We start from the raw sequence: 57,671 nt of genomic DNA, 5'->3' as shown, positions 1-57,671 counted from the left end.
TGGTAAAAACGAAGCTTTTGTAACTTTAGGAAGTCAATTTGCTGAAATCGCGTTAAATTATGCAGATAAAGAATCTTTCTTAGCTGCTGATTTTGGAGGAATGACTGTTGCTGATAAATTAATTGAGCAAACTGGTGTTATTGGTGAAAAGTTAGACATAACTGCTTTTGAAAAAGTAGAAGCTGCTTATGTTGGTGCTTACACTCACATTGGTAAAATTGCTGCTTTAGTTGGTTTATCTGCTGCTGTAGATAATGCTGATGTTTTAGCTAAAGACGTAGCAATGCAAGTAGCTTCTATGGGAGCAACTACATTGTCTTACAAAGATTTTGACCCTGCATTTGTTGCTGCTGAAACAGAAGCAAGAATTGCTGTGATTGAAAAAGATAATATTGAATTAGGAAGATTAGGGAAAACATTAAAAAATGTTCCTCAATTTATTTCTAGATCTCAATTATCTGAAGAAGTTTTAGTAAAAGCTGAAGAAGCTGCAAAAGCAGAATTAGCTGCAGAAGGAAAACCAGAAAAAATCTGGGATAGAATTTTACCAGGAAAAATGGAAAGATTTATTTCTGACAACACAACTTTAGATACAGAGCAATGTCTTTTAGACCAAGCTTTTATTAAAGATGAAAAGAAAACTGTTGCACAATATGTTCATACATATGGTGATGTTGAAGTAAGCACTTTTAAAAGAGTTACTTTAGGATAAACCTTACTGCAATTCTTGTTAATTATAAACTCAATTAACTTGAGTTAACAAGAAAATAAATTTTTAAAAACCTCACATTCTATAATTTTAGAATTGTGAGGTTTTTTTATTTCTAAGAAAAAGGAAACTCAAAAAAAAAGCTTAATTTTGCACAACTTTCAAAACAAACTATGCAATATAATAGAATTCTTTTAAAATTAAGCGGAGAAGCACTAATGGGTGATAGACAATATGGTATAGATCCTAAACGTCTAGCAGAATATGCAAAAGAAATAAAAGGAATAGTAGCTAAAGGTATTGAAGTTGCTATTGTAATTGGTGGTGGAAACATTTTTAGAGGAGTTGCTGGTGCAGCTAATGGTATGGATCGTGTACAAGGAGATCACATGGGCATGTTAGCAACCTGCATTAACGGATTAGCTCTACAGAGCGCACTAGAAGACCAAAATGTAGACACACGCTTACAAACAGCTCTAGAAATTAAAGAAGTTGCAGAACCATATATCAAAAGAAAAGCGATTCGTCATTTAGAAAAAGGAAGAGTTGTTATTTTTGGAGCAGGTACAGGTAATCCATATTTTACAACCGATACTGCTGCTGTTTTAAGAGCAATTGAAATAGATGCTGATGCTATCTTAAAAGGAACTCGAGTAGATGGAATTTACGATGTAGATCCAGAAAAAAATAAAGATGCCATAAAATTCGAAAAAATTACTTTTAAAGACGTTATTAAAAAAGGATTAAAAGTAATGGATATGACTGCATTTACATTGAGTGAAGAAAACAACCTACCAATTATTGTTTTTGACATGAATACAAATGGAAACTTAATGAAATTAGTTTCAGGAGAAAAAATTGGTACTATTGTTGACTCTCTATAAACAGCATATTTTTAAAATTTACTTAAGATGAACGAAGAAATAGAATTTATACTAGATACTGCTAAAGAAGCAATGAATAATGCTATTGAGCATTTAGTGAAAGAATTAAGAACTATTAGAGCAGGTAAAGCAACGCCTGCAATGTTATCTAACGTTATGGTAGATTACTATGGTTCTCAAACACCATTAAGTCAAGTAGCAAATGTTAACACACCAGACCCTAGAACTATCTCTGTGCAACCTTGGGAAAAAAACATGCTACAACCTATAGAAAAAGCAATAATGATTGCTAATCTTGGTTTTAACCCAATGAACAATGGTGATATTATAATGATTAACGTACCACCATTAACAGAAGAACGAAGAATTGGTCTTGCTAAACAAGCTAAAGCAGAAGCAGAACACGCAAAAGTTGGTATTAGAAATGCTCGTAAAGATGCAAATAATGAAATCAAAAAAACAGACGTTTCTGATGATATGAAAAAAATTGCAGAAGACGATATTCAAAAACTTACTGATACTTTCGTAAAACAAACAGAAGAAAAACTGGCTGTAAAAGAAGTAGAAATAATGAAGGTTTAATAAAAACCTAAGCAATAAAAAGAGGGTGTTTCTTAACACTCTCTTTTTATTTGCACTACACACAATTTAACTACATTTTCGTAAATATAACTGAATGAATTTTTGGACAAAAGTTGCTGGTACTATCTTAAGAAACCGTTATTTGGTTTTACTAGGTATTGCAATCATTACAGGCTTATTAGCATCACAGATGAAGTATATGAAATTTTCATATACAGAAGCAAACCTATTGCCAGAAGATCATGAGGCAAACATACAATACAACCAATTTTTAAAGATCTTTGGTGAAGAGGGCAACTTAGTAATTTTAGGGATTAAAGACTCTACTGTTTTTACACCTAAGAAATTTAATGCCTGGAACAATTTAGTTCGGAAATTTGATAGTTTAGAAGAAATCGATTTTACAATTTCTATTGCTGATGTACAAAAATTAAAAGCAGATAGAAAACAAAGAAAATTTGTATTAGAACCTTTGTATGAGGAAGAACCTACTACCTCAGAAGAAGTATTGGAAATTAAAAAACAACTTTTCGAAAAACTTCCTTTCTACGATAATTTACTTTTTAATAAAGAAACAGGAACATTACAAACAGCAATTTATATTAAAAAATCAATTATAAATACTCCTAAACGTAGAGATTTTATTTTTGATACATTAATACCAACAATAAAACAATTTGAAAAGGAAAACAATGTAAACGTACGTGTTTCTGGTATGCCTTACATTAGAACCCTAAACGCACAAAATATACAAGATGAAATTATACTCTTTGTAGGGGGAGCATTAGGTATAACAGCTATTATTTTCTTCTTTTTCTTTAGATCCTTTAGAGCTACATTTATTACGCTTTTAGTAGTAATGATTGGTGTTATCTGGGCATTTGGATTTATTGGTTGGTTTCAGTATGAAATCACAGTATTGTCTGCATTAATACCTCCTTTAATTATTGTTATTGGAGTACCCAATGCTGTATTTCTGATAAATAAATATCAACAAGAAATAAAAAAACACGGACAACAAGCCAAAGCCTTACAACGAGTAATATCTAAAGTAGGAAATGCTACTTTAATGACCAATATTACCACGGCATCTGGTTTTGCAACTTTTGTTTTTGTAAAAAGTAATCTACTTCGTGAGTTTGGTATTCTAGCCTCTGTAAACATTATTAGTATCTTTATTTTAGCATTACTTATTATACCTATTTTATATAGTTTTATGCCGCTTCCTAAGAAGAAACATTTAAATCACTTAGAAACAAAGTGGATTGAAAATGTGGTAAATTGGATGGAAAAAACGGTTAAAAATAGAAGAATTACTATTTATTTTACCACAGTAATTGTTATTGTTGCAGCAATTATTGGTGTTTATAAAATTAAAGTATCTGGTAGTTTAATAGAAGATATGCCTAAAAGTTTAGAGTTCTATCAAGATATTAAATTTTTTGAAAGAGAATTTGGAGGTATCATGCCGTTAGAAATATTGGTAGATACTAAAAAAGAAAAGGGAGTTATGAAACTCTCTACTTTAAAAAAGATGGAAAAAATAAATGAAGCCATTGAAACTTTTCCAGAACTATCTAAACCAATATCGGTTACCAACTTAGTTAAATACTCTAAACAAGCGTATTACAGAGGTAATCCTAAATATTATCAATTACCAACAAGTCAAGAACAGAGTTACATTTTTGCATATACTAAAAACTCTAACAGTGAAGCAGGTATGCTTAAAAACTTTGTAGATTCTACAGGTCGATATGCCAGAATAACAACGTTTATGAAAGACATTGGTACTGAAAAAATGAATGTCATTCAAGAAAGACTTAAAGCTGTTATAGCTAAAGAATTTCCAACAGACGATTATAAAGTTTCTATAACAGGTAAAGCATTAGTTTTTATAAAAGGGACCAATTATTTGATCAAAAATTTAGTAATATCTTTATCATTAGCAATTTTATTAATCGCCATTTTTATGGCTTGGATGTTTAGATCGCCACAAATGATATTTATTTCCCTGATTCCAAACATACTACCATTACTAATTACGGCAGGTTTAATGGGCTTTATTGGCATACCAATAAAACCATCAACCATTTTAGTATTTAGTATTGCTTTTGGGATATCGGTAGATGATACCATTCACTTTTTAGCGAAATATCGTCAAGAATTAATGACCAATAATTGGCGTGTAAAAACCTCTGTTTACGCTGCTCTTAGAGAAACCGGTGTTAGTATGTTTTATACTTCTATAGTGTTATTTTTTGGTTTTTTAACTTTTACCCTTTCTAGTTTTGGAGGTACCATTGCGTTAGGAGGTTTAGTATCTATTACTTTATTATTAGCCATGGTTTCTAACTTATTATTATTACCATCCTTACTATTAACTTTTGAAAAGAAAATAGCCAATAAAAAAGTATTTAAAGAGCCTGCAATAAAAATATTTCCACCAAAGGAAGAACTAACAGACGAATAATATTTTAGTTTGATAAAATATAGCCCAAATAAAAAAAATCGGATGTTTTATAAAAACATCCGATTTTTAAGTTAATGAAAGAAATTAACATATTATATAATTCAAATAATAACATAAATTTCTAACGGTTTAAAAGTATATAAAAATAAGTATCTTTTTTAAGATGTTTTACCCCTAAATTCTATTAGAAACAACTTAAAGATATCATTGCTCATCTTATATCAAAAAAGTATCTTTACTTTTTAATTATAACATATATTTATATCAATATTATAAGAATATGATAAACAGCAACGTTGCCGAACTTTTAAAGTCGGAAGGATTATTATTACAAGAAGTACAATTAAAAGGATGGGTTAGAACTTTTAGAAGCAATCGTTTTATTGCTTTAAATGATGGTTCTACTATTAATAATATTCAATGTGTAATCGATTTTGAAAACACAGATGAAAATACATTAAAAAGAATTACAACAGGTGCAGCAATTGCTATAAAAGGAACTTTAGCCGCAAGTCAAGGAAGAGGACAGTCTGTAGAAATTCAGGTTACCGAAATAGAAATTCTAGGAGATTCTAATCCAGATGAATACCCTATTCAACCTAAAAAACACAGTTTCGAATTCTTAAGAGAAAATGCACATTTACGTGTTAGAACTAATACATTTAGCGCTGTAATGCGTGTACGTTCTAAATTATCATTTGCCGTACATCAGTATTTTCAAGAAAGAGATTTCAACTATGTTCACACTCCAATTGTTACAGGTTCTGATGCAGAAGGTGCAGGAGAAATGTTTAGAGTTACTACTTTTAAAGACAATGAAGCCCCAGTTACAGAAGACGGAAAAGTAGATTATTCTAAAGACTTTTTTGGTAAAGAAACTAACTTAACCGTTTCCGGACAATTAGAAGCAGAAACTTTTGCAATGGCATTGGGTAAAGCATATACTTTTGGTCCAACTTTTAGAGCAGAAAACTCTAATACCACGCGTCATTTAGCAGAATTTTGGATGATAGAACCAGAAGTTGCCTTTATGGATTTGGATGGTAATATGGATTTAGCAGAAGACTTTATAAAATATGTAATAAACTATGTTTTAGAAAAGTGTGAAGATGATTTAGCCTTTTTAGACCAACGTTTAACGCAAGAAGAAAAAAGCAAGCCACAAGCTGAAAGAAGTGAAATGAGTTTGTTAAATAAATTAAAATTTGTTGTTGATAACAACTTTAAAAGAGTTTCCTATACAGAAGCGATAGATATTCTTAGAAATTCGAAACCAAATAAAAAGAAAAAATTTCAATTCCCTATTAACGAATGGGGAGCCGATTTACAATCTGAACACGAACGTTTTTTAGTTGAAAAACACTTTAAATGTCCTGTAATTTTATTTGATTACCCAGCAAACATCAAAGCATTTTACATGCGTTTAAATGACGATGGTAAAACAGTAAGGGCCATGGATGTATTATTTCCTGGCATTGGAGAAATCGTAGGAGGTTCTCAAAGAGAAGAACGTTATGATGTTTTAGTTGATAAAATGAAAGTATTAGGTATCGAAGAAAAAGAATTGTGGTGGTATTTAGATTTAAGAAAATTTGGAACAGCAGTACATTCTGGATTTGGCTTAGGTTTTGAAAGATTAGTGCAATTTACAACAGGAATGAATAACATTAGAGACGTAATTCCTTTTCCAAGAACTCCACAAAACGCAGAGTTTTAAAAGAAATACTAAAATTTTATAATATGAAACGTCATTCCTAACAGAATGACGTTTTTTATTTTAACCTATTTCATATATTTGTCTATATGCTAAAACAAAGTTTACAATACAAACTCTTACAAAAATTATCTCCTCAACAAATACAGTTGATGAAGTTAATTCAATTGCCTACGCAAGCTTTTGAAGAACGCTTAAAGCAAGAAATTGAAGAAAACCCTGCGTTAGACACAGGTAAAGATGATTCTGATGCTATAGATGATGATTTATCTAATGAGTTTGATGATACCGGTAATGAGAAAATTGAAGCAGAAGACATCAATATTGATGAGTATTTGAGCGATGATGAAATACCTAATTACAAAACTCAAGCAAACAATTATTCTGCAGATGATGAAGAAAAAAATGTGCCTTATGCATCTGGGACAAGCTTTCATCAATCTTTAAAAAATCAATTAAGTACTTATAGTTTTAATGAAGAAGAACTTGCTATTGCAGAATTTTTAGTAGGTAGTATTGATGATAGCGGTTATATAAGAAGAGATATTTTAGATTTAGTAGATGATTTGGCGTTTACAGAAAATGTTTTTACTACTGAAGAGAAAGTTATATCTATCCTAAAAAAAGTAGTGCACACCTTAGATCCTATTGGTGTTGGAGCTAGAGATTTAAAAGAGTGTTTAATCATTCAACTAAAAAGAAAAGAAAAAAACAAAATAAGAAGTTTAGCCATTGACATTTTAGAATCTGCCTTTGATCATTTTGTAAAAAAGCATTACAAAAAACTACAAGAAAAATTTAATATTTCTGAAGATGAATTAAAGGAAGTAAATAAAGAAATTTCTAAACTAAATCCTAAACCTGGTAGTTCTTACGCTGGTAATAATAAAATTGCAGAACAAATTGTTCCTGATTTTTCTATTAAACTTATTGATGGAGAATTAGACTTGGTTTTAAACTCTAGAAATGCACCAGAATTGCATATTTCTAGAGAATACAACAACATGCTAAAAGGATACCAAGAAGCAAGTGTAAAAAGTAAATCTCAAAAAGACGCAGTATTTTTTATCAAACAAAAATTAGATTCCGCAAAGTGGTTTATTGATGCTATAAAACAACGTCAGCAAACACTTTTGGTGACCATGAATACTATTATGCATTATCAATACGATTATTTTTTAACAGGTGATGAACGCAAGTTAAAACCAATGATTTTAAAAGACATTGCAGATAAGATTAACATGGATGTTTCTACCGTGTCTAGAGTTGCAAACAGTAAATATGTATCTACTCCTTACGGAACAAAACTAATTAAAGAATTCTTTTCTGAATCTATGAAAAATGATCAAGGAGAAGATGTTTCTACCAAAGAAATAAAGAAGATTTTAGAAACTGTAATCTTAGAAGAGAACAAGAAAAAACCTTTAACAGATGAAAAGCTAGCAGCCATTCTAAAAGAAAAAGGATATCCAATAGCAAGAAGAACAGTAGCTAAATATAGAGAGCAGTTAGATTTACCTGTGGCGCGTTTAAGAAAAGAAATTTAGTGAAGTTTTATAAATTTATATCCGTAATGTTACACCCAATTGTTGTACCAACAATTGGCATATTCTTATATTTTATTTTTATACAAAATAACTTTAATAGTTCGCAAAAGTTTACGGTTTTAGGTTTAATATTTTTAACAACATACATAATACCTTTACTTGTTCTTATCCTTTTTAAGAGATTTAAGCTCATTAAATCTTTTAAAGCAGAAAGTATTCAAGAAAGAAAAGTTCCTATCGCTATGATGATTGTTCTGTTCTATCTATTGGGTAATACCCTATACGGAATACATAATTTAATAGATTTGGGAATCCTTTTTTATGCCACAACTTTAGGATTACTTTTTATCTATATCTTATTCGCCTTTAAGATAAAAACAAGTATCCATTTAACATCATTAGGCATCACTACAGGGTTCTTTTTTATTTTAAGCCTAATCTATCAGCAGAATTTAATAATCCTAATTATTTGCTCAATACTACTCTCAGGTATAGTTGCTAGTGCACGTTTGCATTTAAAAGCACATACACAAAAAGAAGTTTATTTAGGGTTTGTATTAGGATTTCTATCTCCAATAATCGTTTTCTATTTTTTATAAAATATAGAAAATCAGTCCAAATTTTAAAATCTTTGTATTTATCACTTCGCCATTTATAACACTATTATTAAAAATAGGTGTTAATCCATAATAAATATTGATATTAAACTCATCATACCCTGCAGATAAGGTTAAACCATACTGCAAATTATTATAATTAGAGATATTAGAATACTTAAAAGTAGTTTGAGTATCGTCATCAAACTGAAATTTATTCGATAGATTGTAAGCAAATTTTACGCCACCATAAATTCTCCAAAAGCTATATTTATTAGCTGTAGAAGTTCTCCATCTAAACTCTAAAGGAAACTCTAAGTTATGCGACTTAAATAAATTTGAACTAATAGTATTATCTTGACTAAAAACAATTTCATTATTAATTTTTTGAATCTTTAATTTATGATTGAAAAAATCAAAACCATAGCCAACTCCGGCTGCGATAGATATATTTCCTTGCTTATTTAATATTATATCCTTGATAAACCCTACAGAAAGCCCATACGAAAAATTACTTTTAGAAATTACAGTTGGTTGATCATAAAACTGAGCATAAGAAACAGCTACATAAATTTGATCGTCTGCATATCTATTTCCTAGTTCTAAAGAATCTTTCTGAGCAAAAGACACCATAACATTCATCAATAATAAAAAGGAGGTAATAGCTGTTTTCATATACAAAATTAACGTAGTCTAAAGATACAATATTTCATTAGTAGAACTGTTTTACTCAAAAAAAAAAAACATAAAAAAAGGATAATTCAAATGAATTATCCTTTTTTTATTACAATTATATTATAAAGATTACTCTGTTTTTTTAGAAGCAGAATAACTAATTTTAAGAGCGTTAACGTCTCTTAGTTTTAATCTAATATCCGTAATTGTACCTACACTAGATTCTTTATCTGCTTTAATCGAAGTCGTCATAAATGGTACTTCTGCTTCAGAAACCTTAGATCTTGCATTTATAATAAAAGCAGGAACGTCATCTGCAGAACCTATTTTATCATTCAATTGAATTCTATTAAAACTAGTTCCGTATTTAGCATCTTTTGCTTTACCTACGTATATAGTAGTTACTAAACTTTTGTGTTCAAGTTTTTTAACTTCTGTTGCCGACGGTAATCTTGGAGCATCAATTTGTAAAGAAGTTTCTCTCATGGTAGTAGTTACCATGAAAAAGAATAACAACATAAATACGATATCAGGTAAAGCTGATGTATTTACTGCTGGTACTTCTTTTTTCTTATTTCTAAATTTAGACATACTGTTAAATTTTAAAGATTATTTAGTAGGTTCTTGATCCGAAATAATTTGAGGATAACTAGTTTTGATAAACTCCACTTTTTTCTTCAAATTTTCGTTATTCTTATCATCTTTATAAGCTTCTTCTAATTCAGAAAAAGGCATTTTGTATTTTTCAATACTTAACCTATTTCTTAATGAAGCATAAGCCTTCAACAATTGATCTTGAACAGTTAAATACGTTCCATATTCTGTTAATCTATCACTTTGTACCGAAATAATTGCTTTGTTTGGGTGATCTGAAGAAGATTCACTTCTTTCACCTTTACAATAGCTACAACGTCCACTAGCAACACCATTCTCAACTTTACCTTCACCTCCACCATTATCAATAAAAGCGATAGCAGCTTCTTTTAGGTCTTTAATATCCATTCTTTCGCCTTCAACTAAAAGCTCATTATTTCTATTAATGCTTACCTCAAAAATGTTTTTTTCTTTAATAACAGGTGGCACATAATCCGCTGGTGGTTTTTCAGATAGTTTTTTAGAAACTCCTGAATCAACATTCATTGTTGTTGTTACTAAGAAAAAGATTAACAGCAAGAAGGCAATATCTGCCATAGAACCTGCATTAATTTCTGGATTCTCTCTTCTTGCCATATTATTATGATTTTATTAATCCTTTTACTAAATCGTATACAAAGAACAAACTTGCTACAAGCCCTAAACAAACGCTGTACCAGATACCTGTTCCAACCCATTGGTTTATTGATGTTCCTGCATCACCTCCTTCAAGTACTTTACCTTGTGCATCTAATACGGCATTACTATCTGCTAAAAAGTAAGCAAACACTAATACAACACCTAACACGGCAACACCTAATAAAGTTTTCTTTAAATTATCTGGATTTCTAAAAAGTCCAATTAAAGAAAGAATTACAGTTGCACCAATAGCAAAATATAATAATATAGTAGAAAACCCAACTATACTTCCAACAGAGCTACTTAGCGCCTGTACATCATCCTCACCAGTCATAAAAATTCTAATGAAGAGAATGGCTCCAATTACAGCTATTACAGCTATAAAAATGTTTAATATTTTTGATAAATTATTTTTCATAATATATCTTATTTTTTGTATTTCACTAATAAATCTATTAATTGAATAGATGCATCTTCCATGTTATTTACAATACTATCGATTTTAGAAACGATGTAATTATAAAAAATTTGTAAAATAATTGCTACAACTAAACCAAATACTGTTGTTAATAAGGCTACTTTAATACCACCTGCTACAACCGCTGGAGAAATATCATTTGCAATTTGAATCGAATCAAAAGCTCCAATCATACCAATTACAGTTCCCATAAACCCAAGCATCGGTGCTAATGCAATAAACAAAGATAACCAAGAGATGTTTTTCTCTAATAATCCCATTTGTACTCCACCATAAGAAACTACAGCTTTTTCCGCAGCATCAACTCCTTCTTCTACTCTATCTAATCCTTGGTAAAAGATAGATGCAACTGGCCCTTTAGAGTTTCTACAAACTTCTTTAGCAGCTTCTATACCACCAGAACTTAAAGCATCATCTACACTTGCTACTAATTTCTTAGTATTGGTTGTTGCCATGTTTAAATAAATAATTCTTTCAATTGCAACTGCCAAACCTAAAATTAAGGCTACTAATACAATTCCCATAAATTCTGGGCCACCTTCAATAAAACGTTGTTTTAATTCCTGGTGGAAAGTTTGTGATTCTTCAGCTGCTTCTTGTGCGAAAGTTGATTGAATAGCTCCAAAAAACATAAATCCTGTTACGGATAGGACATTTACTACTTTTTTCATCTTTGTTATAATTAATTTTTAATAGTTAACGGGTTAAAGATATTAATTTTCATCTCAAAAAAACAATATGAAAGACAATTTAACTAAATAAATTAGAAAGAATTTCTCTCTACAATACTTTTGAGAGTGCCAAGTAACAAAAAAATATTGAGCATAAAAAAAAAAAATCAATCTATTTATCTCTTGAAAGTTGATTTAACTGAATTAGTTATTTAAAAATGATATTTATCAGTTAATTCGCCCCTTAAAGACGATTCGAAGTACTTTTTAAATGCCTCATTTGATAAGTTTTTATTTAAAAGGTACATTAATTTGGCAATTGCAGACTCTGTTGTGATATCTCTTCCATTGATAACTCCCATTTCTTTTAACAATAAACTAGTATCATAATGTCCCATCATTACCCTACCACTTTTACATTGAGTAACGTTTACAATTTTAATTCCTTTATTAATTGCTTCTTTTAATAAAGCAATAAAATAATCAGAATTTGGTGCATTTCCAGAACCATAAGTTTCTAATACAATTCCTTTTAAATTGGGTATATTTAAAATACTTTCTATAACTAACTTAGAAATACCTGGAAATAATTTTAAAATAACAACTTCTTCCACCAATTCTTTTCTAACAACTAAAGGTTGCTCTGTATTTTTTGTTTGATGAATTAAATGTTCATTAAACTTAAGATGCACACCACTTTCTGCCAATGGAGGAAAATTCATAGAAGTAAATGCCTCAAACTGTTCTGAGCTTATTTTGGTTGTTCTATTAGCTCTGTATAATTTATATTCAAAATACAAACAAACTTCAGAAATAACAGGCACTCCATTTTTATTGGCGCAAGCTACTTCTATAGAAGTTATTAAATTCTCTTTTGCATCTGTTCTTAAATCGCCAATTGGCAATTGAGAACCTGTAAAAATAATAGGTTTTTGTAGGTTTTCTAACATAAAGCTAATTGCTGATGATGTATATGCCATTGTATCAGAACCTGTTAACACCACAAAACCCTCGAATTTTGTATAATTTTCTTCAATAATTTCTATAATATCTTTATAGTACCCAATATTCATGTTTGATGAATCTATCGCTTCATCAAAAGAAATACTTGTTATATTACAGTTTAACTGTTGTAATTCTGGAATTTTATCTACAATCTGACTAAAATCAAATGCCTTTAAAGCATTGGTTTTATAATCTTTAATCATACCGATAGTTCCGCCTGTATAAATAAGTAATATATTTGGTTTCGTTGTCATTTTGTCATTTTTATTCTCCAAACAATAAATTGGAATACTTTATGCTGTAAATTTATCAAACAAAAATGAAAAACAATTTTTAAACAATATAAATTATGATAGGATTTTATATTTTAATTGGTGCAATTGCTTTAGTAAGCTGGCTAGTTAGTAATACTTTAAAAAATAAATTTAAAAAATACTCTAAAATTCAGCTTAGAAACGGCATGAGCGGTGCAGAAATTGCTCAAAAAATGCTTGCTGATAATGGTATTTTTGATGTAAAAGTAATTTCTACTCCGGGTAGATTAACAGACCACTACAATCCTGCAGATAAAACGGTTAATTTAAGTGAAGCTGTTTACAACCAAACAAATGCCGCTGCCGCTGCTGTTGCAGCACATGAATGCGGACATGCAGTGCAACATGCACAAGCGTATAGCTATTTAACAATGCGATCTCAATTAGTGCCAATTGTAAGTGTTACTTCTAAATACTCGCAATGGTTGGTAATTGGTGGGTTAATTTTAGGGGCTGCTTCCGGAGCTACCGGAATTGGTTTTTATATTGCCATTGCTGGTTTAATTTTTATGGGCTTTGCTACTCTTTTTAGCTTTGTTACCTTACCTGTAGAATATGATGCTAGTAACAGAGCATTGGCTTGGTTAGAAAATAAGAACATGGTAACCCGAGAAGAGTTATCGGGTGCAACAGATGCCTTAAAATGGGCTGCAAGAACATATTTAGTAGCTGCTTTAGGTTCTTTAGCTTCATTATTATATTGGGGACTTCAAATTTTAGGAGGAAGAGATTAAGCATGGCAAATGCTTTTAACTTTTATCTGATACAAATATTACAAAACACTTTCGATTTATTTTGGAAGTGTTTTTTTTGACTCAACTTATAAAAGTAGATTTATGAGTACTGCTTTCGCAGGATAAAAAATAAGCTAGCAAAAAAGTATAGCCCGGATTGAACGGCATGTTTGAGCTCTTTTTTATTCCTTTTTTAGGATAAAAAAAGCGAGTAGTGAAAGCCGGAAATAGCTACAAATAAAAAAACCTTCTTGATTTCTCAAAAAGGTTTTTCTATGCTGTAAGTTTTTTACTATTAATTGACATTCTATGGATTCCTGCCTGCGCAGGAATGACAAATCGGATTTTTAATTCTAAAAATCGAGTAATCTAGATTTAGTCATTCAATTTTAAAACCGCCATAAATGCTTCTTGCGGAATTTCTACATTACCAACCTGACGCATTCTTTTCTTACCTTTTTTCTGCTTTTCTAAAAGTTTACGTTTTCTAGAAATATCTCCACCATAACATTTTGCGGTAACATCTTTACGTAATGCTTTTGTGGTTTCACGCGCAATAATTTTTGCTCCAATTGCTGCCTGAATAGGAATATCAAACTGTTGTCTTGGTATTAATTCTTTTAATTTTTCTACAATTTTCTTACCAATTGTATAGGCATTATCTGCGTGTAAAAGTGCAGAAAGTGCATCTACTGGAGAGCCATTTAATAAAATATCTACTCTTACCAATTTAGAAGTTCTCATTCCTATTGGAGAATAATCGAAAGAAGCATATCCTTTAGAAACTGTTTTTAATCGATCGTAAAAATCGAAAACAATTTCTGCCAAAGGCATATCAAAAATTAATTCTACTCTTTCGGTTGTTAAATAAGTTTGATTTACAATTTCGCCACGTTTTTCGATACACAAACTCATTACCTGACCAACAAAATCTGACTTGGTAATAATACTTGCCTTAATATATGGCTCTTCTACTTTTTCTAATCTTGATGGATCTGGTAAATCGGTTGGATTGTTTAATAAAACAATTTCGGTTGGGTTTTTCTTGGTATACGCGTGGTAAGATACGTTGGGAACCGTTGTAATTACCGTCATATTAAACTCACGTTCTAAACGTTCTTGAATAATTTCCATGTGCAACATTCCTAAGAAACCACATCTAAAACCAAAACCTAAAGCGGCAGAACTTTCTGGTACAAATACCAAAGAAGCATCATTTAATTGCAGTTTTTCCATAGAATAACGCAACTCTTCATAATCTTCTGTATCTACAGGATAAATTCCTGCAAAAACCATTGGTTTTACATCTTCGAAACCATCTATAATTTCTGTTGTAGGGTTTAATGCATCTGTAATTGTATCTCCTACTTTTACTTCTTTTGCTGTTTTTATTCCTGTAATTAAATACCCTACATCACCTGTTTTTACAGATTTTTTTACAACCTGAGATAATTTTAAAGTACCTACTTCATCGGCAAAATACTCATTATCTGTTGCCATGAATTTAATACGTTGCCCTTTTTTTATTTCTCCGTTTAAAACTCTAAAATAAGTTTCTATACCTCTATAAGAATTGTAAACAGAATCGAAAATTAAGGCTTGTAACGGTGCATCTGGATCTCCTTTTGGAGGAGGAATCCTATCTATAATGGCCGCTAAAATATTTTCGACTCCAAAACCTGTTTTTCCACTAGCATGAATTACTTCTTCTGGGTCGCAGCCTAATAAATCTACAATATCATCTGTTACCTCTTCTGGGTTTGCAGAAGGTAAATCTACTTTATTTAACACCGGAATAATTTCTAAATCATTCTCTAAGGCTAAATATAGGTTAGAAATTGTTTGTGCTTGTATACTTTGTGCTGCATCTACAATTAACAAAGCGCCCTCACAGGCCGCTATAGAACGAGAAACTTCGTAAGAAAAATCTACGTGACCAGGTGTGTCAATTAAATTTAAAACATATTCTTCTCCTTTATAGATATAATCCATTTGAATGGCGTGCGATTTTATGGTAATTCCGCGTTCGCGTTCTAAATCCATATTATCTAATAACTGATCTTTCTTTTCTCGATCTGTTACAGAGCCTGTATATTCTAATAACCTATCTGCCAACGTACTTTTACCATGATCTATATGTGCGATAATGCAAAAGTTTCTAATGTTCTTCATACTTCGTTTTCTAACTGCGTTCAACTTACAAAGATATGTTATTTACAGACCTTCCCAAATAAAAAAAATCACAATACCTATTATTGTACTATTCTAATAAAAAAAAATGAATTATAAATCTCTTTCTAATTCAGAAATTGCTATTTTAAACTCTTCTAAATTAATAGCTTCATCACCAGATTTATCATACCCTTTAATTAATTCGTTAGCTACAATTCCTCTTAAAAAACTACTTATATCCGCATTTTTTAATAAATCTTTAAGTTCGTCTTTGTTTAAACTTCCGTCTTTATCCTTATCGTAAAACTGAAAAGCTTCTGTAGGTGTTTGAAATTTATCGTTAATTAAACCGTGTATTTTTTCTAATATTTTTTCTTTTGTTCCCATTTTATTTTTTGTCTAATAATATTTTAAGATACTAAATAAAGTTGAAATGAATTACAAAAATACAATCTTTTACAACTTATTTTCACAAAAATAAATGACTAAAAAAAGCGAAGCCACCACGTATTTGTAACTCATAAATAAACCAACGAGAACTAGAGCTTCTCTTTACATTGATGAGCTATAAAAATATTTTTTCCTCTGAAGGATGAAAAAACACTAAATTTGCAAAAAATTAAATCGTTTTGATTAAAATTGGCAACATAGAATTACCAGACTTTCCGCTTTTATTAGCACCAATGGAAGATGTTTCTGACCCACCATTTAGAGCCTTATGTAAAGAACAAGGCGCTGATGTGGTTTATACAGAGTTTATTTCTTCTGAAGGCTTAATTCGTGACGCTGCAAAGAGCATCATGAAATTAGACATCTATGAAAAAGAACGTCCGGTAGGAATTCAGATTTTTGGAGCCAATTTAGAATCGATGTTAAAAACGGTAGAAATTGTAGAAAAATCGAATCCAGATATTATTGATATCAACTTTGGTTGCCCTGTAAAAAAAGTAGTTTCTAAAGGAGCCGGAGCAGGAATTTTAAAAGACATCGATTTGATGGTTTCTCTTACAGAAGCCATGGTAAAACACACCAATTTACCAATTACCGTAAAAACTCGTTTGGGTTGGGATCATGATTCTATTAGAATTGTAGAAGTTGCAGAGCGCTTACAAGATGTTGGCTGTAAAGCAATTTCTATACATGGTAGAACGCGTGCTCAAATGTATAAAGGAGAGGCTGATTGGAAACCTATTGCCGATGTAAAAAATAACCAAAGAATGCACATTCCTGTTTTTGGTAATGGAGATGTTACGACTCCTGAAAAAGCTATGGAAATGAGAGATTCTTATGGTTTAGATGGCGCCATGATTGGTAGAGCTGCAATTGGATATCCTTGGATTTTTAACGAAATAAAACATTTTTTTAATACTGGTGAACATTTAGCAAAACCAACAATTGCCCAACGTGTGGAAATGGCGAGAAGACATTTGCAAATGGCCATTGATTGGAAAGGACCTGTTTTAGGTGTTTTTGAAACCAGAAGACATTATACCAATTACTTTAAAGGCATACCGCATTTTAAAGAATACAGAATGAAAATGGTAACTTCGGATGATGCTAAAGATGTTTTTGCGACGTTTGATGAAGTAGAAGCGAAGTTTGGAAATACAATTATTCCTCAATTTTAAACTCAGTTAATTCGATAAATACTATCGTTAGCAAAAATACTTAGCCCTGATTGAAGTGACATCCTTTTTATTGCTCTTTTAAATAAGCGTCATTACGAGGAACGAAGTAATCTCTTTCGGATTTAGAGCTTGCCACAGTTTACAAAAAAGTAAACTTCGCAATGACAGCAATAAAAAGATATAACGAAAAGCAGGAAATAGCTTCAGAAAAATTACTTCTCTATAAACTCTTTAGAAATTCTACTACTTGCTATTTTAGAGGCTATAAAACCTAAAACGGTAATGGTTGCTATTACAATAAACAGATTAGAAAATCGAAACTCAACCGGATAAGCTAAATTTTGAGTGATCATAAACACCCCAAATTCTTTTTGTATAAAAACAATGAGCACACCCAATGTTAAACCAATCAACATCCCTAAAACAGTTAATAGAAATCCTTGTAAAACAAAAACTTTTTTTATTTCTTTAATGGATGCTCCTAAACTAAAAAGTGTTTTTAAGTTAGATTTTTTATCAATTATCATCATTATAATGGCACCAATAACATTAAATAATGCTATAATTACAATCAAAGTAAAAATAAGATAAGAAACAAAATTCTCTGTATTTATAACCTTATAGAAAACTTCATTTAATTGCTGTTTGGTTTGTACTTTAAATTGATTACCTAGTTGTTCTTGTAGCTGTTTTGAAAATAAATCTGCCGTAGAATTATCTTTTAATTTAATTTCAACTCCAGTAATTTCGTTGTCTTTATACCTTAATAAATTCTTAGCATCATCTATAGAAACAAAAACAAATTTACTTTCAAACTCTTCTGTACCCGAGTATAAACCTACAATTTGTACATCCTTTTTATAGAAAGCATTATTAGGATTTATAAAACCAACACCAGGCTTAGGAACCATGATAGATAAAGGTGCTCCAAAATTTAAAATACCTAAGGATAATTTTCTAGAAATACCATTCCCCACCACTGCTATATTAGAAAAATCACTATCCAACCAATTCCCCATACTTACAACAGAATCTATTTGGGTAATAGAAGTATAATTTTCTGCGACACCTTTTATATAAGCAATCTCATTTTTATCATTGTACTCTAAAAAAACACGTTCTTCAATAACTTTAGATACCGCTTTTATAGCGGAATTTTTTGTTAATGTTTGATGAATATCATCTGTATAAAAAAACGTTTTACCTTTCTTAGAAGTTATTTTAATATCTGGATCTGATACATCTAACAAGCTATAGCTAAAAGTACGTAAACCAGAAAATCCAGAAAGAATTATAAACAAGGCTAAAGATCCCACAATTACGCCAAAAGAAGCAATAATTGTAATAATGTTTATGGCATTATTACCTGTTTTTGTAAATAAATACCTCTTAGCTATGTATAACGGAAAGTTCAAATGATAGGATAAATTTAACTCCTTTTACGTCTTGGTAAAACGCTAGGATCTTTAATAGGGTTATCATCTTCTCCTTTTAAAGATTTGTCAATTTCTTCAATATAATCTAAAGTATCATCACCAAAAAACAATAATTCTGGCATTCTACGTAATTGATGTTTAGTTCTTTTTGCCATTTCATGACGAATTAAAACGGTGTTAGATTGTACACCTTTAATAATTTCGTCTCTATTACTTGAAGGAAAAACACTTAAATATACCTTGGCAACTCCTAAATCTGAAGTTACATGAACTTTAGAAACAGAAATTATTATCCCTTTCATACCATCTTGTGCTGCCTTCTGCAAAACATCTACCAAATCTTTTTGTAATACTCCTGCAATTTTTCGCTGTCTATTCGTTTCTTCCATGCTGCAAATTTACACAATTTTTATGGAGTGTAAATTTTATTTTTTATCGCATACATTACCAAACCTACCCTATTTTTTACATTCAATTTTGTAAATAAAACATCCCTATAACCATCTATTGTTTTGGGACTTAAACACATTTTATCTGCAATTTCTTTGTAAGTTAATTCAGAACAAGCATATTTCATAAAAGTTACTTCTCTTTCTTTTAAGTGAATTTCTGCACCTCCATTACCAGAAAGAGATTTCATTAATAAATTAGTTACATTTTTGGTATGATAAAATCCGTTTTCAGCTATTTCAACCAAGGCCTTTTCCAAGACAACCTTTTCTGTATCTTTTAACAGGTAACCAATAGCACCTACTTTAAGCATTTTTAAAATGGTTGTATCTTCATCCTCTACAGAAAGCGCCATTACGTGTACACTACCATGGTTGTTTGTAATCCATTCTGTAGTTTCAATACCATTCATTATAGGCATGTTAATATCCATTAAAACAACGTCTGGTATAAACTCTGGCGACGCCGAAAACTTATCAATTAATTCTTGTCCGTTTTTACATGTATATAATACTTTAAATTTAGGAAAAGTATTTACCATGGCTGCTATAGCCTGAGAAAGCAATGTATGATCATCTACAATAACAACTGAATATTTTATCATAATTTATATACTATTTTTAAAGAGGTTCCTTTATTTACTTCGGATGTAAAAACAGCAGAAGCTCCAATTAATTTAGCTCTATTTTTAATATTTTCTAAACCTATGCCTTTCTTTTCATTTTCTAATGAAGAAAAACCGACTCCATCATCTGCTGCAACAACCTCTAATTCGGTATCAGTAAACTTTAATTGCACCCGTAAATTAGAAGCTTTAGAGTGTTTAATGGTATTCGAAAAAAATTCTTGTAAAATTCTAAAAATAATAATGCTAGACTTTTTATTAATTATTTGTTCATCACCAGAAATTATTAACGTAGAATTGATAAAATTTAATCGATTAAAACGGTCAATTTCTAATTGAACAGCATCACCTAACTTTATGTTTTTTATGGCTTCAGGGTTAATTAATTTAGACAACGCTCTTACCTCTGTTAATCCTTTTGTAATTGTTTCTGACACTTCACTAATATTTTCTGGAGTGGCATTTTGTAATTGAATCTTTGCTAAAGTTAACAACTGTCCAATATTATCATGTAACTCCCAACTAATATTTCTAAGTGTTTCTTCTCGTATTTCTATTTGTGTTTCTGCAATTTCTCGTTCAAAGCGTTTTTTTGTTTCATCTCTATCAATTAATAATGCTTTTTTCTTTTTTTGGAAAACTCCAAAAAGAGCAACCAAAGCAATAGTAATTAAACCAATAATTAATGTTGAAACTAAAAAAATTAATTCTCCTCCTTTGAACTCCATATTAAACCAGCAATAAAACAAAAATGTGTTAAAATTATAATTATTCTTTGCACTTTAAATAACGTTATTCCATCTTTTTTAGATTCGATACCGATAACATAAAGCCATGTATAAAATGGAAGTGATGTTAAATAATACAATAGAAAAGCAATGGTTATCCAAAAAGGTAGACTTTTTTCAAAACTAATAATCCTATCAGATTTTAATAATTCTTTTAAATAAAACACCATGAACAAACATACAATTAAAGCTCCTAAAAGAACAGTGTAGTCTTGTATTCGTTTAAATATAAAACTAAATAAATAGATAATATTAAACAAAATCATTAAATATTTAATCCATTTATGGGATACTGTTTCCTTAGTTAACTTAAAATAAATTAAAGCCACCAAATTATATTCAAAAAAAGTATAAATATTATAAATACCTTTTGTTGCATGACCATAAAAATTTGCTAGTTGAACTATGTATTCAAATACAATAACAGTAATGACATAACCTAAAAAATATTTAAAATAAGGTAATTTATATTTTTTGAAAAAGGAAACTGCAACAATTGCTGTTGTAGTATAAAGAAACAGAACGAAAACAGTTAATCCCATTGAGTTGATTTAATAAGGCGGCGTTACTTCTAATCTATTCGCTCCAGAACTCTCCATATCTTCCCTAACACTCATAAAAGGCAAAAATGAAGCTCTAACAACATCTTTAGTTTCTTTACTACTAAATTGATGTAAAAACTCTGTAAAAGGAACCGGCTGACCGTCTTTAGAATATAAAGGCTCAAAAGCAACATCTTTTTCATCTTTTATATCAGCAGTTGGCATAAAGATTAGTGTATGTCTTCCTCTTAAAAGTTCATCAGAATAATCTTTAGGATAAGCAGCTGAGAAAATGCGAATACCCGTTAATTTTATATTTTTTTCATTTGACAATTTTTCTAAATAAGCAATGTATTGCTTTAATTGATTAAGCTCATAAAAATGCGAAATACTTTCTGTAGCGTCTTTACCATCACCAGTAAATTCCTTTCTGTATTGGTCTAAAACAGGTTTTTGACCAACATCGTATTGATGAAACATACCAGCCATCTCTTTATAAGTTATTGCATTAGAAGGCCTAGAATCATCTACTTTTGGTGCTTTAGACTCTACTTCTGTTTGACAACTAAAAATAAAAATCGATAAAAAAAGTACTGAAAAAAATTTGCAAAGTGTTTTCATAATAATATAGTTAGATTAATTTTTTATCAAAGTACAATTTAAATTATAATACTTAAAGAAGAAAAGATAAAAAATATTTTTAACCACTAATTGTCAGTAACTTATACCGAAAATAGATATTCACACAATGTCAAAAAAAGGGGTTTTTCCCCTATAAATTAACTGCTTTACACTTATAGTTTATTCTTGTATTATTATCAATTTTGAAAAATGAAATAAAGAAAAATTATAGGGGAAAATTGCACAAAACACTTTAACTATAAAAGTGTTTAAACTAAAAAAGTCTCAAAACAAATTTTGTTTTGAGACTTTTAATTTTAAAAATTATTTTAAGAATTTAATCCGCTAAAATAATTACTTTATTGTCATTTAATTCTAACGTTCCAGAATTAATTGCTAACGTTAAAATTTTATCATCTGATTCATCTGGTATTAATTTCCCTTTTAAATCATCTAAGTTTATATTAGTCTGAGAATGCACATGCACTTTTATGGTTCCTTCTTTTAAGTTAGAAACCACTGGTGCGTGATTATTTAGCATTTGAAACTCTCCATTTACACCAGGTACTGACAATGAGTCAATTTCTGATGAAAATAATATTGCTTCTGGTGTTACAATTTCTAAAAACATATTTCTTTAGTTTGCAGTTTGCAGCTTGCAGTTCTCAGTCACTGTAGACTGTTTACTGAATTACTGCCAACTAATTTTTAAGCTTCTGCTAACATTTTCTCTCCAGCATCAATTGCATCTTGAATTGATCCTCTTAAGTTAAATGCTGCTTCAGGATACTTATCTAACTCACCATCAATAATCATATTAAATCCTTTAATAGTGTCTTTAATATCAACTAAAACTCCTGGTATACCAGTAAACTGTTCAGCTACGTGGAAAGGCTGAGATAAGAAACGTTGTACACGTCTAGCTCTATGAACTACTAATTTATCTTCTTCAGATAATTCTTCCATACCTAAAATTGCGATAATATCTTGTAATTCTTTATAACGTTGTAAAATTTCTTTTACAGCAGTTGCTGTGTTATAGTGCTCATCACCTAAAATCTCAGCAGAAAGAATTCTTGAAGTAGAATCTAAAGGATCTACCGCAGGGTAAATACCTAACTCTGCAATCTTACGAGATAATACTGTTGTTGCATCTAAATGCGCAAACGTTGTTGCTGGCGCTGGATCTGTTAAATCATCTGCAGGTACATAAACTGCTTGTACAGATGTAATAGAACCTTTTTTAGTTGATGTAATACGTTCTTGCATTGCCCCCATTTCAGTTGCCAATGTTGGTTGGTAACCTACCGCTGATGGCATACGTCCTAAAAGTGCTGACACTTCTGAACCTGCTTGCGTAAAACGGAAAATATTATCTACGAAGAAAAGTACATCTTTACCTTGTGCTTCTCCTGCTCCATCTCTAAAATATTCTGCTATTGTTAAACCTGATAATGCAACACGTGCACGCGCTCCAGGTGGCTCATTCATTTGTCCGAATACGAAAGTAGCTTTAGATTCTTTCATTCCAGGTTTATCTACTTTAGATAAATCCCATCCTCCTGCTTCCATAGAATGCATAAAATCATCACCATATTTGATAATTCCAGATTCTAACATCTCTCTAAGTAAATCATTTCCTTCACGAGTTCTCTCACCAACACCCGCAAAAACTGATAAACCACCATGTCCTTTTGCAATATTGTTAATTAACTCTTGAATTAATACTGTTTTACCTACTCCTGCTCCACCAAATAATCCAATTTTACCTCCTTTTGCATAAGGCTCAATTAAGTCGATTACTTTTATACCTGTAAATAAAACTTCAGTAGATACTGATAAGTCTTCGAACTTAGGTGCAGATCTGTGAATTGGCAAACCATCTTTACCTTCTTTTTTTAAATTACCTAAACCATCAATAGCATCTCCAGTTACATTAAATAAACGACCATAGATATCGTTTCCAATTGGCATTTGAATAGGATTACCGGTAGCGATAACTTCTGTACCTCTGCTTAATCCATCGGTTGCATCCATCGAGATCGTTCTAACTGTATCTTCTCCAATATGCTGTTGTACCTCTAATACTAATATAGAGCCGTCAGCTTTTTTGATTTCTAACGAATCGTAAATTTTAGGAAGTTCATTATCCGTATTGAATTCAACATCAATTACTGGCCCAATAATTTGTGAAACTTTACCTGTTATTGTAGACATTATGTATCTAATTAAAGTTATTATTTGTTTTATGAGACTTACCTCTCATTTTCAGGATGCAAAGGTAATTTTTTAGATTGAAACTAAAAAGTTTTTTTAACTAAAACACAAAAAAAGCCTCATCTTAATAGATGAGGCTTTTTAATATGTATTTTAATTAAAGAACTAGTTAGTTACTTTAATTTCAACTCTTCTGTTGTTAGCTTTACCTGCTCTTGTAGTATTAGAATCTACTGGAAAACCTTCTCCGAATCCTTTAGCCTCTAATCTTGTAGTAGCAATTCCATTTCTAACTAAGTAATCTCTAACTGAAATTGCTCTTTTTTCAGATAATCTTAAGTTAGTTGCAGCTGCACCACTACTATCTGTATGACCTCCAATAGCAAAAGTTGCTTTACTATTTTTCTTCATAATTGCAACAATAGCATCTAATTGCTTAGTAACTCCTGGTTTAAATGTAGATCTTCCTGAGTTAAATAAAATAGATTTAGCTGTAAAGTTAAGTACTTCAATATCTTTTTTAGTAATAACTGGTTCTGGACATCCTCCTTGAGAAGCAACACCTGCAACAGTTGGACATTTATCATCTTTGTCTAATACACCGTCTCCGTCTGTATCTGGCCAAGGACAACCTGAATTAGCAGCTGGTCCTGCAACAGAAGCACATTTATCGTCTTTATCAACAACACCGTCTCCGTCAGAATCTGGACAACCTTTATTTGCTTTAGTTCCTTTAGAATTAGGACACATATCATCTTTATCAGCTACACCGTCTCCGTCAGCATCAGGACAACCATTCATTGCTGCTAAACCTGCTACATTAGGACAAGCATCATCAGAATCTTTTACTCCATCGCCATCAGCATCAGGACAACCGTTAAATTCTTTTAATCCTGCTACTTCAGGACAAGCATCTTCTTTATCATATACTCCATCTCCGTCAGTATCATTTCCTCCAAATTTAATTACTAAACCTAAAGAAGTTTGATAATGAGCTCTTACGTTATCAGAAAAACCTTTTTTAGTTCCTGTTTGAAAATTTAATCCTAAGTTATCATTAAACCAAGTATTAAAACCAACACCACCATTAAGCATTCCTTCTCCGTTAGAATCAACAGAAACATAACCTCCACCTAAATATACATAAGGATCAAACCAACCTGTTTGACCTACTAAGTTATTTAAGTCATACTTTACAACTGCATCTACAGCCCAATAAAGGAAATCAACAGCATCATCACTGTTTTTAAATTTTTCAATCTTGTTTAAAGACCCTGCTAATTGTAAAGAAAAACCTTTATCTAAATATTTTTCTCCAGTAATTCTAGAAATAGATGGTAAAATATTCCAATCTCCATTTCCTACTAAATCTTCCAATTGGTCACCAAAGTCATCACCATTGTAAAAATCTACTACGTTTACACCAAAACCTACAGCCCAAGGGTTGTTTTCATCTTGTGCATTTACGTTACTAACTGTTACCAACGTAAACAAAGCTATCACAGCTATTTTTAATCGTTTCATTATCAAATTTTTAAATTAAAAGTTCGTTATTATAATACGCAAAAGTAAACCCTTAAAACGTATCTACAAAGACAAATCTACAAAATATTATTAGAACAAACCCTTTTATCAATTCTAAATAATACTCAACTCTTTAGCTACTTCAATGAAAGCCATAATAGCCTTAGTTAGATGTTCTTTAGTGTGAGCCGCAGATAACTGGACTCTTATTCTTGCTTTTTCTTTAGGCACAACAGGAAAAAAGAAACCTATTACATAAATTCCTTTTTCTAATAATTTATTTGCCATTACCTGAGCAAGCTTTGCATCATATAACATAACAGGTACAATTGCCGCGTCTGCACCTACTAAATCGAAACCAGCTTTTTCCATTTCTGTTCTAAAGTAATTGGTATTCCATTCTAATTTATCTCTTAGAGAAGTATCACTAGAAATTAAATCGAATACCTTTAAAGACGCACCTACAATTGCTGGTGCTAAAGAATTAGAAAACAAATAAGGTCTAGAACGTTGACGTAAAATTTCTATAATTTCTTTTTTACCTGTTGTATAACCTCCCATTGCACCACCAAGAGCTTTTCCTAAAGTACCAGTAACAATATCTACTCTATCCATTACATTCTTTAACTCTACAGTACCTCTACCCGTTTTACCTATAAAACCTGTCGCATGGCATTCATCTACCATAACCAAGGCATCATATTTATCTGCCAAATCACAAATTTCATCGAGCTTTGCTACAATTCCGTCCATAGAAAAAACACCATCGGTAACTATCATTTTAAAACGATGATTTTGTTTATTCGCCTCAATTAATTGCTCTTCTAGAGAAGCCATGTCATTATTATTATAACGATATCTTGCTGCTTTACACAAACGAACTCCATCTATAATAGATGCATGATTTAAACTATCAGATATAATGGCATCTTCTTTTGTTAACAAAGGTTCAAAAACACCTCCATTTGCATCAAAAGCCGCGGCATATAAAATGGTATCTTCTGTGGTATAAAAATTTGCGATTCTTTGCTCTAATTGCTTGTGAATATCTTGTGTTCCGCAAATAAAACGAACAGAAGACATACCAAAACCATGTGTATCCATAGTGTCTTTTGCTGCCTGAATTACTTCTGGATGATTAGACAACCCTAAATAATTATTTGCACAAAAATTTATAACTTCTTCTCCCGTAGAAATTTTTATAACAGCATCTTGAGAAGAGGTGATAATTCTTTCTGACTTATATAACCCTGCATCTTTTATTTCTTGAAGCTCTTTATTTAAAGTATCTTTAATTTTACCGTACATTTTTTATCAATTTAAGAAATGTAAAGTTACAAACTTTATTTTTTTTGATTATACCTCAACAACATCAATTTTATCATTTATATAAATTAGTATTTTTTTATCAACTATAAAGTGCATCGATTTTAAAGTTCTTTCGTATTTTAATAATTGTTGATGATGCTCGTCTGAAGGACTCCCTGTCTTATAATCGATAATAACCACCTTATTTTTATCAATAAAAACCAACCTGTCCGGAATTATAACTTGATTATCTACATCTACAATTTCTCTTTCATTAAAAACAGTTACTTTATCAGAAAAATACGTGCTTAATTTGGGGTGACTTACAACCGTTTCAATACTTTTTTTAATAAATATTTTTTGATCATCTCCTAAAATTCCTTGCTGATAAAACAAATCCACAACATTATCTACATCTTTTGCTGTAATAATTTTAGCAAAAACTTCGTGAAATAAGTTTCCGAAATCTATAGCTTTCCCTTGTTCTGTATTCCATAATTTAGAAGAATTTGCCAACAATACTATATTATGTTCTTGCCAAGGTGTCGAAATAAATTTCTGATGAATTTCTGCCACAGAACTTTCTTCTTTCTTTACACTTACTCTCCTTTCTTCTCCGAAAAAATATTCTGACACATCCTCATTCCAAAGGTTAAGTTGTTTTAAATAATTGATAAAAACACCTGAATAAAAATTAGTATTTTCTTCTCCTTTAGAAGATATTTTTTTATCAGTAATAATATGTAATTGCTCTACTGCTCTGGTTAAAGTAACATACAATAGATTAAAATTATCTAACTCTAATTCTTCTCGTTGTTTGTCATAAATTTCTAAACCTCTTTCACTAACAATACTTAGACTTTTACTATAATCAACCAATAATTCATCAAAACCTTCATAAGATTCTGGCAATTGATTTAACCACGATTTTGGTTTTATTTGTCGATAAATATCTACATCACAAGGAAAAATAACTACTGGAAATTCTAATCCTTTTGATTTATGAATCGTCATAATTTGAACAGCACCGGCACTTTCTGGCGCCACAATACTCAATCTTTCTTTTTTAAGTTCCCAAAACTCTAAGAACGTCCCCACATCGGTTCCGTTTCTTTGCTGCTCTAAAACTACGTCTAAGAAAAACTGCACGTAAGCATCGGAAGAATTTATCAAATGAAAACCTCTAATAATTTCTTCTACTTTTTCATAAAAAGGCAACTGATGAAACAATGAAACCTCAAATAATACTCCGTATTTTTTTAAGGACTCTAAAATAGTTTCATTATCCGCTTTAGCGAATTCATTAAAAAAGACATGTTTCGGATTTTCAATTTGTAAATGTTGATGTAAAAAATACAGCATTTCAAACCTCGTTTCTTCATCACTTGGGTTTTGCAACACCTTTAAAACATCGACAATAAAAGTAACCTTGGCACTGTTTTTAAGCAACAGGGTTTCTGATGAAACAATATCAATACCGTTTTCTGATAAATAATTAGCAACCGCTACACCATCTTTTCTGGTACGTGTTAACACGCAAATTTCACTCAAAGAAAAACTTTCTTTTAATTGAAGAATCTTTTCTAAAACTTTATGAGGATATTTTACCTTTTCAATTTCTTTATCTTCATTTTTTTCGAGAAAAGTTAATGAGACAAAACCTCCTTTCTTAGCGTTTTCAATTTGCTTATTTCCTTCTATAAAAATATTTTTATACGATTCATTTTGAAGGAAATTGGCCGTATGTTGAAAAAATGAATTATTAAAATTGATAACCTCTGAATAACTCCTAAAATTGGTTTCTAAATTTTTAATTTCTTTAGAAACATGAAAAGGATTTACTCTATCTGAACCCAGTTCGATAAACTGTTCTGCTTTTCCCCCACGCCATCTATAAATAGCCTGTTTACCATCGCCAACCAACAATAAATTACTGTTTTCTTGCGCTAAGGTATTGTCTATTAACGGAACTAAATTTTGCCACTGCAACACAGAAGTATCCTGCATTTCATCTATAAAATAATGCTGAAAACGTTGCCCTATTCTTTCATAAATAAAAGGTGCAGGTTGGTCTTTTATATTGTCGGAAATCAATTGATTAAACTCTGCATTTAATCGTATATTATTGTCTTCTTTTATATTTTCTAACTCTGAATTGATATTATTTAAAACCGCTAAAGGAATGATGCTTTTTAGCGCCAGCTTATTCATAGAGAATTGCTGATAAATTAACTCAGCCTCATTAAAAAGACGAACAATATCCGGAACAATTTGATCTATAGCACTAGCAATAAATTCTGATGTTGTTTTTGAATAGTATTGATTATTCTCTATCGCTTTTTTTATGGTTTCACCTCGTTTGATAAAATCGATATTTACAGATTTTACACTTAAATCTGCAAAGAATTTAGGAATGGTTCCTCGCATAAAATTCTTATGCTCTAAGTCGTTATTTTCTATTAATTGAAGACATTCTTCTCCGATTTTAACAATCGACTCTTTTAATTCCTTTTGCTGATGTTGCAGTTTTGACTTTAAGCTTGTAAAATCTTCTAATTTTTTATCAGCAAGACTTCTAAAATGTTTTACATCATCTTCATTTAATAAAATTCTTGCAAACTCACTTAAATCTCTAGAAATATCCCAAGATTTATCATCATCTGTTTTATCTAAAGAATAATCTATAAGGAGGTTTGTCAGTTTTTTGTCTGTACCTATTTTAGAAATTAAAATATCTACGGCTTCATTTAATAAAGAAACAGCATCCATTTCTACTTCAAAATTAAGTGACAAACCTAAATCGAAAGCGAAATTTTTAATGATTTTATGCGTAAAACTATCAATTGTAGTAATTGAAAAAGCCGAGTAGTTTTTTAAAATTGCATCTAAAATCTTCTTACTTCTTTCCTGAATAACAGATTTATCAACAGTAATTTCATTAACAATTATATTGAATAAATCGTTTTCTTTACCATCTGCAAAATCTTCTAAACTAGACAATACACGCTCTTTCATTTCACCAGCCGCTTTGTTGGTAAACGTAATTGCTAATATTTTCTGAAATGAAAAAATATCATCAGAAGTTAATAAGACTTTTATGTATTCTTTTACAAGTGTAAAGGTTTTACCACTTCCGGCAGAAGCATTATAAACCTGAAAAGTAGATGATTGTTGCACAGTTTATTTTACTGCAAAATACAAAATTATGTATTTAAATTTGTCTTAATTGTTGGTTTTATTTTTGTTCAACTAGCTTAAAATTCTCCAAATTTGAGCCACTAAGAATGTAATAATAAAACCTGCAATAACAGGTAAAATTGTAGCAACAACTGTCCATTTAGTACTTTTTGTTTCTTTATAAATGGTATAAATGGTAGTACTACAAGGGTTGTGCAACAAACTAAACAACATTACATTTACTGCGGTTAGTAGCGTCCAACCACCACTTCTTAAAATATCTCCCGTGGCAGTAACAGAGTCTAACTCAAACATTACTCCAGCACCAGCGCCACCTGCTACTCCTGTTACCATTACAGTTAACATTAATATAGAAGGAATTACAATTTCATTGGCAGGAATTGCAACAATATATGCTAATAAAATAACTCCATTTAAACCAAGTAAAAATCCAAATCCATCTAAAGAATGAATTAAATGTACCGCGATGCTTTCATCACCAATAAAAACATTAGAAACTAACCAAATTACTGCTCCTGCTGGCGCAGCAAAAACGATTGCTCTCCATAAAACAATTAATGTTCTATCTATTAAAGATGTATAAATTGTTTTCCAAAATAGCGGTGTTCTATAAGGTGGAAGTTCTAAGTTAAAAGTAGAAACCTCTCCTTTTAAAACAGTTTTAGACAATGCCCAAGAAAAGAAAAACATAAAAAAGATTCCTAAAACGGCAATACCTATTACTGCGGATAAAGAAACTAAACTTGAATATGTAGAAGGAACAACTGCACCAACAAATATAGTAGCCAATAATATTTGCGTAGGCCAACGACCATTACACAAAGAAAAATTGTTGGTAATAATTGCAATTAATCGCTCTCTAGGACTATCAATAATACGCGTTGCCACAACTCCTGCTGCATTACAACCAAACCCCATACTCATTGTTAATGCTTGCTTACCATGTGCACCAGATTTTTTAAAAAGTGCGTCCATATTAAAAGCAACTCTAGGCAAATAACCAAAATCTTCCAATAAAGTAAACAACGGAAAAAATATCGCCATAGGCGGTAACATTACTGCAATTACCCAAGCAACTGCCAAATAAACTCCATCAATTAAAAAACCAGATAACCACCAAGGAAAACCTACTGATAAAGCACCTTCTTTTAATAATGGATGAATTGTATCTAACAACAAACTAGCCAACATAGATGACGGATAATTAGCTCCTATAATGGTTAACCATAACACCAAACCTAACAGTAAAAGCATTATTGGAAACCCCCAAATTTTACTTGTTACTACTTGATCTATTTTTGCATTTAAATAAAAAGCACCTTTTTTATTGTCTTTTACAACTGTTTTTTCAACAATCTTTGAAGCATCTGCATAAATTGCCTCTGTTAAGTTATCATGAAAATCATCACCAACTTGCCAACGTAGTTCATTTGATAACTCTATAATTTTATCTATATTTTTTGTTCCCATTTGTTCTGATTAAATAAAAACGCCTTTTTTTAAAGCATCTAAAATATGTGTATCTCCTTCTAGCACCCTAAAAGCCAACCACCTGCTATTTGCTACATTTGGATATTCTTTTTTTATAGCAGCGCTTAGTTTTTGCACAGCATCTTCTACGTGTTTTGGAATACTCTTTATTTTATAAGGCTTGCAAACTATTTTTCGGTTTGCTAAATCGCTAATTGTAGCTATTAACTCTGGTATTCCCTCTTTAGACCTTGCACTTGTGGGTACTACAGGAATTCCTAGTTCTCTTGATAAACTTCTATAATCGATGTTGATATTATTCTTTTTTGCCTCATCCATTAAGTTCAAACATAAAACAGCATTAGACGAAATTTCTAAGATTTGCAACACTAAATTTAAATTACGTTCTAACCTGCTTGCATCAACAACAATAACTGTTAAAGTTGGCTTACCAAAAAGAATAAAATTTCTAGCAACCTCTTCATCTTCCGATCGAGACATTAAAGAATAGGTACCCGGTAAATCTATCAACTTAAATTTTTGTTGCTGATACTCAAACGCGCCTTCTGCTCTTGTTACCGTTTTCCCTGGCCAATTCCCAGTGTGCTGCCTTAAACCAGTTAAAGCATTAAAAACAGTACTTTTTCCTGTATTTGGGTTTCCTGCTAATGCAATTACAAAGTCTACATTTTCAGTATCTACTCCTAATTTTTTAACACCGTCTAAATTATGATGCACACAAGTGTCACAAGCTGATTTTGTTGCCGTTTTCATTTTTTTATACTTTGGTAATTAAAATTTTAACTGCCTGATCTTTTCTTAAGGCAATGGCAGTTCCTTTAATTAAAAATGCTTTGGGATCTCCTAAAGGGTTTAACAAATCGATACTTACAGTTGCCCCTTTTACAAAACCTAAATCTAATAATCTTCTTCTATTTTCTCCCCTACACTCTTTAGAAACACCAATAATAATGGCCTTTTCTTTACCTTCTAAATTAGATAAGCGCATGGTGTCTTTTTCTATTACATCTGCCTTATCTAAAGAAATTACAGTAATATTCTTAGCCACTTTGGGTGTTAAAACAAATTGCTCTCCTTCCGACTCAAAAACAACACGTTCATCAGTAACTTCTTTCATATACACCTGAGAGTGTAAATGAATATGTTTCTCTAAAATTTGTTTATAAATAGCAATAGGTTCATCTTCTATATGAATAATTTTCCCGAAATTAAAAACAGGTAATTTAGAAAGCAACATTCCTTTTTTCTTAGGCACTTCACCACCCTTAGTAGGTATTGGATCTCCATGAGGATCATATCTTGGATTTCCTAAAAGCGTAGACAAATCTTCTACCTCTTTTCCAGACAATTCATGTTCTTTTTTTTCTGCTCTTTTATGCCATTCTTCTTTATGAAAACCTGTTTTTTCTGATAAGTATTTTTCCCACAAACGATGTGCTCTAATAATCCTTAACGCGTACTCATCTCCTTCTTTTGTTAAGGAAAATAAATCATTGTTTTTCTCCATCAAACCTGTTTCTAACATGGTTTGTATACTTTCTTCTAACAAACCATTACCAAATTCAAGCTCATCAAAAATAACATCTTTAGGCGTATCAGGATTATGATACAATAATTTTAAAACATCTTCTATAGCTGTTTTTTCATTTTCTTTACGTGCTTTTAAATACTTAAAAAAGAGTCCTTTTTTAGGATTAAAAATAAAAAACAACAGTATGATAACGACACCAAACACCAAAAGTGCTGTTACAGGATTGTAAGTGTTCATATTTTTTGAATGTATAAATTATTAGCTATTTTATATGAAATAGACAGCTTTTTTTCTTCTATTAAAATTGATAAAGAATTGTCAAAATCTTCTTTATCTAAAACGGTAATTTTTTTTCCTAGCATGATGCCCTTTTTATCTAAGAATTTTAAAAATTCTGATGAAGAATCATCTACTCCAACACAAATTCCACTTTCGTTTTTTGTGAGTGTTGATAATAAACTTTTTTCTATCGTTTTTAAATTCCCATCCTTATCCGGAATCGGATCTCCATGGGGATCGTGCGTTGGAAAACCTAAAAAAGCATCTATTTGATCTACTAACTTTTCTGATTTTATATGCTCTAACTGCTCTGCAACATCATGCACTTCATCCCAAGAAAAATTTAATTTCTCAACTAAAAAAACCTCCCAAAGCCTGTGTTTTCTAACAATATTTGCTGCAATCTTCTTTCCTAAATCTGTTAATTTTACACCTTTATACTTTTTATAAACAACCACTTCTTTTTCAGATAATTTTTTAACCATATCTGTAACAGAAGAAGCTTTTGTTTCTAATTTTTTAGCAATTGCATTTGTACTGATTCCTTTATCAGCATCTAATTCTAAATGATAAATTGCTTTTAAATAATTTTCTTCAGAAAGTGTAAACATCTACAAATTTTATACTACAAATATAGTCTTTTTAATTTTAATAAATATATTTTTAGTCTTATCTAAAAATTAAATTATATTTGTCAAAAATATTTATAAAATGAAGCTAAAAAGATTTTTTATGTTTATTGCTTTTATCAGCATAAATTCTATATTTTCTCAAAAAAATGCTATCTCTGGACAAATCTATAACAACTCAGATGTAGTGCCTTTTGTAAATGTTTATTTAAAAAAGACTAAAATCGGAGCAGCTTCTGACGAAAAAGGTTTTTATCAACTAAAAAACATTCCAAAAGGAGATTATACTCTTGTTGCAAGTAGTATTGGTTATAAAACTAAATCTATTAAAATATCTATTGATGAAAATCAAAAAATTACTCAGAACTTCTCTTTAGTAGAAGATAGTTCTTTAGATGAAATTGTTATTTCTGGCACTTTAAAACCAGTTACAAAATCTAACAGTTCTGTCCCTATAGAGGTTTATAGTAAAACTTTTTTTAAGAAAAACCCAACGCCTTCTATTTTTGAATCTTTACAGAATGTAAACGGAGTTAGGCCGCAATTAAACTGTAATGTTTGTAATACGGGAGATATTCATATTAACGGCTTAGAAGGCCCTTATACTTTTGTTTTAATTGATGGAATGCCAATTGTTAGTGGATTGTCTACCGTTTACGGGTTAACCGGAATTCCGCAAGCATTAATAGAAAGAGTAGAAATTGTTAAAGGACCAGCATCTACATTATATGGTTCTGAAGCAGTAGGTGGAATTATAAATATCATCACCAAAAAACCTTCTAACTCGCCTGCATTAACAACAGATGTTTTTGCTAGTTCTTGGGGAGAAATAAATACAGATATTGGTTTACGCTACAAAGTATCAGAAAAAGTACAAGGACTTTTAGGTGTTAATTATTTTAATTATCAGAATAGAATTGATAATAATGATGACGGTTTTACAGATTTAACACTTCAAAATAGAATATCACTGTTTAATAAAATAAATATTGAGAGAGAAAGTAATAAAGTATTTACAATTGCTGGTAGATATGTTTATGAAGATCGTTGGGGTGGCGAAATGGATTGGGAAAAGGAGTTTAGAGGAACAGATATAAAATACGGCGAAAGTATTTACACAAATAGATGGGAAACTTTTGGAACCTATGAATTGCCTACATCAGAAAACATTAATTTTCAATTTAGTGCAAACGGACATTATCAAGATTCTTTTTATGGAACCGATGCTTATGACGCTGAACAATTAATTGCTTTTGGTCAGTTTGTATACAACAAGCAAATTAAAGAAAAACACGATTTACTATTAGGTGTTGCTTATAGATATACTTTTTATGATGATAATACTTTTGCTACTTTTGAAGAAGACGGAATTACAAATAAAGCTTCTGTAACTCATTTACCAGGTGTATTTCTTCAGGATGAAATAAGCCTAAACAAACAAAACAAATTACTTGTTGGTGCAAGATGGGATTATAATAGTTTGCATGGTAGCATTTTTTCTCCGAGAGTAAATTACAAATGGAATTCTAAAAATAATGCTGATATTATTAGACTTAGTGTTGGTAACGGTTTTAGAGTTGCCAATGTTTTCACAGAAGACCATGCTGCTTTAACAGGTGCAAGAGAAGTAGAATTTGATGGAGAATTAGATCCTGAGACTTCTTGGAATGCAAACATCAACTACGTTAAAAAAATAAACACAGAAAATTCATTTATCACCTTAGATGCGAGTGCTTTTTACACGTATTTTAATAATAGAATTTTACCTGATTACGAAACAGATTCTAATAAAATTATCTATGCAAATCTAGATGGGTATTCTGTTTCTAAAGGTGTTTCGTTAAATACAGACATTACATTTACAAATGGATTAGCTATTAATTTAGGTGCTACTTTAATGGATGTTTCCATAACAGAAAACGATATTAAAACAAGGCAATTACTTACAGAAAGCTTTAGTGGAGTTTGGTCTATTTCTTACAAGTTACATCATAATTTTACAATAGATTATACAGGAAACGTATACGGACCAATGCGATTACCTTTATTAGGAAAAAATGATACAAGAGATGAATACTCTCCTTGGTACAGTATTCAAAACCTGCAATTAACTAAAAACTTTAATAATAGTTGGGAAGTTTATGGAGGCGTAAAAAACCTTTTAAATTTTACACCAGCAGATAACAGCATAAACAATTCTAGAAATCCTTTTGATAAAGGAATTGACACAGAACAAAACCCAGAATTAGCTTTCGACCCAAGTTATGTATATGCCTCTAACCAAGGTATTAGAGCCTTTTTAGGCGTACGTTATACAATATTTTAATCCTTATTGATGAAAAAACATATAACCATTATTATTTTATTTGTTTGTCTTACAATTCAATCTCAAAAGAAAGAACTGAACGTTTATTCTTTTGAGGAAGTAGAAATACTACATCAACAAAATCCAAAACCAATGGTAGTTTTCATTTATACAGATTGGTGTAAGTTTTGTTATGCAATGAAAAAAAACACCTTCGAAAACAAAGAAGTGATTGAAATTTTAAATAAAAGCTTTTATTTTATAAAACTAAATGCAGAGGAAAAGAAAGACATTACATTTTTAAACAAAACATTTAAATACAAACCAACAGGCATAAACACAGGAATTCATCAACTTGCAAACGAATTAGCATCCATTAAGAATAGAATTAGTTATCCCACAACAATTCTAATGAATTCTAAATTGGAAATTGAACTACAAAAAAATGGTTATATAAATAATAAAAAATTGAAATCTATTATCAATAAATACATTAAGTCAATACAAAAGAAAACTTATAATTAGTATCTTTTTCAATCACCTCAAGACTAAGGTTTCATAAAATAGTTATACAACATTTTATATTTAATAAACTCAAATTAATATCTTTGAATAAAATATTTCAGGTTGAGTATCCAAAACATTGTAAACCAATACCAAGACACTGCGAATGTTTCGCTAATAATTAACCAACTTCAACAAGACAAAAACCATTTTCAAATATCGAATTTGGTGGGTTCTTCGTTGTCTTTTGTTATTTCAGAAACTTTTAAAAAGGCAGACAAACCTTATCTTTTAATTTTTAATGACAAGGAAGAAGCAGCTTATTACCTTAACGATTTAGAACAATTGTTAGGTGAAAAAAATGTGCTTTTTTACCCAGGATCATACAGAAGACCTTACCAAATAGAAGAAACAGACAATGCCAATGTTTTATTAAGATCAGAGGTTTTAAACCGAATTAATTCTCGTAAAAAACCCGCTGTAATTGTTACATACCCTACTGCTTTATTCGAAAAAGTGGTTACCAAAAAAGAATTAGAAAAAAATACTTTAAAAGTAGCTGTTGGTGAGAGTTTATCACTAGATTTTGTTAACGAAGTGTTATTCGAATACAAATTTAAACGGGTAGATTTTGTTACAGAACCTGGAGATTTTTCTGTACGTGGAGGAATTATAGATGTGTTTTCTTTTTCTAATGATGAACCTTATCGAGTAGAATTTTTTGGTGATGAAATAGATAGTATTCGTTCTTTTGATGTAGAAACACAACTTTCTAAAGAAAAACTGAAGAAAATTTCTATAATGCCCAATGTAGAAAACAAAACATTGGAAGAAAATAGAGAGAGTTTTCTAAAATACATCTCTTCAAAAACAGTCATTTTTACAAAAAACACCGACTTATTAGTTGGTAATCTAGATAAGTTTTATCAAAAAGCAGAAGAAGCTTTTCTTAGTTTATCCAAAGAAATAAAACACGCAAAACCAAGTGAACTATTTTGTGATGGTAATTTTATAAAAAATCAATTACAAGATTTTACGTTGGTGAATTTCGGGAACACGAATACCTACAAGATTTCTAAAACCTTGCAGGTAGATTTACCAGAAATTAAATTCAACACCATAGCACAACCTTCTTTTAATAAACAATTCAATTTATTAATTGATAATTTAGAAGAGTATCACAAAGCAAAATTTACCAGTTATATATTTTGTGCCAACGATCAACAAGCAAAACGTTTTCACGATATTTTTGATGATGCAGAACAAGAAGTTCATTACGAAACCGTTGTTTTTCCTTTATACCAAGGTTTTGTAGATGTAGATAATAGGTTGGTTTGTTACACCGATCATGAAATTTTTGAACGTTATCATAAATTCAGATTAAAAAACGGATACGCAAAAAAACAAGCCATAACGCTTCAAGATTTAAACAAACTAGAAATTGGCGATTATGTAACGCACATGGATCATGGAATTGGAAAATTTGGTGGTTTACAAAAAATTGATGTTCAAGGTAAAAAGCAAGAAGCTATTAAATTGGTCTATGGAGAAAGAGATATTTTATATGTAAGTATTCACTCGCTTCACAAGATTTCTAAATTTAATGGAAAAGATGGTAAAGCACCTAAAATATACAAATTAGGTTCTGGTGCTTGGAAAAAAATTAAACAAAAAACAAAAGCCCGAGTTAAACATGTTGCCTTTAATTTAATTCAATTATACGCCAAAAGAAAACTCCAAAAAGGATTTTCTTTTGGACCAGATACTCACATTCAACATGAGTTAGAAGGTAGTTTTATGTATGAAGATACGCCAGATCAATTTACAGCAACACAAGCCGTAAAACAAGATATGGAAAAAGAACAACCTATGGACCGTTTGGTTTGTGGTGATGTTGGTTTCGGTAAAACAGAAGTTGCCGTAAGAGCAGCTTTTAAAGCCGTAGATAACGGTAAACAAGTTGCAATTTTAGTACCAACAACCATACTTGCTTTTCAGCATTATAAAACTTTTACCGAGCGTTTAAAAGATTTTCCGGTTAGAATCGATTACCTGAATCGTTTTAGAACAGCAAAACAAAAAACAGAAGCAATAAATGGCGTAAATGATGGTTCTGTAGATATTATTATCGGTACACATCAACTTACCAATAAACGTTTACAGTTTAAAGATTTAGGTTTATTAGTTATCGATGAGGAGCAAAAATTTGGTGTTGCAGTAAAAGATAAATTAAAAACGTTAAAAGAAAATGTAGACACGTTAACCTTAACCGCAACTCCAATTCCTAGAACATTGCAGTTTAGTTTAATGGCCGCAAGAGATTTATCGGTTATAAAAACGCCACCACCAAACAGACATCCTATAGAAAGTAATGTCATCCGTTTTTCTGAGGAAACGGTACGAGACGCTATTGCTTACGAGATTTCTAGAGGAGGACAAATTTTCTTTATCCATAATAGAATAGAGAATATTAAAGAAGTGGCTGGTTTAATTCAGCGTTTGGTGCCCAATGCAAAAGTGGGTATTGGTCACGGACAAATGGAAGGTAAAAAACTAGAAGAATTGATGCTGCGTTTTATGAACGGAGATTTTGATGTTTTAGTTTCTACAACCATTATAGAAAGTGGTTTAGATGTACCAAATGCCAATACTATTTTTATTAATAATGCCAATAACTTCGGTTTGTCAGATTTACACCAAATGCGTGGTAGAGTTGGTCGTTCTAACAAAAAAGCCTTCTGTTATTTTATAACACCTCCGTATCACATGATGACGGATGATGCCAGAAAACGTATAGAAGCCTTGGTATTATTTTCAGATTTAGGAAGCGGAATTAACATTGCCATGAAAGATTTAGAAATTCGTGGAGCTGGAGATTTATTAGGTGGCGAACAAAGTGGTTTTATCAATGATATTGGGTTTGACACTTATCAGAAAATACTACAAGAAGCCATCGAAGAACTGAAAGAAAACGAGTTTAAAGAGTTGTATCCTACAGATAATTCTAAACCAAAAGAATACGTAAAAGAGGTTACAATTGATACTGATTTCGAGATTTTATTCCCAGATGATTACATCAACTCTATTACAGAAAGATTGGCTTTGTATAATAAATTAGGTGAGCTAAAATCTGAAGAAGAATTACAGGTTTTCGAAACTGAAATTATAGATCGTTTTGGCGAAATCCCTACGCAGGTAGAAGATTTATTAGATTCTGTTCGTATAAAATGGTTAGCCAAAGAGCTTGGTTTAGAAAAAGTGATTCTAAAACAAAAAAGAATGATGGGCTATTTTGTAGCGAATCAACAAAGCGATTTTTATCACACAGATGCGTTTACAAGAATGCTAAAATACGTGCAACTAAACCCTAAAAGTTGCGTAATGAAAGAGAAAGAAAGCAAAAACGGAATTCGTTTATTAATCACTTTTATAAGAATTGATACTGTAAAAACCGCATTGGGCGTCTTACAAAAAGTTTAGATTTATTTTTAGAAGCTATTTCCTGCTTTCCACTGTATCTTTTTGCAGAAAAAGCAAAAAGGATGTCGTTTCAATCAGGGCTAAACTTGTTTGCAAGCACTCTGTCATTCCTGCGCAGGCAGAAATCTATACATAAGTTTACTAAAACAATTAGAAACCTAACAGTGCGCTTTGTGTCATTGCGAAGTTTACTTTTTTGTAAACTGTGGCAATCGCTAACAAAACAAGAGATTGGTTCATGCCTCGCAATGACACACTTTTAAAACACAAAGTTTAGGCTTGTTTGTTAACTACTTTAATCTTGATTTATTAAAAGATTATAAACAAGATTACTTATAGATTCCTGCCTACGCAGGAATGACAAATAGAATTTACTTATTATTTTATAAAAAAAACTAGTAAACAACTTAAACCCTAAGAAATCTGTTTGTGTCATTGCGAAGTTTACTTTTTTGTAAACTGTGGCAATCTCATAATTAGAAACAGATTGCTTCGTGCCTCGCAATGACACTAATTTAAAACACAAAGTTTAGGCTTGTTTGCTAACTACTTTCACCTTTACCTTTTAAAGGATTGTAAACAACCTTACTTATAGATTCCTGTGCAGGCAGAAATGACAAATAGAGCTCAGTCCTAAACAATTTCCATTTTCTGCAACAAGAAAGAAGCATTCATGTTTTTACAAATTCCGTTTTTTAAGGTGTAATCGAAATGCAATTCATCATCTATAATTTCTGCATCAAAATAATAGTTTTTAATACCAGTAAACTCATTTTCTAGTTCACATAAACTAACATCGTGTGTTGCAATAATTCCAGTTGACTTAGATTTTGTCAATTTCTCTACAAACTTTTTAGAACCAATTGCTTTGTCTTTACTGTTAGTTCCTTTTAAAATCTCATCTAAAATGATAAAATAATCTGTTGTTTTAATTTCATCAACAATAAACTTTAAACGCTTTAATTCAGAATAAAAATACGATTCATCTTCAGTTAAAGAATCTGTAGTTCGCATACTTGTAATCAATTTTATGGGCGCATATTTAAAACTTTCTGCACACACGGGCAAACCACAATTTGCCATTACAATAGATAAAGAAATAGTTCTTAAAAAAGTACTTTTTCCAGCCATGTTTGCACCAGTAACAATAAAAAATTGTTCTTTATCAATAGTAAAATCGTTGTCAATTCTTTTATCAACCTTTAATAAAGGATGTCCTAAATTAGTAGATGCTATAACTCCCTTTTCAGCAGTAATTTCTGGAAACACAAACTTTGTGTGGTTAAAATGAAAGTTTGCTAAAGAATTCTGAGCATCAAAAAAAGCCACCACAGAAAACCATTTTTCTACCGTGTGCTTGTAGGTAGTAATCCATTTTTCTACTCTGCAAGCATTAAAGATTTCAGATAAAAAAAGTCCATTACCAACAACAGAAATTAAAATATTATTACGTTGGTCAAATCCATCTAAAACTTTAGAAAACTCTTTAAAAATTGTAGAAGCTTTTTTACTCTCCGAATTAATAATTGCTTGTTTTTCTACTAAAACTTTAGAAGTAAATTTTTCGTTTTCAATTTCATTTAACAATACGTGATATTGCTTAAAAGTTTCTCTTACTTTATCAGTATCCGTATATAAATTACTTGTTTTTTTAACAAATGCTGCTGTGATAAATAGTCCAACAAAAAACCAAAGAATTAAATAAGTAAACGAAACAAATCCAAAAGAAATTAAACTAATTAAAACTAAAGAAACTACCGAAAAACCAATTTGTACTCCCTTTAAAAAAGCAGGTAAAACTGCTGTATAATTCTGAATCCAATTTACAATAAAACCAGACGTATCTTTTGTGGTTATTAAACTTGCCAAAGCAGAAAAATGCTGCCTCCAAGTTACTTTTGTAGCTAATTCTTTAATCGTATTTTGTTTCTCTACAATTCCGTCTGTTTTGTTTTCTGTAAACGTATTTGCAAGCAGTTTTTTCCCTTCATTTGTAACCGTTCTATTTGCAAATTGAAAAAACGAACCAACACCAAACAAATCGATATCATTACTATAATAATGCGTTGGGTTTACAAATTCCTCTCCAGATTCTAAATGATGAAAATTTCTATTTAAAACCTCTAGTTCTGTATTATTAATGTTAACCTTAGCTTTAACAATAGCTCGTTTTCTCTGTAAAATAACCTGTTTTACTACCAAAAAACCAAATAATAAAATCCCTAAAAAAGCGATGATAAAAACATCCGGATAACTACCAAAAGTTAGATACACTAGAAAGCATGTTGTTAAAAAAACAGCAAATCTAAAAACACTTAAGTTTACCGATTTACGTTTTAAAATGGTTGCTTCTTTTTCTAATGCTAACTTTTCTTGACTATAAAAATCTACAGGGGTTTTCATTCTTTTAATTTCTTTCTAAAAATTTAATTTCTAAGTTTTTGGCTAAATCTCTACCATAAATAACAGCATTATCAATTTCATCAAAAACGGCAATTCTATATCTTTTATTTTTAACATCCCAAATATTAACTTCGCATTCTTTTCTTTTATTTAAAAACGTAGAAACTCTGTCTAATTTTTTAAAGTCTTGCCATTTCCCAAAACCAAAAGGTCCAACAGACCAATAAATTCGATACTTCATTAAATCAAAATTAAAATGATGATTTACCAAATAAGAAAAACGAACTCCAAAACTAAAAACAAAAATTAAAGATGATAAAAGCCTTAAACTTTTGATATAATATTTCTCTGTAAAAGAAACCGAATTATTTAAATAAAACAAAAAAATCACATTTACAGTTGCTGCATAAAAAACAGCTGCTAAAAGACGCTCATACCAAGCTCTTTTTACAGAAACAATCTTTAAAACACCTTTACTTTTCACTCTAATAACCAGATATTCCTCCAGATAAACTTAAAACAGTTAAGGTTGGATATTTTTTCTTTAACATTTTTGTTGCTCTGTAACTATTAATTCCTCTTTGACAAACCATAATGTAGGTTTTAGCAAAATCTACCTCCATTTTCTCTACATCAAATTCTTGAATAGGAATTGTTTGATCTACTTTAAAAGGCAATTTTAAATTGGGTAAAACAGCTATTAACTCTAAACTTCTCGACTGCGCTCGAAGTGACAATTGTTCTTTTAGTTCTTTTGATGATATTTGCAAATCTGAATTTTGAAGAGTACAAGCCGCATCAAAATAGGTTTGTATTTTAAATAAATTTGAAATCTTTTCTTTTAAAACAGTTGGCTTTAACTTCATTTTTAATTGTGTATTTTGAAGCGAATTGTAAATCAATAATTCATTTGCTAACGGTTTCCCAATACCTGTTATCAATTTTAAAACTTCATTTACTTGTTGCGTAGCAATGAGACCAACAATAGCGTTCATAGTTCCCGCTTCTGAACAATTAGGAACATCAGTTGCCATTTCTGGAAAAGCATCTCTTAAATTGGCTGAATAACTTCCGTCTTTTTGTAAAACATTAAAAGTAGCTACATAGCCATCAAACTTATACAAAGAACCATAAACCAATGGCTTATTTTTAATAACACAAGCATCATTCAACAGGTATTTTGTAGGCAAAGAATCGGTACCATCAACAATAATATCAAAAATAGAAATCAGCTCAAAAACATTTTCTTTAGTAATTGGCTTGTTGGTAAAACTGACTACTGTAAAAGCCACTCTTTTTTTTATAAATTCTGATAAAACTGCTGCTTTAGATTTGCCAACATCTGCTAAAGCATAAAAAACTTGTCTGTGTAAATTAGAAGCGTCAACTGTATCAAAATCTACGAGATGAATTTTCCCAATTCCGCTTGCGGCTAAATACACTGCAATCGGACTTCCTAATCCGCCACAACCAACCACTAAAACAGATGCTTTTTGTAGTTTTTCTTGCCCAACTTCACCAATTTCTGACAAAGTAATTTGACGTTTAAAAAGTTGCTTTTTTGTTACACTCATTACGTTGACAAGGTAGTTAAATAAAAAAGCCATTACAAATGCTGTAATGACTTTTAATTATTTATAAAATTTATCTTCTTACTTATACTTAATCTTCATTACTAAAAGGTATAAGGTTAGAATAGCGGTAATTAAATTAGCTAAAATTATTGATAAACTGTTTATCCAAACACCATAAATTAACCACAAAAGAACTCCAATAAAGAAGATTATATACATCGATAAAGAAAGCCCAGAGGTATCTTTTGTTTTGTATGTTTTAAAAACTTGCGGTAAAAATGATGTTGTAGTAAAAACGGCTGCAACTAAACCAATAACTTCGTGTAAATCTATCACTGTTTATATTTTTCTAATATATGAATTACATCATTTGTCATTTCTAAATAAGCTTTTTTGCGATTGAGAAATCTCATAAAAACAGTTATTCTCTTTATGAGATTCCTCTTCAATTCTTCGTTCGGAATGACAAAAACAAGCTAATACAAAAGCACCCCTTACGTGTATTAGATTACAATGTTTATAATTTTACCAGGAACAATAATTACTTTCTTAGGAGCTTTACCTTCTAACTGAGCAATTGTTTTTTCGTTTTCCATTACTACTTTTTCTATTTCTTCTTTAGATAAATCTAAAGGAAGTTCTAATGTAAAACGCATTTTCCCGTTAAAAGAAATTGGGTAATTTTTAGCACTTTCTACCAAATGACTTGGCTCAAAAACAGGGAAATCTGCCGTAGAAATAGATTCATTATTTCCTAACAAACTCCATAATTCTTCTGCAATATGTGGTGCATACGGAGAAACCAGAATTACTAAAGGTTCTAAAATTGCACGTTTATTACATTTTAAAGCAGTTAACTCATTTACAGCAATCATAAAGGTAGAAACAGAGGTATTAAAAGAGAAATTCTCTATATCATCTTCTACTTTTTTTATGGTTTTATGCAATGTTTTTAACTCATCTTTAGTTGGCGCTGCATCAGAAACATCAAAATTTTCACCGTTAAAGTACAGTTTCCATAATTTCTTTAAGAAAGATGAAACTCCAGAAATACCAGAAGTTTTCCAAGGTTTTGCTTGTTCTAAAGGGCCTAAAAACATCTCGAATAATCGTAAACTATCTGCTCCGTATTCTTCACAAATAGCATCCGGATTTACAACATTGTATTTAGACTTAGACATTTTTTCTACTTCACGTCCTACTTTATAAGCGCCATCTTCTAAAATAAATTCGGCATTTTTGTAATCACTATTTAAAGCATGATTTTTAAACGCATCAACATCTAATTCATCCGAAGCATTTACCAAAGAAACATCTACATGTAAAGCCGTTTTAGTTATCATTACTAAATCTGCAAAATTAGGATCTAAAAACTTGTTATCTAATAAGTAATTTTTTACCACAGTTTCAAATTCGTCATCTGTCGTAAAAGAATTTTTAGAAACAAAAACCGTTGGTATTTTCTCTAAAACATCATCCATAGATTTTTCATCAGAACAACCACAACCGTTTTGTACAAACGCTGTTGCTTTGTATACAAATGCAGAAGTTCCTAAAATCATTCCTTGGTTAATCAGTTTTTTTGCAAACTCATCTACAGGTACAATTCCTTTATCAAACAAGAATTTTTGCCAAAAACGAGCGTATAATAAATGTCCTGTTGCGTGTTCAGATCCACCAATATATAAATCTACTTCTTTCCAATAGTCTAAGTTTTCTTTGCTTGCAAACTCATTAGCGTTTGTAGCATCCATGTATCTGTTAAAATACCAAGAACTACCCGCCCACCCTGGCATTGTATTTAATTCTAAAGGATACACCGTTTTGTTTTTTAACTTATCGTTAGAAACCACTTTCTTTCCACGAGAATCCCAAGCCCATTCTGTTGCGTTTCCTAAAGGTGGTTTTCCATCTTCAGTTGGCAAGTATTTTTCTACTTCTGGTAAAACAATTGGCAAATGTTCTGCATCAATCATTTGTGGCATACCGTCTTTATAATATACTGGAAAAGGTTCTCCCCAATAACGTTGTCTGCTAAACACAGCATCACGCAAACGATAATTTACTTTTCCGTAACCGAAGCCACGTTTTTCCATTTCAAAAATGGCTAATTTTAATGCTTTCTTATATTTTAATCCTGATAAAAAATCAGAATTTGCAATTTTTGTTCCGTCTTTACCAGTGTGTGCTGCTTCAGAAATATCTACATCTTCGAAAATATTAGGAATCGGAATTCCAAAATGTTTAGCAAAGTCATAATCACGTTGATCTCCACAAGGAACTGCCATAACTGCTCCTGTACCGTAATTTGCTAACACGTAATCTCCAATCCAGATTTGAACCTTTTCACCAGAAAAAGGATGAATTGCATACGCACCTGTAAACGCACCAGAAATGGTTTTTACATCTGCCATTCTATCACGTTCAGAACGTTTTGCAGTGGCTGCAATGTAAGCCTCTACTTCGGCTTTTTGTGCATCTGTTGTAATTTTTGATACCAACTCATGTTCTGGAGCCAATGTCATAAAACTTACTCCGTAAATTGTATCTGGACGTGTTGTAAAAACATCAATTTTGTAAGTCTTCTCGACTGCGCTCGAAGTGACATTCTTTTCGCTTTCAGTTTTTTCAATCTTTTTTGGAAATTGAATTGCCGAATTAATAGCAGTAACAACTTTAAGCACATTTTCAAGTACTTCTTCATTTGTAAAACGAACAACATTAAAACCTTCGCTTGCAAAATAAAGATCTCTTGCTGCTTCATCTTCTTTACCAGAAAACTCAACAATTAAGTTTTTAGCAACACAAACATAATCTACTAAAAATGTACCAATCGTATATTTTTTTCTAAATTTTGATGCTCCTTTTTTATTCTTTAACTCGTTCCAAAGAACTGTTTCTGCTTTCGATAAATTTTGTCGTAATTCTTTTAAAGCTTCTAATTCTTTATAAGATAATTTTACTTCAGATGATACTTTTTCAGAACCATTTGCTACATCAAAAGTAACCATGGCACCCACAGATTTCCCAATCCAATTGGTTTGAGAATCTTTTAAAGGTTGTGGCCAATCTATTTTTTCTAATCCGTCTAACAAACGTTGTGCATAGGCAGAAATTCGCATAGACCATTGTGTCATTTTCTTTCTGATAACAGGATGACCTCCACGTTCTGATACTCCGTTTACAATTTCGTCATTTGCTAAAACGGTTCCTAAAGCAGGACACCAGTTTACTTCTGTATCAGACAAAAACGTTAAACGGTATTGTAATAATATTTCTTCTTGTTCTTTTGTTGATAAAGCTTTCCATTCATCCGCAGAAAAAGTTTGAATATCTTCATCACAAACTGCGTTTACAGTTGTATTTCCTTCTTTTTTAAAGATAGAAATTAACGTAGAAACATCTTCTGCTTTGTCTGTATCTTTATTATACCAAGAGTTGAATAATTGAATAAAAATCCACTGAGTCCATTTATAATACTCAGGGCTAGAAGTTCTTACTTCTCTGCTCCAATCAAAAGAAAAACCAATCGTATCTAATTGTCTTCTGTAGGTTGCAACATTTTCTTCTGTTGTTTTTGCTGGATGCTGACCTGTTTGAATAGCATACTGTTCTGCCGGTAAACCAAAAGAATCATATCCTTGCGGATGCAATACGTTAAAACCTTTATGACGTTTGTAACGTGCATAAATATCACTTGCAATATATCCTAAAGGATGTCCAACATGTAAACCTGCTCCCGATGGGTAAGGAAACATATCTAACACATAATATTTAGGCTTCTCAGATTTATTATCAGCTTTAAAAGTTTGGTTTTCTGCCCAAAATTTTTGCCATTTCTTTTCTATATCTAGGTGATTATATTGCATTTGATTCTTTTATTAAAGTGTGCAAATTTACGTTTATTCTTTAGAAGATTAAAGTAAAAACGAACTTGCTTAAACAGGAATGATTCGTATGGTAAAATCTAGCTAAAAAGAACGATTTCGTTAAAAGTAAACATCCTCTTCATTTAGATGAAGAAGATGTTATATATGTTTTTTTTTTAGAATTGATATCCTAAAGTCATTTGAAAAACACCATTTTTAATATCTGGATTTTCACTAATAGCAATCAACCCTAAATTGTATCTTGTTTGAAAAAAAATGCCACTATCAAACTGATAACCTATTCCAAAATTTGCTGCAAGATCAAAATTTTCTGCATCTGTATTTTCTTTACCTCCACCATTATATTGATCAATTGGTACCAATTGATCTTTTATTAAAAAAGCAAATTGTGGTCCTGCTTCTACTGAAAATCCTTTTGCAACATAATACTTCGCCATAATAGGAAGTAAAACGTAATTTAAATCGTACTTAAAATTATCTTTTTGTTGCGCACCTTGTACGGAATACAATAATTCTGGTTGTATAGAAAACTTTTCAGTTAACGAAACCTCTGATGTAGCACCAATAATAAATCCTGTTCTCGAGTCGAGATTATTTGCATTACTTCCATTTACAGAGGCAATATTCATCCCTAACTTAAGCCCTATTTTTACGTCTTGTGCATTTAACGTTCCTGCTAAAGCAATAGAAACACAGGTAATCCATAATTTTTTAATCATAATTTCTTAGTTTTTATTTTCATCTTTAAGGCAAACCTTATGCCATTTTATTATTTTTTTTGTTATTTTTTTGTCTAGAATGCTAGACACTGACTCATTGAACAATAGCCATAAAAAAAACCGCAAACAGTGTTTGCGGCTTATATAATTTAAAAAAAATATCGAAAATTATTATTTCAATTTCTTCTTCACTGCTACTTCTTTGTATGCTTCAATTACATCTCCTTCAGCAATATCATTGTAGTTTTTAATTTGAATACCACAATCAAAGCCTTTTGTAACTTCTCTAACATCATCTTTAAAACGTTTTAACGCTGTTAGAGTTCCATCGTGCACTACAATTCCGTCTCTAATAATTCTAATTTGAGAATCTCTTTGAATTTTACCAGACATTACCATACAACCTGCAATGTTACCAACTTTAGAGATTTTATAGATTTCTCTAATTTCTACATTACCAGTAACTTCTTCTTTCATTTCTGGAGATAACATTCCTTCCATGGCGTCTTTTAAGTCGTTGATAGCTGCATAAATAATAGAATATGTTCTAATATCTACCTCTTCTCTATCTGCTACTACTCTAGCATTTCCTTGCGGACGAACATTAAACCCAACAATAATTGCGTCTGATGCTGATGCTAATAACACATCACTCTCTGTAATGGCTCCAACACCTTTATGTAAAATATTAACCTGAATTTCTTCAGTAGATAATTTTTGGAAAGAATCTGTTAATGCTTCTACAGAACCATCTACATCTCCTTTTAAGATAATGTTTAATTCTTTAAAGTCTCCTAACGCAATTCTACGTCCAATTTCATCTAACGTTAATGTTTTTTGAGTTCTTACAGATTGCTCACGTTGTAATTGAGAACGTTTAGATGCAATTTGTTTTGCTTCTCTTTCATCATCAAATACTACAAACTTATCCCCCGCTTGTGGCGCTCCGTCTAAACCTAAAATAGATACCGGTGTTGATGGTCCGGCAACTTTTAAGTTGTTTCCTTTGTCATCAAACATTGCTCTTACTTTACCACTGTGTTTACCTGCTAACAAGTAATCTCCAATTTTTAAAGTTCCTGCTTGTACTAATATGGTAGAAACATATCCTCTACCTTTATCTAATAATGCTTCCACTACCGCACCAACTGCATTCTTCTTAGGGTTTGCTTTCAATTCTAAAATTTCAGCTTCTAATAAAACTTTCTCTAATAATTCTGGAATACCTGTTCCATGTTTTGCTGAAATATCTTGAGATTGTATGTTACCACCCCATTCTTCTATCAACAAATTCATTTGAGATAATTGCGTTTTTACATTATCTGGATTTGCATTTGGTTTATCAATCTTGTTGATTGCAAATATAATAGGCACTCCTGCTGCTTGCGCATGAGAAATTGCTTCTTTAGTTTGTGGCATTACATCATCATCTGCTGCAACTACAATAATAACTAAATCTGTTACTTGCGCCCCACGTGCACGCATTGCGGTAAACGCCTCGTGACCTGGTGTATCTAAAAATGCTATTTTTTGATCGCCAACTTTTACAGAATATGCACCAATGTGTTGTGTAATTCCTCCACTTTCACCATCAATAACATTTGCTTTTCTAATGTAATCTAATAAAGATGTTTTACCATGATCTACGTGACCCATTACCGTAATAATTGGCGCACGAGTTTCTAAATCTTCTGGTTTATCTATAACTTCTTCTATAGACTCTTCTACTTCTGCCCCAACAAATTCTACTTTGTGGTTAAATTCTTCGGCAACAATAACTAATGTTTCTGCGTCTAAACGCTGATTCATTGTTACCATCATACCTAAAGACATACATGCAGATATAATATTTGTTACAGGAACCTCCATCATTGTAGCAACTTCACTTACAGTAACAAATTCTGTTACTTTTAAGATTTTGTTGTCTAATGCTTGTGCTTCTAACTCAGCATCAGAATGTTCTCTATGTGCATCTCTTTTATTTCTACGGTATTTTGCTCCTTTACCTCTAGAAGATTTTCCTTGCAGTTTCTCTAGCGTTTCTCTTACTTGCTTTTGAATTTCTGCTTCTGTTGGCTCTTCTTTCTTAACTGCTGCTGGTCTTGCTGCTCCTCGTCCGCCTCTATTAAAAGGAGGTCTACTTCCACCACCGCTTCTATTACCTTGACCTGGTCTACTTGGTCTTGCAGTAGCAGAACCTGGCGCACCTGCTTTAGTTACAATACGCTTACGTTTCTTCTTGTCTGCGTTTGCATCTTTTTTAGGTTCTGGTTTCTTTTTCTTAGGTCTTTCAAATTGTTTTAAATCAATTTTCTTACCTGTAAAATTAGGACCGTCTAATTTTTTATATTGAGTTTTAATAGCTTCTGCATTTTCTGCAGTAACTTCCTCTACTTTTTCATCAGATTTAGAAACCTCTCTTTTCCCTTTTGGTTTATCACCAACTTTAGAAACTTCTTTTTCTATTTCAGAAACCGTTTTTTTAACTTCAGGAATAACAACCTTTGGTTTATCTGCCACAGGAGTTTCTTCTACTTTCGGAGTTTCGGCTTTTGCTTCAACCACTGGAGTTTCTGTAACTACTTTTGGCTCTTCTACTTTAGGTGTTTCAGTTTTAGGCGTTTCTGCCTTAGGCTCTACAACAACCTCTTTAGGCTCTTCTTTTACCTTTTCAACTTTGTCAGCAGGTTTTTTACCGATATTATCGATATCTATTTTACCAACAGTTTTAAACTCTAATTTATCTGCTTTGGCCCTTAAAACCTCTTCTTTCTTAACCTCTTCCGCTCTTTTCTTCTCTAACTTAGCTTCATGCTCTAAGCGAATAGCTTCTTTCTCTTTACGTTTTTCTTCTCCAACTTCTTTAGATGCAGCTTTTTTGCTTGCGTCTTTTTCAAAGCCATCAAGTAAAACTTGATAGACGTCACCCGTAATTTTAGTGGTTGGCCTCGATTCTATTTCGTGACCTTTACCCGCTAAATATTCGACTGCTCTATCAAGAGAAATGTTTAATTCTCTTAAAACTTTATTAAGCCTCATTGTTTTGCCTACAGACATAAATTCTTTTTAACTTTATACTTGTAAAAATATACTTTTTACTTTAATTCTATACTATACTTAGTCCTCGAATTCTTCTTTCAAGATTCTTTGAACATCCATAATTGTTTCTTCTTCTAGATCAGTTCTTCTTACCAATTCTGCCACACTAGTTTCTAATACGCTTCTTGCAGTATCTAAACCAATCTTTTTGAATTCAACAATAACCCAATCTTCAATTTCGTCTCCAAACTCTGTTAACTCTACGTCTTCTTCTTCTAGACCTTCTCTCTTAACGTCTATTTCGTAACCTGTTAACTCACTTGCTAAACGAATATTTACCCCTCCTCTACCAATTGCTTTAGAAACTTCTTCTGGTTTTAATAAAACGCTTACACGTCCTTTTTTACCGTTTCTTTCTTCATCAAACATTTCTATTTCCATTGATGTCACTTTAGCAGGACTCAATGCTCTTGAAATAAATAATTGTTCGTTTTTGGTATAGTTAATAACGTCTATATTCTCATTCCCTAACTCACGTACAATACCATGAATTCTAGAACCTTTTACACCAACACAAGCTCCAACAGGATCTATTCTATCATCATAAGAATCTACCGCTACTTTTGCTTTTTCTCCTGGTATTCTAGCAACGCCTTCAACAGTAATTAAACCATCAAAAACTTCAGGAATTTCTTGTTCAAACAGTTTATTTAAGAAAACAGGCGATGTTCTTGATAAAATAATCGCTGGTTTGTTCCCTCTTAACTCTACTGTTTTTATAACACCCTTTACAGAATCTCCTTTTCTAAAGAAATCTGAACGAATTTGCTCACTTTTTGGTAACACAATTTCATTGCCATCATCATCTAACAAAATAATTGCATTATGACGTATGTGATGCACCTCTGCACTGTACAATTCTCCTTCTAATTCTTTAAATTGCTTAAAGATATTTGTACTATCGTGTTCGTAAATTTTAGAAATTAAGTTCTGACGTAATGCTAAAATAGCTCTTCTTCCTAAATCAATTAATTTCACTTCTTCAGATACATCTTCACCAATTTCAAAATCTGGCTCAATTAATCTTGCTTCCGCTAATTCAATCTCTTCATTATCATCTTCAGAAAAACCATCTGCAACCACAACTCTATTTCTCCAAATTTCTAAATCTCCTTTATCTGGGTTAATAATAATATCAAAATTATCATCAGAACCAAACTTACGTTTTAAGGCAGCTCTAAAAACTTCTTCTAAAATAGACATTAATGTTACTCTGTCTATACTCTTGTTATCTTTAAATTCTGAAAACGAATCAATTAATGCTATATTCTCCATTACATTTTTGCTTAAAATACAATCTTCACTTTTGCTTCTTTAATATCCTGATAATCTATAGTTGCTGTTTTTAACACAGTAACTTTTCCCTTACCTATTGGTTTTGGCTCTCTTGCTTTCCAGTTTAGAACAATTTTATCTTCATCTGCTTCAACTAAAGTCCCTTCAAATTCTTCTTCAGAAGTTTTTACTTTTAGTATTCTATTAATGTTTTTAATATATTGTCTCTTTACTTTAAGTGGATGAGAAATGTCTGGTGTAGAGACTTCTAGAGAGAAATCTTCTTCTTCTCTATCAAAATTACCGTCTACACTTTTACTAATTCTAATGCATTCACTTAATGGAACTCCATTATCACCATCTACTGTAACCTGAATTTTATTGTTTTCTGATATTGATAAATCTATCAAATACAATGATTCGTTCAGTGCTAATGCTTCATCTACTAAATCTCTTACCTTGGTTTGGTCCATTTTAATGCTTAAAATAAAATATAAAAAGAGGGGACTCTTAGTCCCCTTCCTTCCCCATTTATTATAAATTTCGGTGCAAATATACTAAATGTTTGGGATTTACCAAACTAAGTTGAAGTCAAATATTTTTTGTAACTTTAGATACGTTGATATGAACCTTTAAATTTTTGTGATATGAAAAAAATTTTAGTCCCTATAGATTTTTCAAAAACATCTGAATATGCTTCTAAAATTGCAGCAAAAATAGCTGCAAAAACAAATGCAACTATTTACCTGATTCATTTAATTGAAGTGCCTAAAGGTGTCATAGACATGGCAGCAAGCAGTAAATTTAGCATCCCCGAAAGCATGTTGTATTTAAGAAAAATTAGAGAAAAGATACTTCATTTTAAAAATACTTTTTTTAACAAAGACACTCACGTAGAATACCTTATAAAACTAAACTCTCCTTTTGAAGGCATTCAAAAATATGCTGATAAAATTAATGCAGACTTAATTATAATGGGATCTAAAGGTCATTCTGAATTAGAAGAAATGATTATTGGCTCTAATACAGAGAAAGTTGTACGAAATTCTAAAACACCCGTTATTGTTATTAAACAAGATAGTAAAAAATTTAAATTAAAAAATTTGGTTTTTGCCTCTAATTTTAAAGAAGAAAACAAAGAAGTCTTTAGCAAGTTTGTTGATTTTGCTACTATTTTTGATAGTAAAATTCACTTATTAAAAGTAAATACACCTGCAAACTTTCATGCAACCTCAGAAACAAAACAAAAAATAAAAGATTTTATTACAGATTTTAATTTACCAAAACATAAAATTAACGTCTATAGCGATACTACCGTAGAAAAAGGAATTTTAAACTTTTCTAACGATATTAATGCAGATTTAATTGCCTTAAGCACACACGGAAGAACAGGCTTAGCGCACTTATTTACAGGTAGTGTTACCAAAAGCTTATCTAAAAACGCTCTAAAACCAATGCTAACTATTAAGGTTTAGATAATAACATGGAGTGTTTCTAAATTAACTTACAGACACCCATGCTCTAAAAACAAAAAACCTCCATTTCTGGAGGTTTTTAAATCTATAATACTTCTAATTTTCTTACAATAGATAATCTGTATTGATAAAGTTAGACGCTTTTTTATCTAATAACTCTTCTAAAATAGCATTATTATACGGTGTATCTTTAGACGCAACAAAAGTTCTAATAGAAAAAGAACGCAGTGCATCATGCACACTTAATGTAGAAACTGCAGAATCTTTTCTTCCTGTAAAAGGATATACATCTGGTCCTCTTTGAGCAGCACTATTTAAATTTACTCTACACACTAAATTTACTAACGTATCAATTAATGGCGCTAAAGTTTTTACCTCGCTACCAAAAACACTTACTTGTTGCCCATAATTAGAATCTGCCATATCATCTAAAGGTTCTTGAATATTTTTAAAAGAAACAATAGGTGTTACAGGACCAAATTGCTCTTCTTGAAACACTCTCATATCTTTAGAAACAGGGTATAAAACTGATGGGAAAATGTAATTCTCTGTAGTTTCTCCTCCTTTTTTATTAATCACTTTTGCTCCTTTTGCAGTAGCATCATCAATTAATTCTTGAATATAAGCAGGCTTACCTGGTTCTGGTAAAGGTGTTAGTTTCACTCCTTCTTCCCATGGGTTTCCAAATTTTAAAGCATCTACTCTTTTTGCAAATCGTTTGTTAAATTTATCTACAATATGTTCATGAACATATAATATTTTTAAAGCAGTACAACGTTGTCCGTTAAAAGAAGTTGCTCCAGCAAGACATTCATCTATTGCTAAGTCTAAATCCGCATCTGGTAATACAATTCCAGGATTTTTAGCTTCTAAACCTAACACCAAACGTAATCTATTTTTAAATGGGTGGTTTGCTTGAATAGCATTTGCAGATTTACTGTTACCTATTAAAGCTAACACATCTACTTTACCTGTTTTCATAATAGGAGTTGCTAAAACACGACCTCTACCATAAATTACATTGACCACACCTTCTGGAAAACTATTTTGAAAAGCCTCTAATAATGGAGACAATAACAAGACTCCATGTTTTGCAGGTTTAAATACAGCTGTATTCCCCATAATTAAAGCAGGAATTAACAGTGCAAATGTTTCATTTAAAGGGTAATTATATGGTCCTAAACATAAAACTACACCTAAAGGACCACGTCTAATATGAGCATGTACTCCACTGTTTTTTTCAAACTTAGCAAAATCCCTGTCCATTTGCTTATAGTCTTCAATAGTATCGTAAATGTATTCTATAGTTCTATCAAATTCTTTTTCAGAATCTGGTAAAGCTTTTCCAATTTCCCACATTAATAATTTTACAACCTCATCTCGTTTGGTTTTCATTTGCTCTGCAAACTCTTCCATACATTCTATTCTGTCTGCAACACGCATTGTTGGCCACAAACCTTGCCCTTTATCATAGGCTCTGTACGCAGAGTTTAAAGCTTCTATTCCTTCTTCTCCTGTTAAATTAGGTACAGTCCCTAATAAAGTTGGCTTGTATTCTTTTGTTGATGAAATTGTAGAATACACCTCTGCAAATTCTCCTTTCCATTCTTTTAATTCACCATCTACTAAATACGTTTTTTGATGTAATAGTGAATTGACTTTATATGCTTCTGGTATTTCTGTAAATTGTTTTTTCATAAATTAAATTTTAATAGATTGTATAAAAAATAAGCCTTATAATTATCTATTGTCCAAAATTAACTAAAAATAACTGTAAAATACCTCATTTATTATTTAAAACACGAAAAGGATTTCGATGTTTTAAACCCTTTTACCTTGGTATTTAGGCGTTATTAAACTAAAAATTGAAACAAATCTGGCTTATCATTTAGGTAGTCGCCAAAGAAACTTCTTTCTTTCATTCTATTGATTAGAGGCGCTAAATCCTTAGAAGATTTTAACTCTAAACCAACAACGGCAGCTCCGTTTACTCTGTTATTCTTTTTAGTGTATTCAAAATGTGTAATATCATCATTTGGACCCAATATTTCTGCCACAAACTCTTTTAAAGCCCCTGCTCTTTGCGGAAATTTTACAATAAAGTAGTGTTTTAAATTTGCAAACACCAAAGCGCGTTCTTTTATTTCTGCCGTTCTTGTAATATCATTATTACTACCACTTACCACACAAACTACATTTTTACCTTTAATTTCATCAGCAAAAAAATCTAATGCAGCAATACTTAAAGCGCCAGCAGGCTCTACCACTATGGCATCTTTGTTATATAAATCTAAAATTGTCTGACATATTTTTCCTTCTGGAACCGTAATTACCTCTGTTAGGTTTTGTTTACAAATATCAAAATTCAAATCTCCTACTCTTTTTACCGCTGCTCCATCTACAAAAGAATCAATTACATCTAGAGTTGTATTCTTTTTATTTTTGATGGATGTTAACATAGAAGGAGCTCCTTCTGGTTCTACGCCAATAATTTTTGTTTCTGGTGACAAGTATTTAAAAACAGAAGATAACCCTGCAGACAACCCTCCACCTCCAATAGGTACAAAAACATAATCTATTTTTTTATCTGTTTGATGTAAAATTTCGTAACCAACCGTTGCCTGACCTTCAATTACTTTTTCATCATTAAATGGATGAATAAAGGTTTTCTTTTTTGCATCACACTCTAGTTTAGCTGCATCAGAAGCATCATCAAAAGTATCTCCTTCAATTACAATTTCAATAAAATCTTCTCCAAACATTTTAACTTGGTTAATTTTTTGATTTGGAGTTGGAGATGGCATAAAAATGGTTCCTTTTATCTGTAACAATTTACAAGACAAAGCAACACCTTGCG

General features: G+C 31.0%; 45 protein-coding genes and 1 pseudogene (2 of these 46 cut by a window edge). 13 read left to right on the top strand and 33 right to left on the bottom strand.

Features of this window, described 5'->3' with window-relative positions:
- From tsf to WG951_RS12795, 7 genes are all read left to right on the top strand, one after another.
- A protein-coding gene (gene tsf, locus WG951_RS12825) for a translation elongation factor Ts (RefSeq protein WP_105049427.1) crosses the window boundary here: on the top strand, window positions 1–712 show its 3' portion. Its footprint begins 260 nt before the window's first position; the window shows 712 of its 972 coding nt (coding positions 261–972); its start codon lies beyond the left edge, outside the window; it ends in the stop codon at window positions 710–712.
- Window positions 713–882: 170 nt separating this feature from the next.
- Window positions 883–1,593, top strand: a complete 711-nt coding sequence (gene pyrH, locus WG951_RS12820) for a UMP kinase (protein ID WP_105049428.1) — start codon at window positions 883–885, stop codon at window positions 1,591–1,593.
- A gap of 27 nt (window positions 1,594–1,620) precedes the next feature.
- Window positions 1,621–2,175, top strand: coding sequence for a ribosome recycling factor (gene frr, locus WG951_RS12815; RefSeq protein WP_105049429.1), 555 nt, complete (start codon window positions 1,621–1,623; stop codon window positions 2,173–2,175).
- A 94-nt stretch (window positions 2,176–2,269) separates the two neighbouring features.
- The gene (locus WG951_RS12810) at window positions 2,270–4,645 is read left to right on the top strand and encodes an efflux RND transporter permease subunit (protein WP_105049430.1); all 2,376 of its coding nucleotides are present in this window, start codon (window positions 2,270–2,272) and stop codon (window positions 4,643–4,645) included.
- 280 nt (window positions 4,646–4,925) lie between these two features.
- Window positions 4,926–6,362, top strand: a complete 1,437-nt coding sequence (gene asnS / locus WG951_RS12805; RefSeq protein WP_105049431.1) for an asparagine--tRNA ligase — start codon at window positions 4,926–4,928, stop codon at window positions 6,360–6,362.
- Between the two features lie 86 nt (window positions 6,363–6,448).
- The gene (gene rpoN / locus WG951_RS12800; RefSeq protein WP_105049432.1) at window positions 6,449–7,906 is read left to right on the top strand and encodes an RNA polymerase factor sigma-54; all 1,458 of its coding nucleotides are present in this window, start codon (window positions 6,449–6,451) and stop codon (window positions 7,904–7,906) included.
- A 26-nt stretch (window positions 7,907–7,932) separates the two neighbouring features.
- Window positions 7,933–8,505 carry a hypothetical protein gene (locus tag WG951_RS12795; protein WP_105049433.1) on the top strand — a complete coding sequence of 191 codons (573 nt, stop codon included), beginning with the start codon at window positions 7,933–7,935 and terminating at the stop codon, window positions 8,503–8,505.
- Here the strand turns inward: WG951_RS12795 and WG951_RS12790 are convergent.
- The 6 genes from WG951_RS12790 to WG951_RS12765 all read right to left on the bottom strand — a co-directional run bounded on the left by WG951_RS12790 (window position 8,500) and on the right by WG951_RS12765 (window position 12,857).
- Window positions 8,500–9,177, bottom strand: a complete 678-nt coding sequence (locus tag WG951_RS12790; RefSeq protein ID WP_105049434.1) for a porin family protein — start codon at window positions 9,175–9,177, stop codon at window positions 8,500–8,502. The genes WG951_RS12795 and WG951_RS12790 overlap by 6 nt on opposite strands.
- A 129-nt stretch (window positions 9,178–9,306) precedes the next feature.
- Window positions 9,307–9,768, bottom strand: a complete 462-nt coding sequence (locus WG951_RS12785; protein WP_105049435.1) for an ExbD/TolR family protein — start codon at window positions 9,766–9,768, stop codon at window positions 9,307–9,309.
- An 18-nt stretch (window positions 9,769–9,786) separates the two neighbouring features.
- A complete protein-coding gene (locus tag WG951_RS12780) occupies window positions 9,787–10,407 on the bottom strand; it encodes an ExbD/TolR family protein (protein WP_105049436.1) in 621 nt (206 codons plus the stop codon).
- A gap of 4 nt (window positions 10,408–10,411) precedes the next feature.
- Window positions 10,412–10,867: a hypothetical protein gene (locus WG951_RS12775; protein WP_105049437.1), complete on the bottom strand. Its 456-nt coding sequence runs from the start codon at window positions 10,865–10,867 to the stop codon at window positions 10,412–10,414.
- Between the two features lie 8 nt (window positions 10,868–10,875).
- A complete protein-coding gene (locus tag WG951_RS12770) occupies window positions 10,876–11,598 on the bottom strand; it encodes a MotA/TolQ/ExbB proton channel family protein (protein ID WP_105049438.1) in 723 nt (240 codons plus the stop codon).
- A 212-nt stretch (window positions 11,599–11,810) separates the two neighbouring features.
- A complete protein-coding gene (locus tag WG951_RS12765) occupies window positions 11,811–12,857 on the bottom strand; it encodes an asparaginase (RefSeq protein ID WP_105049439.1) in 1,047 nt (348 codons plus the stop codon).
- A gap of 95 nt (window positions 12,858–12,952) precedes the next feature.
- Between WG951_RS12765 and WG951_RS12760 the strand changes: the two genes are divergently transcribed.
- Complete coding sequence (locus WG951_RS12760; protein ID WP_105049440.1) at window positions 12,953–13,651, top strand: zinc metallopeptidase; 699 nt, start codon at window positions 12,953–12,955, stop codon at window positions 13,649–13,651.
- A 375-nt stretch (window positions 13,652–14,026) separates the two neighbouring features.
- Here the strand turns inward: WG951_RS12760 and lepA are convergent, their stop codons facing one another.
- Together lepA and WG951_RS12750 are read right to left on the bottom strand one after the other, a co-directional pair.
- Window positions 14,027–15,823, bottom strand: a complete 1,797-nt coding sequence (gene lepA, locus WG951_RS12755; protein ID WP_105049441.1) for a translation elongation factor 4 — start codon at window positions 15,821–15,823, stop codon at window positions 14,027–14,029.
- Window positions 15,824–15,934: 111 nt separating this feature from the next.
- Window positions 15,935–16,210 carry an EF-hand domain-containing protein gene (locus tag WG951_RS12750; RefSeq protein WP_105049442.1) on the bottom strand — a complete coding sequence of 92 codons (276 nt, stop codon included), beginning with the start codon at window positions 16,208–16,210 and terminating at the stop codon, window positions 15,935–15,937.
- A gap of 242 nt (window positions 16,211–16,452) precedes the next feature.
- On the opposite strand from WG951_RS12750, the gene dusB reads away from it, so the two are divergent.
- Window positions 16,453–17,451, top strand: coding sequence for a tRNA dihydrouridine synthase DusB (dusB, locus tag WG951_RS12745; RefSeq protein ID WP_105049443.1), 999 nt, complete (start codon window positions 16,453–16,455; stop codon window positions 17,449–17,451).
- A gap of 212 nt (window positions 17,452–17,663) precedes the next feature.
- Here dusB and WG951_RS12740 read toward each other — a convergent pair whose 3' ends face one another.
- From WG951_RS12740 to WG951_RS12675, 14 genes and pseudogenes are all read right to left on the bottom strand, one after another.
- Window positions 17,664–18,866 carry an ABC transporter permease gene (locus WG951_RS12740; RefSeq protein ID WP_105049444.1) on the bottom strand — a complete coding sequence of 401 codons (1,203 nt, stop codon included), beginning with the start codon at window positions 18,864–18,866 and terminating at the stop codon, window positions 17,664–17,666.
- Between the two features lie 14 nt (window positions 18,867–18,880).
- The gene (gene rbfA / locus WG951_RS12735; protein WP_105049445.1) at window positions 18,881–19,276 is read right to left on the bottom strand and encodes a 30S ribosome-binding factor RbfA; all 396 of its coding nucleotides are present in this window, start codon (window positions 19,274–19,276) and stop codon (window positions 18,881–18,883) included.
- Window positions 19,277–19,296: 20 nt separating this feature from the next.
- On the bottom strand, window positions 19,297–19,941 hold the full coding sequence (locus tag WG951_RS12730) for a response regulator transcription factor (protein WP_105049446.1): 645 nt from the start codon (window positions 19,939–19,941) through the stop codon (window positions 19,297–19,299).
- On the bottom strand, window positions 19,938–20,690 hold the full coding sequence (locus tag WG951_RS12725) for a sensor histidine kinase (RefSeq protein ID WP_105049447.1): 753 nt from the start codon (window positions 20,688–20,690) through the stop codon (window positions 19,938–19,940). Before WG951_RS12725 ends, WG951_RS12730 begins: the two co-directional genes overlap by 4 nt.
- Window positions 20,666–21,292 carry a hypothetical protein gene (locus tag WG951_RS12720; RefSeq protein WP_105049448.1) on the bottom strand — a complete coding sequence of 209 codons (627 nt, stop codon included), beginning with the start codon at window positions 21,290–21,292 and terminating at the stop codon, window positions 20,666–20,668. Before WG951_RS12720 ends, WG951_RS12725 begins: the two co-directional genes overlap by 25 nt.
- Before the next feature lie 9 nt (window positions 21,293–21,301).
- Window positions 21,302–21,913: a hypothetical protein gene (locus tag WG951_RS12715; protein WP_105049449.1), complete on the bottom strand. Its 612-nt coding sequence runs from the start codon at window positions 21,911–21,913 to the stop codon at window positions 21,302–21,304.
- A 337-nt stretch (window positions 21,914–22,250) separates the two neighbouring features.
- Window positions 22,251–22,544: a FoF1 ATP synthase subunit delta/epsilon gene (locus WG951_RS12710; protein WP_105049450.1), complete on the bottom strand. Its 294-nt coding sequence runs from the start codon at window positions 22,542–22,544 to the stop codon at window positions 22,251–22,253.
- Between the two features lie 77 nt (window positions 22,545–22,621).
- Window positions 22,622–24,130: a F0F1 ATP synthase subunit beta gene (gene atpD / locus WG951_RS12705; RefSeq protein WP_105049451.1), complete on the bottom strand. Its 1,509-nt coding sequence runs from the start codon at window positions 24,128–24,130 to the stop codon at window positions 22,622–22,624.
- Between the two features lie 165 nt (window positions 24,131–24,295).
- Window positions 24,296–25,654 (bottom strand): OmpA family protein, encoded by a 1,359-nt coding sequence (locus tag WG951_RS12700; protein ID WP_105049452.1) that lies wholly within the window; start codon window positions 25,652–25,654, stop codon window positions 24,296–24,298.
- A 114-nt stretch (window positions 25,655–25,768) separates the two neighbouring features.
- Entirely contained in the window at window positions 25,769–26,962 is a 1,194-nt protein-coding gene (kbl, locus tag WG951_RS12695; RefSeq protein ID WP_105049453.1) for a glycine C-acetyltransferase, read from the bottom strand.
- A gap of 48 nt (window positions 26,963–27,010) precedes the next feature.
- Entirely contained in the window at window positions 27,011–30,139 is a 3,129-nt protein-coding gene (locus tag WG951_RS12690) for a UvrD-helicase domain-containing protein (protein ID WP_105049454.1), read from the bottom strand.
- 72 nt (window positions 30,140–30,211) lie between these two features.
- Window positions 30,212–32,404, bottom strand: a pseudogene (gene feoB, locus WG951_RS12685) (ferrous iron transport protein B).
- 4 nt (window positions 32,405–32,408) lie between these two features.
- Entirely contained in the window at window positions 32,409–33,419 is a 1,011-nt protein-coding gene (locus WG951_RS12680; RefSeq protein ID WP_105049455.1) for a DtxR family transcriptional regulator, read from the bottom strand.
- Complete coding sequence (locus WG951_RS12675; protein WP_105049456.1) at window positions 33,416–34,072, bottom strand: metal-dependent transcriptional regulator; 657 nt, start codon at window positions 34,070–34,072, stop codon at window positions 33,416–33,418. Before WG951_RS12675 ends, WG951_RS12680 begins: the two co-directional genes overlap by 4 nt.
- A gap of 100 nt (window positions 34,073–34,172) precedes the next feature.
- On the opposite strand from WG951_RS12675, the gene WG951_RS12670 reads away from it, so the two are divergent.
- From WG951_RS12670 to mfd, 3 genes are all read left to right on the top strand, one after another.
- On the top strand, window positions 34,173–36,416 hold the full coding sequence (locus tag WG951_RS12670; RefSeq protein ID WP_105049457.1) for a TonB-dependent receptor: 2,244 nt from the start codon (window positions 34,173–34,175) through the stop codon (window positions 36,414–36,416).
- A gap of 9 nt (window positions 36,417–36,425) precedes the next feature.
- Window positions 36,426–36,920 (top strand): thioredoxin family protein, encoded by a 495-nt coding sequence (locus WG951_RS12665; protein WP_105049458.1) that lies wholly within the window; start codon window positions 36,426–36,428, stop codon window positions 36,918–36,920.
- A gap of 102 nt (window positions 36,921–37,022) precedes the next feature.
- Window positions 37,023–40,379 carry a transcription-repair coupling factor gene (mfd, locus tag WG951_RS12660; RefSeq protein WP_105049459.1) on the top strand — a complete coding sequence of 1,119 codons (3,357 nt, stop codon included), beginning with the start codon at window positions 37,023–37,025 and terminating at the stop codon, window positions 40,377–40,379.
- A gap of 633 nt (window positions 40,380–41,012) precedes the next feature.
- On the opposite strand, the gene WG951_RS12655 is transcribed toward mfd, so the two are convergent.
- The 9 genes from WG951_RS12655 to rimP all read right to left on the bottom strand — a co-directional run bounded on the left by WG951_RS12655 (window position 41,013) and on the right by rimP (window position 53,812).
- On the bottom strand, window positions 41,013–42,782 hold the full coding sequence (locus WG951_RS12655) for a MutS-related protein (protein WP_105049460.1): 1,770 nt from the start codon (window positions 42,780–42,782) through the stop codon (window positions 41,013–41,015).
- Between the two features lie 4 nt (window positions 42,783–42,786).
- Window positions 42,787–43,266: a hypothetical protein gene (locus WG951_RS12650; protein WP_105049461.1), complete on the bottom strand. Its 480-nt coding sequence runs from the start codon at window positions 43,264–43,266 to the stop codon at window positions 42,787–42,789.
- 1 nt (window position 43,267) lies between these two features.
- Complete coding sequence (locus WG951_RS12645; RefSeq protein WP_105049462.1) at window positions 43,268–44,356, bottom strand: HesA/MoeB/ThiF family protein; 1,089 nt, start codon at window positions 44,354–44,356, stop codon at window positions 43,268–43,270.
- Window positions 44,357–44,434: 78 nt separating this feature from the next.
- Entirely contained in the window at window positions 44,435–44,692 is a 258-nt protein-coding gene (locus tag WG951_RS12640; protein ID WP_211296731.1) for a SemiSWEET family sugar transporter, read from the bottom strand.
- 167 nt (window positions 44,693–44,859) lie between these two features.
- Window positions 44,860–48,225 (bottom strand): leucine--tRNA ligase, encoded by a 3,366-nt coding sequence (locus WG951_RS12635; RefSeq protein WP_105049463.1) that lies wholly within the window; start codon window positions 48,223–48,225, stop codon window positions 44,860–44,862.
- Between the two features lie 176 nt (window positions 48,226–48,401).
- On the bottom strand, window positions 48,402–48,965 hold the full coding sequence (locus WG951_RS12630) for a porin family protein (RefSeq protein WP_105049464.1): 564 nt from the start codon (window positions 48,963–48,965) through the stop codon (window positions 48,402–48,404).
- 171 nt (window positions 48,966–49,136) lie between these two features.
- Window positions 49,137–52,022, bottom strand: coding sequence for a translation initiation factor IF-2 (infB, locus tag WG951_RS12625; protein WP_105049465.1), 2,886 nt, complete (start codon window positions 52,020–52,022; stop codon window positions 49,137–49,139).
- A 60-nt stretch (window positions 52,023–52,082) separates the two neighbouring features.
- The gene (gene nusA / locus WG951_RS12620; RefSeq protein WP_105049466.1) at window positions 52,083–53,339 is read right to left on the bottom strand and encodes a transcription termination factor NusA; all 1,257 of its coding nucleotides are present in this window, start codon (window positions 53,337–53,339) and stop codon (window positions 52,083–52,085) included.
- Between the two features lie 11 nt (window positions 53,340–53,350).
- A complete protein-coding gene (gene rimP / locus WG951_RS12615; RefSeq protein ID WP_105049467.1) occupies window positions 53,351–53,812 on the bottom strand; it encodes a ribosome assembly cofactor RimP in 462 nt (153 codons plus the stop codon).
- 174 nt (window positions 53,813–53,986) lie between these two features.
- Here rimP and WG951_RS12610 point away from each other — a divergent pair, with 174 nt between their 5' ends.
- Entirely contained in the window at window positions 53,987–54,814 is an 828-nt protein-coding gene (locus tag WG951_RS12610; RefSeq protein ID WP_105049468.1) for a universal stress protein, read from the top strand.
- Between the two features lie 105 nt (window positions 54,815–54,919).
- Here the strand turns inward: WG951_RS12610 and WG951_RS12605 are convergent, their stop codons facing one another.
- Window positions 54,920–56,512, bottom strand: coding sequence for an NADP-dependent glyceraldehyde-3-phosphate dehydrogenase (locus WG951_RS12605; RefSeq protein ID WP_105049469.1), 1,593 nt, complete (start codon window positions 56,510–56,512; stop codon window positions 54,920–54,922).
- Window positions 56,513–56,667: 155 nt separating this feature from the next.
- Window positions 56,668–57,671 carry the 3' portion of a threonine ammonia-lyase IlvA gene (gene ilvA / locus WG951_RS12600; RefSeq protein WP_105049470.1) on the bottom strand. 259 nt of this gene lie beyond the right edge of the window, so 1,004 of the gene's 1,263 nt are visible here — the last part of the coding sequence; its start codon lies beyond the right edge, outside the window; its stop codon occupies window positions 56,668–56,670.

The organism is Polaribacter butkevichii, from assembly GCF_038024105.1.
Taxonomy (GTDB): Bacteria; Bacteroidota; Bacteroidia; order Flavobacteriales; family Flavobacteriaceae; genus Polaribacter; species Polaribacter butkevichii.
This window is presented reverse-complemented; position numbering and strand designations above follow the sequence as displayed.

Coding starts and splice junctions, on each gene's coding strand:
- WG951_RS12635 (WP_105049463.1), bottom strand. CDS start 48,225: ATGCAATATAATCACCTAGATATAGAAAAGAAATGGCAAAAATTTTGG.
- WG951_RS12665 (WP_105049458.1), top strand. CDS start 36,426: ATGAAAAAACATATAACCATTATTATTTTATTTGTTTGTCTTACAATT.
- frr (WP_105049429.1), top strand. CDS start 1,621: ATGAACGAAGAAATAGAATTTATACTAGATACTGCTAAAGAAGCAATG.
- kbl (WP_105049453.1), bottom strand. CDS start 26,962: ATGTACGGTAAAATTAAAGATACTTTAAATAAAGAGCTTCAAGAAATA.
- WG951_RS12765 (WP_105049439.1), bottom strand. CDS start 12,857: ATGACAACGAAACCAAATATATTACTTATTTATACAGGCGGAACTATC.
- WG951_RS12670 (WP_105049457.1), top strand. CDS start 34,173: ATGAAGCTAAAAAGATTTTTTATGTTTATTGCTTTTATCAGCATAAAT.
- WG951_RS12785 (WP_105049435.1), bottom strand. CDS start 9,768: ATGTCTAAATTTAGAAATAAGAAAAAAGAAGTACCAGCAGTAAATACA.
- rpoN (WP_105049432.1), top strand. CDS start 6,449: ATGCTAAAACAAAGTTTACAATACAAACTCTTACAAAAATTATCTCCT.
- infB (WP_105049465.1), bottom strand. CDS start 52,022: ATGTCTGTAGGCAAAACAATGAGGCTTAATAAAGTTTTAAGAGAATTA.
- WG951_RS12790 (WP_105049434.1), bottom strand. CDS start 9,177: ATGAAAACAGCTATTACCTCCTTTTTATTATTGATGAATGTTATGGTG.
- WG951_RS12725 (WP_105049447.1), bottom strand. CDS start 20,690: ATGGAGTTCAAAGGAGGAGAATTAATTTTTTTAGTTTCAACATTAATT.
- WG951_RS12760 (WP_105049440.1), top strand. CDS start 12,953: ATGATAGGATTTTATATTTTAATTGGTGCAATTGCTTTAGTAAGCTGG.
- atpD (WP_105049451.1), bottom strand. CDS start 24,130: ATGTCTACAATAACAGGTAAAGTTTCACAAATTATTGGGCCAGTAATT.
- WG951_RS12715 (WP_105049449.1), bottom strand. CDS start 21,913: ATGAAAACACTTTGCAAATTTTTTTCAGTACTTTTTTTATCGATTTTT.
- WG951_RS12655 (WP_105049460.1), bottom strand. CDS start 42,782: ATGAAAACCCCTGTAGATTTTTATAGTCAAGAAAAGTTAGCATTAGAA.
- rimP (WP_105049467.1), bottom strand. CDS start 53,812: ATGGACCAAACCAAGGTAAGAGATTTAGTAGATGAAGCATTAGCACTG.
- WG951_RS12710 (WP_105049450.1), bottom strand. CDS start 22,544: ATGTTTTTAGAAATTGTAACACCAGAAGCAATATTATTTTCATCAGAA.
- WG951_RS12770 (WP_105049438.1), bottom strand. CDS start 11,598: ATGAAAAAAGTAGTAAATGTCCTATCCGTAACAGGATTTATGTTTTTT.
- WG951_RS12700 (WP_105049452.1), bottom strand. CDS start 25,654: ATGAAACGATTAAAAATAGCTGTGATAGCTTTGTTTACGTTGGTAACA.
- rbfA (WP_105049445.1), bottom strand. CDS start 19,276: ATGGAAGAAACGAATAGACAGCGAAAAATTGCAGGAGTATTACAAAAA.
- WG951_RS12630 (WP_105049464.1), bottom strand. CDS start 48,965: ATGATTAAAAAATTATGGATTACCTGTGTTTCTATTGCTTTAGCAGGA.
- lepA (WP_105049441.1), bottom strand. CDS start 15,823: ATGAAGAACATTAGAAACTTTTGCATTATCGCACATATAGATCATGGT.
- WG951_RS12645 (WP_105049462.1), bottom strand. CDS start 44,356: ATGAGTGTAACAAAAAAGCAACTTTTTAAACGTCAAATTACTTTGTCA.
- nusA (WP_105049466.1), bottom strand. CDS start 53,339: ATGGAGAATATAGCATTAATTGATTCGTTTTCAGAATTTAAAGATAAC.
- WG951_RS12675 (WP_105049456.1), bottom strand. CDS start 34,072: ATGTTTACACTTTCTGAAGAAAATTATTTAAAAGCAATTTATCATTTA.
- WG951_RS12775 (WP_105049437.1), bottom strand. CDS start 10,867: ATGAAAAATAATTTATCAAAAATATTAAACATTTTTATAGCTGTAATA.
- WG951_RS12795 (WP_105049433.1), top strand. CDS start 7,933: ATGTTACACCCAATTGTTGTACCAACAATTGGCATATTCTTATATTTT.
- WG951_RS12730 (WP_105049446.1), bottom strand. CDS start 19,941: ATGATAAAATATTCAGTTGTTATTGTAGATGATCATACATTGCTTTCT.
- WG951_RS12610 (WP_105049468.1), top strand. CDS start 53,987: ATGAAAAAAATTTTAGTCCCTATAGATTTTTCAAAAACATCTGAATAT.
- asnS (WP_105049431.1), top strand. CDS start 4,926: ATGATAAACAGCAACGTTGCCGAACTTTTAAAGTCGGAAGGATTATTA.
- WG951_RS12720 (WP_105049448.1), bottom strand. CDS start 21,292: ATGGGATTAACTGTTTTCGTTCTGTTTCTTTATACTACAACAGCAATT.
- WG951_RS12750 (WP_105049442.1), bottom strand. CDS start 16,210: ATGGGAACAAAAGAAAAAATATTAGAAAAAATACACGGTTTAATTAAC.
- WG951_RS12605 (WP_105049469.1), bottom strand. CDS start 56,512: ATGAAAAAACAATTTACAGAAATACCAGAAGCATATAAAGTCAATTCA.
- WG951_RS12780 (WP_105049436.1), bottom strand. CDS start 10,407: ATGGCAAGAAGAGAGAATCCAGAAATTAATGCAGGTTCTATGGCAGAT.
- WG951_RS12810 (WP_105049430.1), top strand. CDS start 2,270: ATGAATTTTTGGACAAAAGTTGCTGGTACTATCTTAAGAAACCGTTAT.
- WG951_RS12680 (WP_105049455.1), bottom strand. CDS start 33,419: ATGAACACTTACAATCCTGTAACAGCACTTTTGGTGTTTGGTGTCGTT.
- pyrH (WP_105049428.1), top strand. CDS start 883: ATGCAATATAATAGAATTCTTTTAAAATTAAGCGGAGAAGCACTAATG.